This window comes from Allosphingosinicella sp., assembly GCF_035626655.1.
GTDB lineage: Bacteria > Pseudomonadota > Alphaproteobacteria > Sphingomonadales > Sphingomonadaceae > Allosphingosinicella.
On sequence record NZ_DASPNF010000013.1, the window covers coordinates 1 to 54328 of the forward strand.

Consider the following 54328-nt stretch of genomic DNA (forward strand, 5'->3'; position numbering starts at 1 on the left):
GCCCGCGAGGTACTCGACGAGGCGCATGTCGAAGTCTTCACCGCCCAGGAAGGTATCGCCGTTGGTGGACTTCACATCGAACACGCCGTCGCCGATCTCGAGGATCGACACGTCGAAGGTGCCGCCGCCGAGGTCGTAGACCGCGATGGTCTTGCCTTCCTTCTTGTCGAGGCCGTAGGCGAGCGCGGCCGCGGTCGGCTCGTTGATGATGCGGAGCACGTCGAGGCCGGCGATCTTGCCGGCGTCCTTGGTGGCCTGGCGCTGGGCGTCGTTGAAATAGGCCGGGACGGTGATCACCGCCTGGGTGACGGTCTCGCCCAGATAGGCCTCGGCGGTCTCCTTCATCTTCTGCAGGATGAAGGCGGAGATCTGCGAGGGGGAATAATCCTTGCCGCCCGCCTGGACCCAGGCGTCGCCATTGGCGCCCTTCACGATGTGATAGGGGACGAGCTCGGTGTCCTTCTTGGTGATCGGATCGTCGAAGCGGCGGCCGATCAGGCGCTTCACCGCGAAGACGGTATTGTCGGGATTGGTGACCGCCTGGCGCTTGGCCGGCTGGCCGATCAGCCGCTCACCGTCCTTGGTGAAGGCGACGATGGACGGCGTCGTGCGCGCGCCCTCCGCATTCTCGATAACTTTCGGCTTGCCGCCTTCCATGACGGCCACCGCGCTGTTGGTGGTGCCGAGATCGATACCGATCACTCTTGCCATATTTTACCTCTTTGGCCCCTCAAAAAGCTGCACGGCCCACGGCCCCTGCAAAAGGCGGCGCGCAGGCGTTTTCGGGGCCGATATAGGTGGCGATTCTGTTGCGACAAGGATGCTCAGGAGGTTAGAGGCGCGCGATCAGTCCCGGAGTGAGAAATGATGCTTAAGCCCGCCTTCGCCGTCCTGCCCCTCGCCGCCTTGCTGGCCGCCTGCAGCCAGGGCGATCCGGCGGTGACCGTGGAGGACCCGATCGTGCGGCTGCCCGCCGTGCAGGGCAATCCGGGGGCTGCCTATTTTACCCTGCGCGCGAACTGCACGCCGATGCGCATCCTGCGCGTCACCAGCCCGCAGATCCAGCGCATCGAGCTGCACGAGAGCGAGATGGTCGGCGGCCGGATGCGGATGGGGCCGCTGGAGGACAACAGCTTCACCACCGAGGGGACCAAGGTGTTCGAGGAAGGCGGCCCGCACGCCATGCTGTTCGGGATCAGCCCGGAGGTCCGCGCCGGCGGCACGGTGCGGCTGACCTTCGACGTCGACAACGCGCCCGACGTGACCGTGGACGTGCCCGTGCAGACGGCCGGCGGCATGGGCGGGCACGGGCACTAGGGCGCAAGCAATCCCGCTTCCCTTCCGCGCCGCAAGTGCTAGCCTTCGCGCCTGACCTGCGGGGGAAAGATCATGACCGACGCGCCGCTCGACACCTTCCGGCCTTCCACGCTCGGCTGGCTGAAGGGCACGCTCGCCGGCTGGGGGACCGTGCTGCTGTTCATTGCAGGGATCGTGCTCTGGCTGATGAACACCGCCAATCTCGGCATGTACTGGGTGGCGCTGTCGCTGCTTGCGCTCGGCATCTTCGTCTGGCGCTGGTTCGAGAATCTGGCGTCCAAGTTCAGCATCACCGAGGAACGGCTGATCATCCGCCGAGGGATCATCGCCAAGAGCGTCGACGAGATCGAGCTCTACCGGATCAAGGACGTGCGCATCAATTTCTCGATCATCAACCAGATCGCCGGGATCGGCACGATCAGCATCTCCTCGTCCGACGAAACGACGCGCGACGGCGACCTCGTCATCCGCGACGTCGAGCGCGCCCAGGCGCGGCGCGAGGAGCTCCGCCGCCTCGTCGACACCGCCCGCCAGAAACGCCGCGTGCGCGAGATCGACATGGTGCACGAGGATATTCCGTAGAGCCCGTCATTGCGAGGAGCGTCAGCGACGAAGCAACCCAGCGATGACACAGCTGGATTGCTTCGCTTCGCTCGCAATGACGGCTCAACCGTCCGACCGGTCGATGTTCAGGTCCGGCAGCCCCTCCAGCTCCTCGTAGAGCGCCGCGAGGTTCGCGTCGGTCAGCAGCTTCAGCAGGGCGTCGAAGCTCGGGATCACGAAATAGCCGTGCTGGAAGGCGTCCGAGCGGTAGCGGGTGCGGAGCACCTCCGGGATGTTGAACGGGCGGCGCGGGACGTCGCTCTCGAGCGAGAAATGGCTCTCGCCGAAGCTCGACAGCAGGCCGGCGCCATAGATCCGCGTCTCCCCGTCTTCGCGCGCGAGGCCGAACTCGACGCTGTACCAGTAGAGCCGCGCCAGCCGGTGCAGCGCGCCGGCGCGCATCGCCGCCAGCCCCTCGGCGCCCATCGCCTGCATGAAATCGGCGACGTCGTGCTGGGCGAGCATCGGGACATGGCCGAACACGTCGTGGAAGACGTCGGGCTGCTCGATATAGTCGAGGCTGTCGGCGGCGCGGATGAAATTGCCCGCGGGGAAGCGGCGCTTCGAGAGATGCTCGAAGAAGATGTCGTCGGGCACCAGGCCCGGGACGGAGACGATCGTCCAGCCGGTCCGCGCGAACAGGCGCTCGTTGAGCTCGTCCAGCTCGGGAATGCCGGGCCTGGACAAATGCAGCACGTCCAGGCCCTTGAAGAAGTCCGAAACCGCCCTCTCCTGCAGCAGCTCCTGCTGGCGGGCGAACAATGTGTCCCAGACCCTATGGTCCTCGGCCGTGAACCGCTCCCAATGCTGGGGGATGGTCCAGTCGGCCGCGGCGCCGGCGGGCGGCGGGGTCTTTCCCTCGATGATCGTCTCGGTCAGCATTGGGTTTCTCCATAATGAAAAACCCCGCCCGGAGGTCCGGACGGGGGCGATCTTTTGAAGCTTCGGCTCTGTTAAGCGCGCGTCAGATCGGTCCCGCCCGGGCGGTCCGATAATAATAGACGCTGGCGATCACGCGCTGCATGGGCTCAAGGTCACCTCTCTCGTCCTCACTGTCAAGCACGCGCCCCTTTGCTATAGGATGAACCGATGCCAGTGAGCGAGCAGCCGCAGGTCCGCCGGGACAACCAGCCGCGCCCCGACGACAGCGCGCGCGAGATCGTCAAGCGCCATCGCTGGCCGGTCCGGGTCTGGCACTGGGTGAACACGCTCACCGTCTTCGTCATGCTGATGAGCGGGCTGATGATCTTCAACGCCCATCCGCGGCTCTATTGGGGGCAATATGGCGCCAACCAGGATTATGCCTGGCTGGAGATCGGCTCGACGGCGAGCTCCGGCTATCTGCGCGTCGGCAGCCTCACCATCCCGACCACCGGGGTGCTCGGCCACTGGACCGACGGGAACGGGCGGGTGAACCGCCGCGCCTTTCCCGGCTGGGCGACCATTCCCTCCACCTACAGCCTCTCGGCCGGGCGGCGCTGGCACCTGGCCTTCGCCTGGGTGCTGGCGATCGGGGCGATCGCCTACTGGATCTACCTGCTCGCCGGCAAAGGGCGCCGGCGGCTCTTCCCGCGGCGGGCGGAGCTGAGGCCTGGCCATGTCTGGCGGGAGGTGAAGGACCATGCCCGGCTGCGCTTCCCGACGGGGGCGGCGGCGCTCGACTACAATGTCCTGCAGAAGGTCTCCTATGTCGGCGTGATCTTCGTGCTGCTGCCGCTGCTGATCCTGACCGGCCTCGCAATGTCGCCGGGGATGAACGCGGCCTGGGGCTGGCTGATCGACATATTCGGCGGGCGGCAGTCGGCGCGCTCGATCCACTTCATCTGCGCCTTCCTGATCACCTTCTTCATCCTGATCCACCTGATCATGGTCGTGCTGGCCGGGCCGCTGAACGAGATCCGGTCGATGATCACCGGCTGGTACCGGGTGCCGCAGCCGAAGCATCAGGTGGCGGCCCCGGAAGCGCCCGAACCAGTGGAGTGACGGCGCGCGGCGCAGAGTCGCGATCGTCGGCCGGACCAATTGGCAGGCTCGTCGCGTCCAGCGGCGCTTTCGTCTCAGATCGACAGCCTGATCGAAATTAGGGCGGCTTCGGACGCGCCGCCATTCGCCTGCCGCAACATCTCGGCCAGGGAAGCCGCCGCTCGCGGAGGCGCCTCCCTGGCAAGCGCCGCGGACGATCCCCCTTTGGAGAGAGATGATGAACGAAGACAAGAAGCAGCCGGTCGAAGTGGCCGACGAGAGCCTCGACCAGGCCAATGGCGGCCTGAACTTCACGATGCCGACCGACCAGGTGCCGACCGACCAGCAGCCCAACACCTATCGCGGCAACAGCACCATCACCGATGGCACGCTCCGCGCCCATGCCGGCGGTGGTGGCGGCGGCGCCGGCAAGGTGTCGATGCAGGACTTCCACTAAGCCCCGATGGCTCCGGAAGGCGCGCCCTTCCGGAGCCATCGCGCTTGCTGTAAAAGGCTCCTGGCGGGGTCTCCGGACAAGGAGCGCAAACATGAGCGAAGACAAGGCCAACCCTTCGGAACTCCAGGACGAGGCGCTCGACCAGGCCCAGGGTGGCCTGCTCCCTGCGCGTCCGATCTCGAGGCGGCCCCCGCCAACAACCGCCCCCGACATCGACAGCGACGGGCGGGAAGACATCGTCGTCACCAATCTGCCCCCTCCCGTCTAGGTGATCCTCACCCGCCGAACCCTGCTGCTCGGCGGCGCCGGCACTCTGCTCGCCGGCTGCGACCGGCTGAACAACAGCACCGGTTTTCGCGGCGCATTGCGCTCCAGCGAGGGCCTGACCATGCGCGCGCAGCGGCTGATCAGCAGCCGCGAGGCGATGGCGCGGGAATTCACCGAGGCGGACATGTCACCCGTCTTCCGCTCGAACGGAACCGGCAATCCCGATACCCCCGATTACAACCGCCTCGCCGCGGGCCGGTTCTCGGATTGGCGACTGCGTGTAGACGGGCTCGTGCACCGCCCGCTGCAACTCTCGCTCGATCAGATTCGGTCAATGCCGCGCCGCACGCAGATCACCCGCCACGACTGCGTCGAGGGCTGGTCGGCGATCGGCAAGTGGACGGGCGTGCCGCTCTCTCTGATCCTTGACGGGGCGCAGCTCCGGGACGAGGCGCGCTACATCGTCTTCCACTGCATGGATCGCTATGGCGACCGGCCTTATTATGAGAGCATCGACCTGATCGACGCCTTCCATCCCCAGACCATCCTCGCCTGGGGAATGAACGACCGGATGCTGCCCATCCCCAACGGCGCCCCACTCCGCCTCCGGGTCGAGCGCCAGCTCGGCTACAAGCATGCCAAATATGTGGCGCGCATCGAGGCCCGCGCCACGCTGGCCGGCCTTTATGGGGGCCAGGGCGGCTATTGGGAGGATAGCAACGACTATGAATGGTATGCGGGGATCTGATCAGCCCGCCGGCGGGGGCGTCCCGGTAGACGCCGCGGCCCGGCGGCGCGGCCTGATGTAGAAGAGATAGACGAGCAGCCAGAACAGGCCTGCTCCGCCTGCGCCTAGACCGGCGCCGAGCCACTTCTCGTTGGTTTCGATTGCGTCAGCCTTGCGACGATAGGTCTCGTAGCAGTCGGTTCCGCCGTCGACGCGGTAGCTGCTCTGCTCCTCGCACCGCCGTTGCTCGGCGAAGAGGTCGCCGCGCAACGGATGCATGTCGACGATCCACGCCATGATACCGATAAAGATGCCGATGCTCAGCAGAACACCCAGCAACACTTTCAGCCAATTGGCCATCGCCCCCTCCCGACCTGCTTGCCGTCTCCTTCACGCCTTACGCGACATTGACCGGCAGCCTAACATGGACCGGGCCGGCGCGCGACGATCAGATCAGGGCCGGAGGTGCGCGGCGAGCTGCTCTTCGATCGCGCGATAGGCCGATCGCGCGCCGCGCCGCGGATCGTCGCCATTGGTGGTGGCGAAGAAGGCGATGCCGGTGCCGCGCTGCGGATCGAGCCAGAGGCCGGAGCGCAGGCCATAGGCATCCCCGGCATGGCCCCACGCCCGGCGGCCGCGCCCGAACAGGTCGTCGCGGCAGCCGGCCTGGGCGGTCGGGATGAGCTGCACGGCGAGCCCGTAGGCGCAGTAGAAGCCGTCCTCGGTCTGGCCGTTGCTGCCGTCGAACGTCCAGGCGGGCGTGGTGAGCGCGCGCACGCTGGCCTCGCTGAGGATGCGCTCGCCGTCGTGCATGCCGCCCTGGAGCAGCATCCGGCCGATCACGGTCAGGTCGCGGACCGAGACGCGGAGGCCGCCCTGCGGCGAGAAGAGCGCGCCATTGTCGCCGAGCCGGTAGGCGGCGAGGTCGCAGCCATTGGGCGCGAGCACCGGGCAGTCCGGCCGCCGGCCCTGCAGATCGTCGCGGCGGACGCTGCCGTCCGGCGCGTAGAGCACGACCGCGCGGGCGATCGCGGCGTCGCTGCAGGTCGTCCAGTTGAAGCAGGCATCGAGGCCCATGGGGTTCAGGACGAGCCGCGCCATCAGCCGGTCGAAGCGCTCGCCCGACGCCTTTTCCATGATCGAGGCGATCACCGGATAGCCGAGGTTCGAATAGCGGAAATAGCTGCCCGGCGCGTGCTCGGGATCGAAGGCAATGGGATTGGCGAGCGTCTGCTCGAGGGTCGCGCCCAGGGGAATCGCCCAATATTCGATATCGTCCTTGAGCGAGGAGCGGTGCGAGAGGAGCAGGCGGAGCGTGATCGGCCGGTCCGGAAAGGCCGGGTTGCGCAGCCGCCAGCCGAGATAATCGGAGACGTCCCGGTCCAGATCGAGCCTCCCCTGCTCGACCAGCCGCATCACCCCGATCGCGACGACCAGTTTGGAGATGGAGGCGATCCGCACCGGATCGTCGATCGTCAGCCGTCGTGCGGTCGTGCGGTCGGCGAGGCCCGAGGCGCCGGACGCGGTGACGCCGCGCGCGTTGAACGTCGCCCAGGCGTAGGACGGGCCCAAGGTGAGCCGGGCCGCCTCAGGCGCGGGACCGGATTGCACGGCCGCGCAGCCGCCAAGCAGGATCGTGAACAGAAGCAGGCGGATCATAACGAGCGCAGAAGAAACTGTTCCGCGCGCTCTTGCAACCAAAGGTTAGCCCGGCGCGACTTCCGTGCGCTCCGCCGCCGTCCTCAGCATCCGCTCCAGCGCCGTGGCCATTGCCCCAGGGAGGTCGTCGAGGTCCGTCGCTGCTTCCGAAAGGGGATAATAGAGGTCGACCCGATAGTTGATGCCTACTCCGCCGATGATCACGCCATCCGCCTCGGCCTCCCGCACCACCTTGACGATGTGGCGGCAGAGGAGAGACCCGCCGTTTTCCATCAGCGTGGAATCGTCGACCGGGGCGCCGTCCGACAGGACGAGAATGAGCCGATGCCGGACGGGCAGGTTTGCAAGCCGGCTCCGGGCCCACAGCACTGCTTCGCCATCAATATTCTCGCGCAGCAAGTCCGGATGGACGATCGCACGGCGCGCCACCTCGGTGAGCGCCGGTTCGTCGGCCGCCTTGTAGACGACATGCATGAGGGCACAAAGGCGGCCCGGCCGCGGAGGCCTGCCGGCCCGCAGCCAAGCTTCACGGACACGACCGCCCTTCCAGCCGGCCGTCGAGAAGCCGAGCACCTCGCTGCGAACCCCGAGGGCGGTCAGCAGGCGGGCGAAGAGATCGGCGGTGGCCGCGGCCCTGGCTACGGGCTCGCCCTTCATCGAGCCCGACTGGTCGATCAGGAGCGCCACCGCGACGTCGGCCGAATCGAGTCCAGCCATGGATGCGCGCAAGTCGGGCATCAATTCGTCGAACAGCGGGCCATTTCGCTTCACAAGGTCGTCGGTCCGGCCAATCCAGGCCTTCCAGGTGGACGGATTGCCCTGCAGGTGGCCGCGCTCGCGGTCGAGGCTCGCCTCCGGCAACGCATCGACCACCTCCGCGCCGCTGAACTCGAGATCGAATTCAGTTGTATAGATTCGATAGGGCTCATCCTCCGGTCCGTCGGGCACGGCGGTGGATCGGTCCCGCGGGCGCGGACCGAAGAGCGCGAATGCAATCAGCCCTGCAATGACGAAGAAGAGGATAACGGTGCTGTGATCATCGCCCCCCACGGCATCCCCCGCTTAGCCCTTCTTCGCGACCCCCACGAGCGCCGGCCTGAGCAGCCGGTCCTTGATCGTGTAGCCGGCCTGCATCTCCTGGACGATCGTGCCGGGCTCCTCGTCGGACGGCACTTCCAGCATCGCCTGGTGGAGATGGGGGTCGAGCGGCTTGCCGAGCGCCTCGATGCGGCTGATGCCGTGGCGCTGGAAGGCGCTGTCCAGCTCGCGGCCGGTGGCCTCGAGGCCGGCGACCAGGCCCTTCATCTGCTCGTCGCCGCGCATGTCCTCGGGGATGGCGGACAGAGCGCGCTCGAGATTGTCCTTCACGCTCAGCATGTCGCGGGCGAAGGCGGTGGCCGCATATTGGGTGGCCGCGTTCTTCTCCTGCTCGAGCCGGCGGCGGACGTTCTGCGTCTCGGCCTGGGCGTAGAGGACGTGCTGGCGCACCTCCTCGAGCTCCTTCTCGAGCTCTGCCAGGCGGTCGAGATCGCCAGCCGCGCCGTCCTGCCCGTTCTGAACGCCGTCGAAGTCGATTTCCCCTTCCAATTCGATCTTGCTGTCTTCCGTGTTCATCCCATCAATCTCGACAATGTTTTCGCGGTGAAATCCACCATGGGTACCACGCGCGCATAGTTCAACCGGGTCGGCCCGATCACACCGACGACGCCGACCAGCTTGCCGTCATGCCCGCGCCAGGGCGCGGCGATAACCGACGAACCGGATAACGCGAACAGCTCATTCTCCGATCCGATGAAAATCTTCATCGCCTCGCCGGCGCGGGCGCGGTCGAGCAGGCGGGCGATCTCCTCCTTGCCCTCCAGCTCGTCGAGCAATTGGCGGACCCGGTCGAGATCGGCGGCGGCGCTGTCGTCGATCAGATTGGCCTGGCCGCGCACGATCAGCACCGGGCGGCGGGAACCGTCCTCCGACCAGAGCGCGAGCCCCTGCGCGACCAGGGTCTGGGCCGCTTTGTCGAGCGCCGCCTGGCCCGCGCGGATCTCGTCGGCCAGCCGCGCCTGCGCCTCGCGCAGCGTCAGGCCGGAAAGGCGCGCGCTCACGTAATTGCCGACCTCGGCGAGCGTCGAAGGGGTGACGCCCGGCGGCAGGTCGATCACCCGATTCTCGACGCTGCCGTCGCTGCCGACGACCACCGCCACCGCCTGACGCGGCGACAGCGGGACGAAGGCGAGCTGCTTCAGCGCCGGTTCCTCCTTCGGGACCAGCACGATGCCGGCGCAGGCGGAGAGGCCGGACAGGGCGGCGGTGGCGCTGGCGATCGCCTCCTCGATCGGCCCGCCGCGTTCGATCAGCGATTCGATCGCCGCCCGGTCCTCGGGCCGCGGTTCGGCCACCTGCATGATCGCGTCGACGAACAGGCGCAGGCCCGATTCGGTGGGAACCCGGCCTGCCGAGGTGTGCGGGGCGGCGAGCAGGCCGGTCTCCTCCAGATCCTGCATCACGTTGCGGATCGAGGCGGGCGAGAGATTGAGCGTGGAGGTACGCGAGATGGTGCGCGAGCCGACCGGCTGGCCGTTCTCCAGATAGGCCTCGACCACCAGCCGGAACACGTCCCGCGCGCGGTCGCTCATCTCGCCGATGCTGGTCGCCATGCGGCCAGATGTAGTCAGCGGGAGCGGCCGATGAAATCCCCCAACGGCAGCAGGTCGGGGGCGCGGCGCAGGCGGTCGGCGAGCGCGCGGTTCCGCTGCATGTCGCAGCCATAATAGAAATAGAGGCTCCGCCGCCCGTCCGGATCGTGCCAGGTCACGCTCGCCGAGGGCAGGTCCGTCGCCATGGAGCGGCAGCGGTCACCCGAATAGCGGATATCGCCGCGCTGCGGCCGAACCGGCTCGAGATGGCGGGCCAGAGCGCGCCACGTACCCGGGCTCACCCGGAATTCGCGCGTGCCCTCGACCGCCGTGAAGCGCCGGCCGGTGAAGGTCGCGCGCCCGTTGCTGTAGACGGTCACGGAATAGACCGGGCAGCGGCCGAAGCAGGGGCCGGTCTCGTAGGTGATCGAGCGCGTCGGGCTGCGCGTCGGCGACTGGGCGGCGGCGGGGACGGCGAGCGCCGCAGCGAAGAGGATGAGGGCCTTGTTCATGCGCCCTCCCTGCCGGAACGCCGCTGAACCGCGGCTTAGCGGAGCCTGCGGCCGAACCAGGCCATCAGCGCGCCCCCGGCGATCAGCACCGCGCCGCGCACGGCCCAGCTGCGATCGTCGAGCATGAAGGAGCTGCGCGGCCAGTGGACGATGCCGAGACCCTGCAGGGTGAAGAGCAGGCCGAACAGCACGGCCAGCACCCCGATCACCACCATCAGCAGCCGGACGATCGTCATGCTCCTTCCTCCCTATGGCGCGGCGTTGGTCCGGGCGAAGCCTTCCGCCAGCGTCGTCGCCTGCTGCGCACGCGCGACCACGGCCTGCATCTCGGCGCTCCGGCAGCCGACGTTGAGGCTGACCGTGGCGCGGCTGCTGCCGCTCTCCCAGACGATGTCGCCATAGGGGAAGTCGGTCATCCGTTGCCCGCAGGGCACCTCCGACCCCGCATGGCGCCTGACCGGCGCCAGCGCGGCCTGGATGCGCGCGAAGCCCGCCCGGCCGGCGTTGAAGCGCGTGACCCGGGGCTCGGCCCGGAAGGCCGGCGCCTTGCGGAACTCGCCCCTGCCGTCGCTCGCGATCGTGAAGCCCTCGACCGGAGAGCCCCAGCTGTTGAGCTGGAAGCTGATCGAGTCGACGGCGCCCCGACGGGACCCCGGCGGTGCCATGGCGGTGCAGCCCGCAAGAAGGATCATCGCCATCATCGCGCTACGCCAACCGGACATATTGCCTCCCGCTTATTGCCTCGTTCGCAGATGGTGATACGACGCGCGCGATTTCAGTGGAAGGAATGTCATGCGTCCCTCAGGCCGCGCGCCGGACCAGATGCGCGCCATCGTCATGGAGCCCGGCTTCACCCGCCATGCGGAGGGCAGCTGCCTGGTGAGCTTCGGCGACACCAGAGTGCTCTGCACCGCCTCGGTCGAGACCAACGTCCCCTCCTGGCTCCGCGGCAAGGGCCGGGGCTGGGTGACGGCCGAATATGGCATGCTGCCGCGCGCGACCCATACCAGGGGACGGCGCGAGGCGGCGGCGGGCAGGCAGACCGGGCGGACGCAGGAGATCCAGCGGCTGATCGGGCGGAGCCTGCGCGCGGTGGTCGACCTCGAGGCGCTGGGCGAACGGCAGATCTCGCTCGACTGCGACGTGATCCAGGCGGACGGCGGCACTCGCACGGCCGCCATCTCCGGCGCCTGGGTGGCGCTGCGGCTCGCGGTGGACGGGCTGCTCGCGAACAAGCAGGTGGAAAGAGACCCGATCCGGCAGAAGGTCGCGGCGGTAAGCTGCGGCATCCATAACGGCAATGCCGTGCTGGATCTCGATTATGCCGAGGACAGCAGCGCCGGCTGCGACGGCAATTTCGTGCTGACCGGCGACGGCCTGCTCGTCGAATCGCAGATCACGGCGGAAGGCGAATGCTTCGACGAGGAGGGGCTGCTGCGCCTGCTCCGGCTCGCGCGGATCGGCTGCGGCGAGATTTTCGCCGCGCAGGACAGGGCCACGGGACGGTGACCCGCAGGCTGGAGGCCGGACGGCTGGTCATCGCCAGCCACAATGAGGGCAAGGTCCGCGAGATCCGCGACCTGCTCGGGCCCTATGGGATCGAGCCGGTCTCGGCCGCCGAGCTTGACCTGCCCGAGCCCGACGAGATCGGCACCACCTTCATCGATAATGCCGATCTGAAAGCGCGCGCGGCGGCGGACCTCTCGGGCCTCCCGGCGCTGGCCGACGACAGCGGCCTCTGCGTCGAGGCGCTCGGCGACCGGCCCGGCATCTTCTCGGCCCGCTGGGCGGTTCGCGAGGGGCAGGTCGATCCGGGCGCCGGCCCCGGCGAGGTCAGCGGCGAGCGCGATTTCGGCCTGGCGATGGAACGGGTGCGGACCGAGCTCGAGGCACTCGGCCCCGAGGCCAGCCGCAACGCCCATTTCATCTGCGCGCTCGCACTGTGCTGGCCGGACGGGCACAGCGAATGGTTCGAGGGCCGGGTCGACGGCACGCTCGTCTTCCCGCCGCGCGGGGCGAACGGCTTCGGCTACGACCCGATCTTCGTGCCGGCCGGGCACGAGCGGACCTTCGGCGAGATGGACCCGGCCGAGAAGCACGGGATGAGCCACCGCGCGGACGCCTTCCGCAAGCTGGTGGCGGCATTGCTGTGACTTTAGCCCCTCCCCTTCAGGGGAGGGGTTGGGGTGGGGCAGTCCCACGCACTTCCCCCACCCCCGACCCCTCCCCAGAAGGGGAGGGGGGATTGGCCCTCTACATCCACTGGCCGTTCTGCGTCTCCAAATGTCCTTATTGCGATTTCAACAGCCACGTCCGCGAGCAACTGGATCAAGACGCCTGGCGCGAGGCCTTGCTCGCCGACCTCGGCTATGAGGCTGCGCAGACGCCGGGCCGCCGCCTGACTTCGATCTTCTTCGGCGGCGGCACGCCTTCGCTGATGCCGCCCGCCACCGTTGAGGCGCTGATCGACTCGGCGGGGAGCCACTGGGACTTCGCGGAAGGCATCGAGATCACGCTCGAGGCCAATCCCTCCTCGGTCGAGGCGGCGCGCTTCGCCGATCTGGCCCGCGCCGGGGTGAACAGGGTCTCGCTCGGCCTGCAGTCACTCGATGACGAGGCGCTGCATTTCCTCGGCCGCGCCCATGACGTGAGCGAGGGGCTGATGGCGCTCGGCACCGCCCAGTCCGTGTTCGAGCGAGTGAGCTTCGACCTGATCTATGCCTTGCCCGGCCAGGGCGCCGAGGCCTGGGCGGCGGAGCTGGAGCGGGCCCTGGGCTTCGGCACCGGCCATCTCTCGCTCTACCAGCTCACCATCGAGCCCGGGACGCGGTTCGCCGCCCTGGCCGCGAAGGGCACGCTGGTGCCGGCCGATCCGGACGAGAGCGCCGCGCTCTACGAGCTGACCGGGGCGCTGACCTCCGGTGCGGGCCTCCCGGCCTATGAGATCTCCAACCATGCCCGCCCGGGCGAGGAGAGCCGGCACAATCTCGCTTACTGGCGGTACGGGACCTATGCCGGCATCGGCCCGGGCGCGCACGGGCGGCGGAACGGGGTCGCCACCCGGCGGCACCGCAAGCCCGAGAACTGGCTCGGCGCCCTCGCCCGCAACGGCCATGGCATCGTCGAGGCGCAGGCGATCGCGCCGGCGGAGCAGCGCGTCGAGGCCCTGCTCATGGGGCTGCGGCTCGCCGAAGGCATTGCCTGGTCGCCCGAGGGACTCGACCTCGCCGCGGTCGGCCGGCTCGCGGATCAGGGCCTGCTGGAACGGACCGACGAACGGCTGCGCGCGACGCCGCGCGGCATGCTGCTGCTCGACGGGATCCTGGCCGAGATCGTCAGTTGAAGTTGCGGGGCGCCGGCGAGATCACGTTCGAGCCGGCCGCCGTCACCTCCCTGATCTCCAGCGCCCGGTCCGCCACGCCGTCCCTGCCGAAGCGGAAGGCGCCGTCGACGCCGGAAAAGCCCTCCCGGTCGCGAAGCTCGCGGATCGGGAAGGTGCGGCCAACCTGCCAGCTGGCGGCGATGCGCACGGTGAGCAGCACCGCGTCATAGCCGAGCGAGGCCAGCCGGAACGGCGCGCTGTTGTAGCGGGCACGGTAGCGGGTGCGGAACTGGTTGTAGACCGTGTCCGACGGCGCCGCGAACCAGGCGCCGCGCAGCGCGACATTGGCGCCGATATTGCCCTCCGTCGCCCAGCGCTCGGTCGCGAGCAGGCGCGGCTGCGGCGAGGCGGCGCGCAGCACCGGCACGCCGGGCAGGATCGCGCGCGGCACGTCGGCGAGCAGAACGGCGTCCATCCCGCCCTGCGCGAGCAGGCGGGTCGAGGCGTTGCGCACGCCGGCCGCGCTCGGCTCGAAGGTCTGGATGCCGACGAGGCGGCCCTGCGCGCCCTCCACCGCCTGGGTCATCGCCCGGGCCGCGCGCTCGCCATAGACGTTGGTCGGGACGATCGCGCCGAAGCTCTGCGCGCCGCGCGAGCGGGCGAAGCTGACCACCCGTGCGATCGACTGACCCGGGGTGAAGCCCATCAGGAAGACGCCGTTGCCGGCCACCGCGACGTCGTTCGAGAAGGCGATGACCGGCACGTCATGCTCGCGTGCGATCGGAGCCACCGCGCGCACGTCCTCGGCCAGCAGCGGACCGAGGATCAGGCCATTGCCCTCGGCGATCGCCTCGTTGGCGGCACGCACCGCCCCGCCCGTGCCGGCCGTGTCATAGGCGGTGATCCGGATCCGCTCGCCGCCCGTGTCGAGCAGGGCGAGGTTGGCGGCGTTGAGGATCGACTGGCCGAGCGAGGCGTCGCGCCCGGTCAGCGGGACCAGCACCGCGACGCGGTTGCGGGTCTCGTCGGCGGGGAGGCGCGGATTGACCCGCGGCTCCTCCGGGCGCAGCACCGGTTCGACCGGCAGCTGCGGCTGCGGGCGCTGCGAGCGCGGCACGCAGCCGGCGATGGCGACCGAAAGCAAGGCGAGGCCGAGCCAGCGAAACAGTCTGGCGCCCCCTCGATCCACTGGATGGGATTGCGGGCGGAGGGTCAGCGATGCCATGATTTCGGTCCCCATGAACGGCAAGCTCGAACCCGGCCTCTATATCGTGGCGACCCCGATCGGCAATCTCTCCGATCTCACTCCGCGCGCCGCGGAGACTTTGGCGCGCGCCGACCTGATCGCGGTGGAGGACAGCCGGGTCACCGCGAAGCTGCTCCAGCATATCGGCGTGAAGAGGCCGATGCAGCCCTATCACGATCATAATGCAGACAAGGTGCGGCCCGGTCTGATCGCGCGCATGGCGAGCGAGGCGATCGCCCTTGCCTCGGACGCAGGGACGCCGCTCATCTCCGATCCCGGCTACAAACTGGTGCGCGACGCGCGGGCGGCGGGGGTGATGGTGACGACCATCCCCGGCCCGAGCGCGGTGATTGCGGCGCTGACTTTGGCCGGGCTCCCGACGGACCGCTTCGCCTTTTTCGGCTTCCTGCCCGCCAGGGCCGGCGCCCGCGCCGCGGCCATTGCGGACGCCGGGACCTTCAGGGGCACGCTCGCTTTCTACGAGAGCGGACCGCGCCTCGCCGCCACGCTCGCGGCGCTGCGCGACGGGCTGGGCGACCGCGAGGCCGCGGTGGCGCGCGAGATCAGCAAGCGCTTCGAGGAGACCGTCACCGGGCCGCTGTCGGCGCTCGCCGCGCGCTACGAAAGCAACCCGCCCAAAGGCGAGATCGTGATCGTCGTCGGCCCGCCGGGCGAAGCCGAGACGGCAAGCGAGGCCGATATGGACGCAGCATTGCGGGAGGCGATGAAGACTCTCTCGCCTTCGCGCGCCGCGGCCGAGGTCGCCGCCCGGCTCGGCCTGCCCAGGCGGCAGGTCTACGAACGGGCGCAGCAGCTGAAATGAAGCGCCAGCGGGCCGAGCGCGGCGGGCGGCGGGCCGAGCGGCTCGCGGCCTGGTGGCTCAGGCTCAAGGGCTGGCACATTCTGGCGATGCGGGCGCGGACTCCCGTCGGCGAGGTCGACCTGATCGCCCGGCGCGGCAGGATCGTCGCCTTCATCGAGGTGAAGGCCCGCGCGACCGACGCTGACGCCGGAATCGCCCTGGACGACTACCGCCTGCGCCGCGTCATCGCCGCTGCCGAAGTCCTGCAGCACCGCTATGCGCGACCGGGCGACGACATCCGCATCGATGCACTGTTCATTGTGCCGTGGCGACTGCCCCGTCATCTCCGCAATATTTCGCTCGGATGACGAGCCCAAATTGAAAAGCGCAGACTTCTCTGCAGGATTCTCCGGATTCCGGTGGCAAATGCGGTCTTAACTTAGAAACGACTTTCCTACAGCGCCAAAAGCGTGACAAAAATGCTGGCGAGGGACTCACCCCCCGAGTCCCGCGGGGAGGACTTCGCCATGCCTGTTTCCAACACGTCGCCGAATCTGCAGTTCTGGGTCGCCGGCACCGGTGGCGGCCAGGGTTTGTTCAAGGTGAACGGCGATCCCGGCAACGATGCGGGCATGACCGGCTACGAGCTGGAGCAATTCTATGCGGCGACCAGCGACAATCTTCTTACCGCCAGCATCGCCGAAGGGCTGTTCCGCGCCAACGACATCGCCTTCGACACGGTTCATGGAAAATTCTTCATCGCCGACAGTGACGGCACCGGCCACAACCGCGTGCTGCAGGGCAACATCGCCGATCTGCTCGCGGGCAACCCACCCTCGCTGACCGTCCTCTACCAGGATACCGGCTCGGGCACCGCGACCAGGATCGACAATCTGGAGGTCGATCCGAACAGCGGTCAGGTCTACTTCACCCACGGGCAGCGGTTCGAGAAGGTCAGCTACGACACGCCGCTGCAGGTCCCGACCATCCTCGCCAATTTCGGCACCGGCAGCGGCAATCCGAACGGCACGACCAACAATTTCATCGACGACTTCGTGATCGATTTCGCGACGGGTTCCGTCTATCTGTCGAGCCATCGCATCGTCTCGAGCTCCTCCGGCGACCTCCTTTCGAAGAACTATGTCTACCATATCGCCGGCCTGACCCCGACGACGGGCGCCGGCGCCCTCACCTTCGCCGGCGGGCAGATCACCGTCCTGCCCTTCTCGCCGGATGACAATGATTCAGCGCCCAACGGCACCCCGGCCAATGGCGAGGCCTTTCCGCAGGAAGGCGGGACGCTCGAGGGGCTGGCGGTCAGCCCGGACGGCTCGACGCTCTACTTCGCCACCGCCACGACCCTGTTCGACCATGACGGCGACGGCGGCGACGGCACGGGCGGCACGACCGCCCCGCAGGTGCTGATGGGCGGCATCTACAGCTACGCCCTCACCGGCAATGCCGCCGGCACCTTCACGCTCATCTACCAGCAGGTCGCGGGCAGCGGCCCGCAGGGCCTGCTCGACGATCTCGAGATCGATTTCACGACGGGCCACTGGTACGTCGCCGACATCACCGGGCCGGACGGAACGCCCGGCGACGAGGGCATCTGGCGCGGCTCGCTGTCGGGCGGCACGCCGACCTTCTTCGCCGGCATCAACAATGCGGGCGGGCTGATCCCCGGCGGCTTCATCCTGGATCATGCGCCGCTGCTCAGCGGCACCGAAACCAATCCGAGCGCGACCGAGAGTGCCGGAGCGGGCTCCGGCTTCACCGTCCCGGTCGCGGCCCTCGCCGGCCTTTCGGCAAGCGACGCCGAGACCGACGACCAGGTGCACCAGCTGGCCGGCGCGCAGGTGCGGATCTCGGCCGGCTTCGGCGATTCGCCGGGGAGCAGCGAGCAGCTCACCATTGGCGGCACGACCAACGGCACGATCGGCGCGATCAGTTATTCCTACAATGCGCTGACCGGCGTGATGACGCTCACCGGCGTCGCCAGCTTCGACGATTACGAAGCGGCGCTGGGCGCGGTGACCTATTCGATCAGCGGCGACAATCCGGACAATTTCGGGACGTCGACGACCCGCACCCTCTCCTACTCGGTCAATGACGGGTTGCTCGACAGCGACGAATTCGACGCGACCGTCACCATCGTCGGCGTGAACGATGCTCCGGTCAACGTCACCGGCGGCGTCGTCGCGACGAGCGAGGATGCGGCCGGGGTCGCGGTCACCGGCCTTTCGGTCAGCGACGCCGACAGCGCGAGCATCACCGTCACGCTCGCGGTCGGCCGCGGCACGCTCGCCGTCGACACCGGCGTGGTCGGCGGCGTCACTGCCGGCCAGGTCACGGGCAACGGCACCGGCACGGTGACGCTCACCGGCACGCAGGCGGAGATCAACGCGACGCTCGCCGCCGCGAACGGCCTCACCTACACGCCGACGCCGAACCTCAACGGCGCCGACACGCTGACCATGACGACCGACGACGGTTCGGCGAATGACGTGGACAATGCCGCGATCAGCGTGACCGCGGTGAACGATGCGCCGACCGTAGCCGGCGACGGCACCGAGGAGGCGGCGGACATTTTCGAGGACATGCCGAGCGCGGCCGGCGAGACCGTCGCCAGCCTGTTCGGCGGCCAATATTCGGACGCGACCGACCAGGTCGCCGGCGGCTCCTCGGCCGACGCCTTTGCCGGCGTGGCGGTCACTGCCAACGGCTCGAATCCCGCCGCCGGCCAGTGGCAATATTTCAACGGCGCGGTCTGGGTGAATATCGGCCCGGCCTCGGACGGCGCCGCGGTGCTGCTCGCGGCCTCGACTTCGATCCGCTTCAACCCGGCGCTGGACTTCGTCGGCAGCGCGCCGACGCTCATCGTGCACCTGGTCGATGCGTCGGCCGGCGCGATCGTCTCCGGCGCCCTGGCCGATCTCTCGGTCACCGGTGGCACCACGCGCTACAGCAGCGACACCGTTACCCTGAGCCAGGAGGTCCTCAACTTCAACGATGCGCCGACCGGCGTCACCGGCACGCTGCAGGCGCCCGAGGACGCCAATAATGGCAGCGCGGTCGGCACGCTGGTCGCCCAGGACGACAGCAGCGGCCCCTTCACCTTCGAATTGCTCAATGATGCCGGCGGCCGCTTCGACTTGGACGCCAACGGCAATGTCACCGTCGCCGACGGGCTGCTGCTCGACTACGAGCAGCAGAACAGCCACACGATCCGGGTCCGCGTCACCGACAATGAAGGCGCGTCGAGCGAGTTCGACGTCAATGTCAGCGTCATCGACGTGCTCGGCGAGAACGTGCTCGGCGACGCGCGCGACAATGTCTTCTGGGGCGGCGCGGAGGCCGACCTGCTGAACGGCGCGGACGGCAACGATACGCTGAAAGGCGGCGGCGGCATGGACACGCTGCTCGGCGGCGCCGGCATGGACGTGCTCGACGGCGGTGCCGGCGCCGACGTCATGACCGGCGGCGACGGCAACGACGTCTTCGTGCTGCGCAAGGGCGAGGCCAATGGCGACTCGATCATGGACTTCTGGGGCAAGGGCAATTCGGACGGCGATTCGATCGTTCTCGTCGGCTATGCGGCCGGGACGACCTTCACGCGCGTCGGCCCGGGCAGCAGCAATCTCTACAAGATCGATGACCATGGCGTGATCGAATATGTGAACATCTTCGCGACCGGGCAGGTGCACAGCTCCGACTTCGAGATCGTCACGACCTACGATTTCAGCTTCATCTGAGCCGGGGAGGCGACGGGGGACAGGTACTAGTACCTGTCCCCTTTCCGCGGCTAAAGCAGCGCCATGAGCCTGCGCGTCGCCGTCCAGATGGATCCCCTCGAGACGATCAACATCGAGGGCGATTCCACTTTCGCGATCATGCTCGGCGCCCAGGCGCGCGGGCACCGGCTCTTCCATTATGATCCGGGGGCGTTGAGCTGGGTGGACGGGCGGCTCTGGACGATGGCCCGGCCGGTGACCGTGCAGCGCGTTCCCGGCGACCATTGCAGCGCCGGCGCGCCCGAAATCCTCGACCTCGGCCGCGACGCGGACGTCGTGCTGATGCGCCAGGATCCGCCCTTCGACCTCGGCTATATCACCGCCACCCACCTGCTCGAGCGCATCCAGGAGGAGACGCTCGTCGTCAACGATCCGGCCAGCGTGCGCAATGCGCCGGAAAAGGTCTGGGTGCTCGATTATGCGCGTTTCATGCCGCCGACGGCGGTCACCCGCTCGCTCGGCGTCGCCCGCAAGTTCCTCGCCGAGCACGGGGAGATCGTCGTCAAGCCGCTGCATGGCAATGGCGGCAAGGCGATCTTCAAGATCGCCAGCGACGGCGCCAACCTCTCCTCGCTGATCGAGGTGTTCAACACCGCCTGGCGCGAACCGCACATGCTGCAGGCCTTCCTGCCAAGCGTGGCCGAGGGCGACAAGCGCATCGTCTTCGTCGACGGCGAGGTGGTCGGCGCGGTCAACCGCATCCCCGGCGAGGGCGAGATCCGCTCGAACCTCGCGGTCGGCGGCAAGGCGGCGAAGACGGAGCTGACCGCACGCGAGGAGGAAATCTGCGCCGCGCTCGCCCCGGAGCTGAAGAAGCGCGGGCTGCTCTTCGTCGGCATCGACGTGATCGGCGGCGAATGGCTCACCGAGATCAACGTCACCTCCCCCACCGGCATCGTCGCCATCGACCGGTTCAACGGCACCGACACGCCGGCGAAGATCTGGGACGCGATCGAGGGGAAACTGGGCCGGGCCTGAGCCGTCATTCCAGCCAAAGCTGGAATCCCTTTGCCTTGGCAGCGGTTGGACAGGAAAGTCAGATCCCAGCTTTCGCCGGGATGACGTTTACTCGAACGAGTCCCAGCGGACGCCCAACGCATATCTCGGCCCCACGCCCGTCCGCGCGGCGCGGTCGCCGCGATTGTAGAGCCCGCATTTCTTCAGCGAGAGGCAGCCGCAGCCGATGCAGCCGTCGAGCGTGTCGCGCATCCGCTGCAGCGCCGCGATCCGCCGGTCGAGCAGTTTCGAAAAGCCGTTGCTGATCCGCCGCCAGTCCGCCGGCGTCGGCGTCCGGCCCTGCGGCAATTTGGCGAGCTCGGCGGCGATTTCCGGCAGGGTGCAGCCGATCTGCTGCGCGATCAGGGCGAAGGAGAGGCGGCGGATGTCGGAGCGCAGGAAGCGCCGCTGCCCGCCCGCCGTGCGCAAGGCCTGCACCAGCCCTTTCTCCTCGTAGAAGCGGATCGCGGAGACGCTGAGGCCGGTGCGTGCGGCCAGCTCGCCGATCGGCAGCAGCTCGTTGCCACGGTTCATTCTTCCTCTCCATTTCAATGCTTGATCTCAACTTAGCTTGAGGTTGTAGAGGCGGCAAGCATGACCCGAATCGAAAGGACCAACGTCATGCGCACCGGCTTCATCGAACATGTGAACATCACCGTCAGCCAGCCCGAGCGATCGGCGAGATTGTTCCAGGACCTGTTCGGCTGGCACGTCCGCTGGCAGGGCCCGGCCCGCGACGGCGGCACCTCCATCCATGTCGGGGACGAGACTAATTATATCGCCGTCTATGCCGAACCGAAGTCGCCGGAAGCGGCCTGGGAGGGCGGCTCGGGCGACCGCGGCTGGCAGAAGGGGGTGCCGCTCAATCATGTCGGCATCCAGGTCGAGGATCTCGACGCGGTCGAGCAGCGCGTGCTCGCGGCCGGCCTCATCCCCTTCAGCCACGGCGACTACGAGCCCGGCCGCCGCTTCTATTTCATGGACTGGGACGGGATCGAGTTCGAGATCGTCAGCTACGGCTGAGCCACCCCGTCCGTCATTGCGACCCCGGCGAAAGCCGGGGGAAGCAATCCAGTCCGCGCTGGATTGCCGCGTCGCTCCGCTCCTCGCAATGACGATGGAAGCGGCCTGCACCTTTGCTGCGCCCGAACCCCTCGCTCTTTCCGCTTGACCCGTCGCCATGGTGAGTTACTAGAGTAATACACCTTGGCGGCGAAGCCTTTCCTTTGCCACGTTCGTCGCGGAAGCAGGTGCGGGTTTTCCGGTATCGTGCCGGAAGGGGTGGGAGCCGGGGCGGCCGTGTACGAGTGGGTGATCCAGCTGATCGTCTGGGGCGGCTATTTCGGCGTCTTCCTGCTCATGCTGCTCGAGACCATGTTCCCGCCCCTCCCCTCCGAGCTGATCCTGCCGCTCGCGGGGATGCAGGCGGCGCAGGGGCCGCTTGGCCTGGGCGGCGTGATCGTGTTCGCGACGGCGGGCGCCATGGTCGGCAATTTCCTCTGGTATTTGTTCGCGCGTGCGATCCGGCCGGAGCGGTTCCGTTTTTTCATCGACAATTACGGCCGCTGGATCACGATGGACTGGGGCGACGTGGAGAAGGTGCAGCGCCAGTTCGACCGGCACGGGGCGGGCATCGTCCTGGTCGGCCGCATGCTGCCGGCGATGCGCACCTTCATCTCCGTCCCGCCCGGCATCCTGCGGATGCCGGTCGCGCGCTTCCTGATCTGGTCGACGCTCGGCACCTTCGTGTGGAGTGCGGCGCTGGCGACCGGCGGCTATGCGCTCGGCCACGGCTTCGAGCGGATCGAGGAGGTGGCAGCGCCCGTCACCACGATCATCGTCGTCGGCGTGATCCTCTGGTACGTCTGGCGCCAACTCACCTGGAGCCGCCGCGCCCGTTAGGCCCGGGGGTGCGCGTGCCGGTAGACGTCGAGCAGGTGCGCCGCGTCGACCGCCGTATAGATCTGCGTCGAGCTCAGGCTGACATGGCCGAGCAGTTCCTGCAGCGCGCGCAGGTCCGCGCCGCGGCCGAGAAGGTGGGTGGCGAAGCTGTGCCGCAGGGCGTGCGGCGTGGTCCGCTCGGAAAGGCCGAGCGCGCGCCGCGCCTTGCGGACGGCGCGGCGGACGATTTCGCCCCGGAGCGGGCCGCCGCGCGCGCCGCGAAACAGGGGCTGATCGCGCTCCGCCGGCCAGGGGCAGAGCCTGAGATAATCCTCGATCGCCGCCTTCACCGACGGCAGCAGCGGCACGACCCGCGTCTTGTTGCGCTTGCCGGTGACGAGCAAAGTCTCGCCGAGCGGCAAGGCCGTGCCGGTGAGGGACAAAGCCTCGGCGACGCGTAGCCCGGAGCCGTAGAGCAGGGTCAGCACGGCGAGGTCGCGGGCGGCGAGCCAGGGCGCGGCGGCATCGTCGGCCGCCTCCCCGGCCAGCGCCACCGCCTCGTCCGGCGAGATCGGGCGAGGCACCGCCCGCGGCTTCTTCGGGCCCTTGAGCCGCGGCAGATTGGCCTCGCGCCCGCTTTCCGCCGCAGCGAAGGCGAGGAAGGCGCGCACCGCGGACAATTCTCGCGCGGCGCTGTTGTTGCCGAGGCCGGCGGTCCGCCGCATGCCGAGATAGGCGCGCAGGTCCGCCGGCCGGAGCGAGGCAAAAGCGTCAGCATCGACCGGTCCGCCGAGATGGCCGGCGAGGAAGGCGATCAGCCGGTGCGCGGTGGCGACATAGGCGCGGACCGTATGCTCGGAGCGGCGGCGCTCGCGGGTCAGGTGATCGTGCCAGCGCGCGGCGATCGCGACGGCGGCGTGGGCGTCCGGATCTAGGGGATCAGCCACCGGCCCATGCAGCGGGTCAGCACCCGGCCAAGGAAGATGAGCAGCTCCGAGCCGTGACGGGTGTCGAAGCTCTGCGGGCCGCGCTGGCCGAGGGCGAGCAGGCCGCTCGGCAGCGGCGGCTCGCTGGTCAGGCGGATCAGCGCCTCGGCGCGGATCAGCTCGCAGGCCGGGCCGAACAAAGGATGGCCGCGCTCGCAGCCGCGCAGCAGCACGCCCTCGAAATCGCGGATCGAGCGCTCGATCAGCCGGGCGTCCACGAACTGCAGGCCGGACGCATCGGCGCGCACGCCGGTGTCGCCGGCGACCAGCGCGACGGCGACCGCGTCGAGGCCGAGGATCTGCGGCCATTCCTGGGTGACGACATGGAGCAGGTGATCGAGCCCGTCCGTCTCGACCGCGGCCAGCACCGCCTCATGGATCGAGGCGACCGCGCCCGAATGGCCGCGCGCGAAGGCGATGAGGTCCTGATTGGCCTCCTCCGCCGCAGCGACCCGCGCCCGCAGGTTCGCGAGCGCATGGTTCTCGAAACTGATCACGCGTCCCATGACCGGGAGGGTAATACGGATATGGTTAAGAAGCGATTGGAATCGCTCCTGTCTGTTCCGCAGGTTCGATGGTTACGGGCGGGGAATGGCCGCGCTGCAACAGCTGCGGCTTTTCCGGTACCCCGGTCGTGCTCCGGCGAAGGCCGGAGCGTTGCGAAATCCGCATGGCCGCTGGCCAGCGCTCCGGCCTCCGCCGGAGCACAGTCGAACCGTTCGTGGGGCTACCAGAGTCCCTCGGGGAAATAGCCCGTGCTACCCATGATCAGATGACCCCCACGACGATTGCGATCACCGCAAACGGGAGGCCTATGAAGCTCGTTGGGCGGTATGCCATCGCCCCTACCCGATCTTCTGCCCCGTCTTCTCCCAGTCGGCCAGGAACGCCTTAATGCCGTTGTCGGTCAGCGGGTGCTTGAACAGCTGGCGGATCACCGCGGGCGGCGCGGTCATCACGTCGGCGCCGAGCTTGGCGGCGTCGTGGATGTGGATCGGGTTGCGCACGCTGGCGACGAGGATCTGCGTCGGAAAATCGTAATTGTCGTAGATCACCCGGATGTCGGCGATCAGCTCCATGCCGGGATAGCCGACATCGTCGTGCCGGCCGACGAAGGGCGAGACGAAGGTCGCGCCGGCCTTGGCCGCGAGGAGGGCCTGGTTGGCGGAGAAGCAGAGCGTGACGTTCACCATCGTGCCGTCCGAGGTCAGCTTCCTGCAAGTCTTCAGCCCGTCGATGGTGAGCGGCACCTTCACCGCGATATTGTCGGCGATCTTCCGCAGCACCTCGGCCTCGCGCATCATCCCGTCATGGTCGAGCGCGACGACCTCGGCCGAGACCGGCCCCTCGACGATCCCGCAAATCTCCCTGACCACCTCCAGGAAATCCCGGCCCGCCTTGTGGATCAGCGACGGATTGGTGGTGACGCCGTCGAGGAGGCCCGTCTCGGCCAGGTCGCGGATGTCGGCAGTGTCGGCGGTGTCGGCGAAGAATTTCATGGGTCCCTCGGGAAACAGAATGTGACAAAAAGGTGACGAGGCTGTAGCGCCCTTCACCGTCGCGCCAGCCTCTAACACCGGAATCCCATGCGCTCCATCCTTGTCGCCGCCGCTCTTCTTCTGCCTGCCTCGCCGGCGGCCGCCCGGCAGACGGACGAGCAGCTCTGGCTGCAGGTCAATGCCGGCGTGGAGATCAGCGACCGGGACAAGCTTGTGGTCGAATCCGTCGGCCGCTTCAGCGACCGCGCCGGCGGCTTCTTCCACGCGGAGCTGGGCGCGCTGTTTACGCACAAGACGCGCGGCGGCGTCGAACTGTCGATCGGCTACCGCCATGTCGAGGAGTGGGACCAGGGCGACCGGGAGCCGAGCGAGGAGCGGCTCCGCCAGATGGTCCTCGTGCCGCTGGGCGGAGGCTTCAACGGACGGCTTCGTTTCGAGCAGCGCTTCAGCAGTGCCGGCAGCGAGATTGGGTTCCGGCTCCGGCCACGTCTGGGATTCGAAACTCCGCTCAACCGCCATGGCCTGAAGCTGGTCGCGACCAGCGAGCATTTCTTCAACCTCAACAGCACCGCGTGGGGGCAGGATGGCGGTTATGATCGGATGCGCAACACGCTGGGCGTGTCGATCCCGTTGGGCGGAAGCGTCCGCGGCGAGGTGGGCTATCTAAACCAGTATCGCTTCGGACGCGACGGCCAACGGGACCGGATGGACCATGTGGCGACCTTCACCCTGTCGTTCACGCTCGCCCGAATCCGCGAGGGCGAATAGGTCAGGGACCCGCCAGGCGCCGCCGGGCGATTGCGCCGCCCGGCGATCTTGTTACGCTCCGGGCATGATCCGGCCCCTGCTCGCTTTGGTCCTGGCCAGCGGCTTCGCCTCATCCGCAAGTGCCGCGCCGCGCGACTGGGTCGCCGCGAACCGGGAGGCGATCCTTGGCGAGTATCTGCCTTTGCTCGCCATCCCCAACGTCGCGTCGAACCGCGCCGACATCCGCCGCAATGCCGAGCATATCATGGCGATGATGCGCCGCCGCGGCCTCGCCCCGCGCCTGCTCGAGGAGGGCGACGCGCCGCCGCTCATCTATGGCGAATGGCCGGTTCCGGGGGCGCGGCGGACCCTGGTGCTCTACGCCCATTACGACGGCCAGCCCGTCACCCCCGCCGACTGGACGATCACGCCGCCCTTCGAGCCGCGCCTGGTCGGCGAGGGCGACGCGGCCCGGATCTATGCGCGCAGCGCCTCAGACGACAAGGCCGGGGTGATGGCGATCCTTGCGGCAGTCGACGCGCTGCGCGCCGAGGGCCGGGCACCGTCCTTCAACCTCAAGATCGTGCTGGAGGGCGAGGAGGAGGCGGGCTCGCCGCATCTCGCCGCCCTGCTGCGCCGCCACCGCGCGCTTCTGCGCTCGGACGGCTGGATCATTATCGACGGGCCGCCCACCAGTCGGGCCCGCCCCAGCTCTCCCTCGGCGTGCGGGGCGACGTCAATGTCGAGCTCAGCGTCTACGGGCCCGTCCGGCCGCTGCACAGCGGCCATTACGGCAATTGGGCGCCCAATCCGGCGATGATGCTCGCCGAATTGCTCGCCTCAATGAAGGACGAGAATGGCCGCGTGACGATCGCCGGCTTCTACGACGACGTGGTGCCGCTTACCCCTGCCGAGCGGGCCGCGATCGCCGCCGCCCCGCAGCCGGACGCGGCGTTGCGGGGCGAGCTCGGGCTCGGCTGGACCGAGGGCAATGGCGCAAGCCTCGGCGAACAGATCAACCTGCCCTCGCTCAACGTCAACGGCATGAGCAGCGCCGATGTCGGCGCGCGCTCGCGAAACGTCATCCCGACCGTCGCCACCGCGGCGCTCGATCTCCGGCTCGTGCTCGGCAACACGCCGGACCGGCAGATCGAGCGGCTGATCGCCCATGTCCGGGCGCAGGGCTATGAAGTGCTCGACCGCGCGCCGACCATGGCCGAGCGGCGCCGTTTCCGGCGCATCGCGACCGTGACGCGCACGCCCGGCTATCCGGCCGAGCGCACGCCGCTCGATCATCCGCTCGCACGATCGCTGCGCCGGGCGCTGGACGGGCAGGCACCCGTGGTCCTGCCCAGCCTCGGCGGCAGCCTGCCGCTCTACCTGATCCGCCAGGAGCTCGGCGCGCCCACCATCACGCTCGGCCTCTGGAACCACGACAACAACCAGCATGCCGAGAATGAGAATGTCCGCATCGTCAATCTGCTGAACGGCATCGTCGCGATCGCCGCCGTGCTCGGCATGGACTAGCCGCGGCCGCACCGACCACCTTCCCTTTGCCCGCTCCGGCCCTATGTGTCGCCCATGTCCCGCGCCCGCCTGATCGTGATGAACGCCGCGCTGGGCCCGCTCGACTATCGCGTGCCCCACGGCATGCAGGTCGAGCCCGGCTCGGTGGTGGTCGCGCCGCTCGGGCCGCGGCAGATGATCGGCGTGGTCTGGGAGCCGGAGCGGCTGGCGACGCAGGAGGTGGGCGAAAACCGCCTCAGGAACCTGCTCCACGTCTACGACCTCCCGCCCATCGCCGCGCCGCTGCGGCGGCTCGTGGAATGGACCGCCGATTATTATCTCTCCCCGCTCGCCGCAGTGCTGCGCATGGCGCTGCCCTCCTCGGGGGCGTTGGAGGGCGCGCGCTCGATCACCGAATATCGCGCGACCGGCCGCGCGCCGGAGCGGCTGACGCCCCAGCGCGCGCAGGCGCTGGAGCGGATCGGCGAGCGGCAGGGGCTGGTCAGCGAGCTCGCGATCATCGGCGGTGTCTCCGACGGCGTGATCCGCGGCCTCGTCAAGGCGGGCGCGATCGAGGCGGTCGAGGTGCAGATCGACGATCCCTTCCCGGTCCCCGACCCGGACCACGACCCGCCCGCGCTCGACGAGACCCAGGCCGACGCCGCGGCGGAATTGCGCGAGGCCGTCAATGCCGGGCAGTTCGCGCCCTGGCTGCTCGACGGCGTCACCGGCTCGGGCAAGACCGAGGTCTATTTCGAGGCGATCGCCGAGGCGATCCGGGCAGGCAGGCAGGCGCTCGTCCTGCTCCCCGAGATCGCGCTCACCGAGCCGTTCCTGAAGCGCTTCGCCGCCCGCTTCGGCTGCGAGCCCGTCGCCTGGCATTCGGGCCTGCGCCAGTCGCAGCGGCGGCGCGCCTGGCGGGCGATCGCGTCGGGCGAGGCCCGGGTCACGGTCGGCGCCCGCTCGGCCTTGTTCCTCCCCTATCGCGACCTCGGCCTGATCGTCGTCGACGAGGCGCACGAGGCGAGCTTCAAGCAGGAGGACGGCGTCCAGTATCATGCCCGCGACGTCGCCGTGATGCGCGCCAAGCTCGAGGAAATCCCGGTCGTCCTCGCCTCCGCCACGCCCGCGATCGAGACGCGGCACATGGCCGAGATCGGCACCTATCGCGAGCTGAAGCTGCCCGCGCGTTATGGCGGCGCGCGGCTGCCCGACATGGCGGCGCTCGACCTGTTGCGCGACCCGCCCGCGCGCGGGCGCTGGCTCGCGCCGAAGCTGGTCGAGGCGCTGGAGGAGAACCTCGCGAACGGCGAGCAGAGCCTGCTCTTCCTCAACCGCCGCGGCTACGCCCCGCTCACGCTCTGCCGCCGCTGCGGCTACCGCTTCCAGTGCCCCAATTGCACCGCCTGGATGGTCGAGCACCGCTTCACCCGCCGGCTCGCCTGCCACCATTGCGGCCACATGATGCCGGCGCCCGACGCCTGCCCGGAGTGCAGGGAGGAGGATGCGCTCGTCGCCTGCGGTCCGGGCGTCGAGCGGATCGCGGACGAGGTCGCCTTGCTCTTCCCCGACGCGCGGACCGCGATCGTCACCTCCGATACCATCTGGTCCCCCGCCAAGGCCGCCGAGTTCGTCGCGCGCATGGAAGCTGGCGAGATCGACATCGTGATCGGCACCCAGCTCGTCACCAAGGGCTATCATTTCCCGAACCTGACCCTGGTCGGCGTGGTCGACGCCGACCTCGGGCTCGCCGGCGGCGACCTGCGCGCGGCCGAGCGCACGTTCCAGCAGATCCAGCAGGTCTCGGGCCGGGCCGGGCGCGGCGACAAGCATGGCCGCGTGCTCGTCCAGACGCACGATCCGTCCGCGCCGGTCCTTCAGGCCCTGGTGAGCGGCGACGCCGAGGGCTTCTACGCGGCCGAGACCGAGGCCCGGCGCGCGGCCGCCATGCCGCCTTTCGGCCGGCTCGCCGCGATCATCGTCTCCAGCGAAAGCCAGGCCGAGGCCAACGAGGTGGCGAGGCAGATCGGCCGCGCGGCGCCCGCCCATGACAATATGGCGGTGTTCGGCCCCGCGCCCGCCCCGCTCGCCATGCTGCGCGGCCGCCACCGCTTCCGCCTGCTCGTCCACGCCAACCGCGCGGTGCCCGTGCAGGACATCATCCGCGAGTGGCTGGGCGGCCTGAGCTGGAAGAGCAGCACGCGCGTCACCGTGGACGTCGACCCTTATTCTTTCCTTTGATTTCCCCGCCCGGTGAACGGGCACTGCTTGCCACTCCCGCCCTGCTTCCCATAGAGCGTTCCGGGAATGTCCGTGGGTCGATTCATCCTGCTTATGCTCGCCGTGCTGGCCGCCGCGCTGCCGGCCGCACCCGCGCGCGCCGACGACATTTCGGTGGCCGGCCGCTCCGTGGTCCGCGTCGTCGTGATCAGCTTCGGCGAGGAGGGCGAGGTGACCGGCTTCGGCCATGGCAGCGGCTTCGCCGTCGCCCCCAACCGGGTCGTCACCAACGCCCATGTCATCGCCCAGGCCCGGCAGGCCGAGCAGGAGGGGCGCACCGTCTCGATCGGCGTCGTCCCGTCACAGGGCGCGCAGGCCAGCCGGGCCCGCGTCGTCGCCTTCGATCCGGCCCGCGACCTCGCCCTGCTCGAGGTCGAGGAAGGCCGCCTGCCGCCGATCCCGCTCTATGTCGGGCCGCTCGACGACGGCGTGCAGATCGCGGCGCTGGGCTATCCGGGCAATGTCGATCTCGCCACCGCCCGCTCGGCCGACGATTATATCCAGCCGCTGCCGCCGACCCGCTCGGTCGGCATCTTCTCCAACGTGCGGCCGATCAACGGCATCACCACTTTGCTGCACACCGCCAATATCGCCCGCGGCCATAGCGGCGGGCCCCTGCTCGACCAGTGCGGCCGGGTGCTCGGCGTCAACACCCTGATCACCCGCAACCAGGACGGCGACGCGCCCTTCGCCTTCGCGGTGGCGAACCGGGAGCTCACCGCCTTTCTCGGCCAGGCCCGCCAGCCTTATCAGTCGGTGACCACGCCCTGCGTCTCCATGTCGGACCGGCTGCGCGAGGACCAGGAGCGCGCGGCCGCCGAGGAGCGCGCCCGGCAGCAGAGCGCCGAGGCGGAGGCCCGCCAGGCGCAGCAGACGCGCGAGCGCAGCCTCGCCGAGATCACCGAGATGCGCGAGAACCGGCTTGCCTTGTCCGTGCTGCTGCTGGTCTTTTCGCTGCTTGCCTTCGGCGGCTGCTTCCTGCTGGTCATCAAGAACCGGCCCCCGAAATATGCGAAGATCATGGGCGGGGTTGGTGCCGGCCTGCTCATCCTCGCGATCATCGCCTTCATCGCCCGGCCGAGCCTCATCACGGTCGAGGAAGCCAGGGCCGCCGAGGCCGCGCCCGCCCCGGACCGCTTCGCCGGCGCCAATGTCTGCCGCCTGGTGCAGCAGCGCAGCCGGCTGACGATCAGCTCCGGCGCCGACGTACCGCTCGACTGGAGCCCGACGGGCTGCGTCAACGGCCGCACCCAATATGCGCAGGACGGCCAAACCTGGAGCCGCATCCTGATCTCGGCCGAGCAGCCGGTCGTGTCGGTGTCCGAGTTCCGCCCGGCGACCGGCGAATATGTGCTGACCCGCTACCAGCTCGACAATGCGACGATGGAGCGGATCCGCGCGGCGCGGCGGCCGAACGAGCCCAGAAGCTGCAGCGCCGACAACGAGGCGCGCACCATCCTCGCCGACCAGCAGCGCGACATCGCCGCGATGCTGCCGCGGCTGCCGAACGAGCGGCTGGTCTATAGCTGCGAGAATCAGCGCGCGGGGCAGAGCCCGGCGCGCTGACTTGCGATCAGGCGCCCCCCTGACTTAAAAAAGGCGCTGACTGCTTGGGGGAAAAGCTGTGATTCGCAAGCTCTTGACGGGCCTGGCCGTGCTTTGGGCGGGCCTTTGGGCCACCGCCGCCCACGCCCAATGGTTCGAAGCCCGCTCGGCCAATTTCATCGTCTACAGCGAAGGCAGCCGGCGCGATGCCGAGCTCAATGCGGCCAAGCTGGAGCGCTATCATTACGTGCTGCGTACCTTTCACCGCATCGCCGCCGACCGGCCCTCCAACCCGCTTCGGGTCTTCCTGTTCGACAGCGCCGGCGACGTTCAGGACATGGCGGGCGGCGCCGGCGTCGCCGGCTATTACGTATCGGATGCGCGCGGGCTGATGTTCGTTGGCTCCCGCTCCCGTGGCGGGCGCCGGGATGGCGATCCGCGCTCGGAGAACCGGGCGCTGCGGCTCGATCCCGAAAGCACGATGCTGCACGAATATGCGCATCATTTCATGTTCCAGTATTTCCCGGCGAGCTATCCGACCTGGTATGTCGAGGGCTTCGCCGAATTCTGGGGCACCACGCGCATCCTCGACAATGACGTGGTCGAGGTCGGCCTTCCCGCCGAGGACCGCGTCGCGACCTTCGATTTCCTGACCTGGATGCCGCTCGAGCGCCTGCTCACCATCCACAATTATCGCGAGGCTCCGGGCGAGAATATCGGGCTGCTCTACGCTCAGGGCTGGCTGATGATGCGCTTCGTCTTCGAGAACCAGGCGCGCAAGCGCCAGCTCGAAACCTATTTGCGGCTGATCAACCAGGGCAGCACTTACGAGCAGGCGATGCGCCAGGCCTTCCCCGATCTCTCTTCCTTCAATTCCGAGCTGTTCAACTATGCGGGCGGCCGGCGCTTCACCGCCGTCCGGCTGCCGTTCCGCGCGATCAACGTCGGCAACATCGTGGTGCGCGAGCTTTCGGCGGCGGAGAATGCGCTGATCGAAAAGGAGGTCAAGCTCAGCCAGGGCTATCCGCAGCGGGAGGCCACGGCGTTCGCGAACGACGTCCGGTCGATCGCCGCGCGCTTTCCCGAAGATCCCTTCGCCCTGAGCGTCCTGATGGAGGCCGAGCGGCTGGCGGGGAATTTCGACGCGGCCATCGCTGCCGCAGACCGGCTGCTCCAGCGCGAGCCGAACCATGCGCGGGCCATGGCGACGAAGGGGCTCGCCCGGGCGGCGCAGCTCCGCGCTGCCCAGTCCACCGACCGGCCCTCCTGGACCAGCATCCAGCAGCTCCTCGCCAGGGCCGCGAGGGCGGCGCCCAACGACCCGGTCGTGCTCGACGCTTATTATGACAGCTATGCGCTGCAGGGCGTATTGCCGCCCGAGGAGGTGCAGAACGCCCTCTACACGGCCATGGAGCGCGCGCCGAGCGACGGCGATCTGCGCTACAAGCTCGCGCGCGACTTCGAGCGCCGGCGGATGATCCCGGAAGCGATCGCGATCATCCGTCCCGAGGCGCTCGCTTTGCCGCAGACCGAGACGGAAAATGCGCGCCGCGAGCGGCTGCGCCGGGAGGAGCGCAACCGCCAGGCCGGACGCGAGCAGCGCGAGACCGCATTGGAGATGCTGCGGCGGCTACAGGCCATGTTGAGCCCGCAGGACCGGCAGCGACAGCAGGAGGCGGGGACCAGCTAGGCCCCGCCCCGCTCCTTCTGCAGCAGAGCCACCTTGCGCTCCAGCCCGTAGGCGTAGCCGCCGAGCGTGCCGTCGGTGCGGATCACGCGGTGGCAGGGGATGAGCACGGCGACATTGTTGTCGCCGTTCGCCGTCCCCGCCGCGCGCACCGCCGCCGGCCGGCCGACCGCCGCGGCGATCTGCGAATAGGTCCGCGTCTCGCCCGGCGGGATCCGGGTCAGCTCGCGCCAGACCGCCTCCTGGAAGGCGGTGCCGTGGACGTCGAGCGGCAGATCGTGCGGCTTCTCCGGCGCGTTCACCGCCGCCACCGTGCGCTCGACCAGCTCCGCCAGGTCCGGCCCGCCATGGCAGATTTCCGCCTTGGGAAAGCGCCGCCGGAGCACCGTCTCGTCCTCGTCGAAGGAGAGCCGGCAAATGCCCTTCTCCGTCGCCGCGACCAGCATCGTGCCGAGGTCGGTCTCGGCCGTCGCCCAGCGGATCACCGCGCCGCGGCCGCCGTCGCGCCAGGCGGAGGGCGTCATGCCGAGCCGTTTTCCGGCATCGGCATAGAAGCGGCCCGGGCCCGAATAGCCGGCATCGTAGATCGCGTCGGTGATCCGCCCGTCGCTGGCCAGCGCCTCCTGCGCCCGCCTGGCGCGAAGGCTGCGCGCATAGGCGGCCGGGGTCACGCCGGTGGCGCGCTTGAACAGGCGGTGGAAATGGTGCGGCGAATAGCCGACCGCGGCCGCCACCGCCTCGAGCGAGGGCGCCTCCTCCGCCTCGGCGAGCAGGCGGAACGCCTTCTCCAGCGCCACCTCCTCGCGGTTTACCTCGTCGGGGAGGCAGCGCAGGCAGGAGCGGTAGCCCGCCCTGGCCGCGGCCGCGGCGGTCGGGAAGAATTCGACATTCTCCCGCCTCGGCCGCCGCGCCGGGCAGCTTGGCCGGCAATAGATGCCGGTCGATTTGACGCCGCCGAAGACGCGGCCGTCCCAGGTCCGGTCGCGGCGCTCGAACGCTGCCCAGGCCTCGTCGTCCGTCACGGGATGCGTGTCGTTCACGGGGATCGATCTAGCCGGACGCGGCAGGGTTGCAAGGCTGGCCATGGTCAGTTCCTCTCGATTCGCGCCAGGAAGCAGCCATAGGTGGCCGCGTGCGCATGGATATTGTCGATCTCGGGACGTTCCAGCAGCGCCCGGATCTTCGCGTCGGCCTCGCCCGGCATGGCGAGCAAGGCATTCTTGAGCAGCCCGTCCGCGCCGAAGCCGCGCAGCGAAAGCATGCGCTTGTCGAGATAGGGCGGCGCCTCGTCCTCGTAGCGCGCAGGCGCCACCGCAGCCTTGCGCACATAGATGGCGTAGGCGGTGCGGAACGGGCCGTCCACGTCGTGCGAGACGTGGTTGAGCAGCACCAGCTCCTCGCCCTCGTCGGCGTCGCGCAGGCTCACCCGGCAGGGGAAGCCGGTCGGCGAATCCGCCGTCACCCGCATCGCCCCGCGCGCCGTGAGCTCGCCGTCCATCATGCTGAACAGGCCCTCGAACGCCTGCGGGGCCAGTCCTTCGATCCGATATGCCATTCTTCCTGTCCTTCCTCGAAGATTGACGCCCTTTTGTCGGATCGCGCGAGACAGTGCGTCCCGGTCCTTGCTTTCAAACCTGCATGGGGATCTTGCTCTTGCTGGCGGCCATGGCCGCACCATCGCTCCAGGCCGAGATGCAGGCGGTGGAAGCCGGCCGCAACGCCGCCATAAGCAGCGGCGACATGGCCGCGCTCGAACGGCTCTACGCCCCCGATTTCCACGGCATCGCCGGCGGCGGCGTCCGCGTCGACCGGGCCACGCTGTTCGCCGTCTTCCGCCGCAATGCCAGCGGCGCCTTCGTCGCGGAGAGCGAGATATTGAGCGCCCGGCGCGAGGGGAATCTGGTCATCGCCGAGGGCCGCCTGCGGCTCTACGCCACGCGGGACCGCCGCCTCGTCAGCGACTCCTTCTACCTGCACATCTTCCGCCGCCGCGCCGGCCGCTGGCAGATGATCGCCGGCAGCGCGACGCCGGTCCAGCCGCCGCAATAACCCGCGGCGGCTCGCCCGGAATCTTACGGGGCCGCCCGCCCGCGAATAAGGGTGGCGAGCCGACGGGCACGGGCCAGCAATGCGGCAACGCCTGCGGAGCCGCGGTCTGCCCCGTACCAATTCACCGTGATGATCCGCTCAGCCACGCTCGTCACGCAAGCGCCGGCGGAGACATTGTGGGTTCCCCCCGCCATGGTGAGCGCAAAGATCCCGCCAAGATAGGCACAGACGGAATCACGGCCGAGCGGACGCACGGACCCGGTCATCTCCAATTGACGGCCCAAAGCGGAAGCGATCCGGCCCTCGATGGCGTCGACACTCTCGTCGCTCAGCAGACTCCCCCCGGCAGGGATAGCAGCGAATTCCCGGCCGAGATCGGCCATCAGCTGCTCGCGCGTGATTCTGGTGCCGAGGGCCGGCCTCGGAGTCTTGATCAGAATATAGTCCACGACGCGATCGCCACTCTGCTGATCGCAGCGATAAAGCGTCAAGTGCGTCACGTTCTGAACGTCCGCAGTGGCAATTTGCTGGGCGAATTCGACGAAAGGACCCCTTGGCAGGCAATAGCCGGACGGCAGGGGAACGTCGAAACGTATGCCCGCTGAGGTGAACGAGACGGTCGCCTGGGCGGCAGCCTTTTGGGCCGATGCTGCGGCTGCCAGAGCCAGCATCAGGACGGCATATTTCGAGCTCATCGTCGCGATCCTCCCCCATTTCCCGCCATAACAGATATCGCATCGCCACAAAGCCCCTGCCCGGTCCCGACACCCATCTTGCATCGCAGCAAAGCCCCTGCTACGGCCCCCGCGACCCTGCGGGAGCGCCTCGCGCGCTCGGCAAATCGCCAGGGGCCAAATCCGATCCAGGAGTTACGACGCGCGTGGATATTTCCGGCGGCATTCAGGCAAGCTTATCGGGCCGGTACGCCCTTGCCCTGTTCGAGCTGGCCAATGAGCAGAAGAAGCTCGAGGCGGTGGGCCGGGACCTGGCCGCCGTGCAGCAGGCGCTCGCCGAATCGGACGACTTCAAGGCGCTGACCACGAGCCCGCTGGTCGGCCGCGACGAGGCGCAGAGGGCCGTCGCCGCGACCGCCGAGGCGATGAAGCTCGACACGATCACCGCCAATTTCCTCGGCGTGCTCGCCCGCAACCGCCGGCTCGCCCAGCTCCCGGCCGTGATCCGTGCCTACAACATTCTCTCCGCCCGCCACCGCGGCGAGCTCACCGCCGAGGTCACCTCCGCGCACACGCTCGACGACGACCAGGTGGACGCGATCAGGCAGAATCTCCGCACCCGCATGGGCCGCGACATCGCCGTCGACCTCAACGTCGACCCCGCCATTCTGGGGGGGCTCGTCGTGAAGATCGGCAGCCAGATGATCGACGGCTCCATCCGCACCAAACTCAACACCCTCGCGCAAGCGATGAAAGGCTGAAAATGGACATCCGCGCCGCTGAAATTTCCAAGGTCATCAAGGACCAGATCGCCAGCTTCGGCACCGAGGCCGAGGTCTCGGAGGTCGGCACCGTGCTGAGCGTCGGCGACGGCATCGCCCGCATCCACGGCCTCGACAACGTCCAGGCCGGCGAGATGGTCGAGTTCGCGGGCGGCATCAAGGGCATGGCCCTCAACCTCGAGGCCGACAATGTCGGCGTCGTGATCTTCGGCTCGGACGCCGAGATCACCGAGGGCTCGACCGTGAAGCGGACCGAGACGATCGTGGACGTTCCCGTCGGCAAGGGCCTGCTCGGCCGCGTCGTCGACGGTCTCGGCAACCCGATCGACGGCAAGGGCCCGATCGACGCCACCGAGCGCCGCCGCGTCGAGGTGAAGGCCCCCGGCATCATCCCGCGCAAGTCGGTGCACGAGCCGGTGCAGACCGGCCTCAAGGCGCTCGACGCGCTCGTCCCGGTCGGCCGCGGCCAGCGCGAGCTGATCATCGGCGACCGCCAGACCGGCAAGACCGCCGTCGCGATCGACACCTTCATCAACCAGCGCGCCGCCAACCAGGGCGATGACGAGAGCCAGAAGCTCTATTGCATCTACGTCGCTGTCGGCCAGAAGCGCTCCACGGTCGCGCAGATCGTCCGCGCGCTCGAGGAGAATGGCGCGATGGAATATTCCATCGTCGTCGCCGCCACCGCCTCGGAGCCTGCGCCGCTGCAGTTCCTCGCGCCCTATACGGGCTGCACCATGGGCGAATATTTCCGCGACAACGGCATGCACGCGGTGATTGTCTATGACGATCTCTCCAAGCAGGCCGTCGCCTACCGCCAGATGTCGCTGCTGCTGCGCCGCCCGCCGGGCCGCGAGGCCTATCCGGGCGACGTCTTCTACCTGCACAGCCGCCTGCTCGAGCGCGCCGCCAAGCTCAACGAGGACAATGGCGCCGGCTCGCTGACCGCTTTGCCGATCATCGAGACGCAGGCCGGCGACGTCTCCGCCTACATCCCGACCAACGTGATCTCGATCACCGACGGCCAGATCTTCCTCGAGACGGAGCTCTTCTTCCAGGGCATCCGCCCGGCGATCAACGTCGGCCTCTCGGTGAGCCGCGTCGGCTCCTCGGCGCAGACCAAGGCGATGAAGAAGGTCGCGGGCTCGATCAAGCTGGAGCTGGCGCAGTATCGCGAGATGGCGGCCTTCGCCCAGTTCGGCTCGGATCTCGACGCCTCGACCCAGCGCCTGCTGAACCGCGGCGCCCGGCTGACCGAGCTGCTGAAGCAGCCCCAGTTCAGCCCGATGCCGGTCGAGGAGCAGGTTGTCTCCATCTTCGCCGGCGTGAACGGCTTCCTCGACACGGTCCCGACCGACGCGGTCACCCGCTTCGAGGCCGGTCTGCTCGCCCATATGCGGGCCGGGCATGAGGGTGTGCTGGCGAAGCTCCGCGACACCAAGACGCTCGACGACGACACCGCCGGCGAGCTGAAGACGATCATCGGCGAGTTCGTGAAGACGTTTGCCTGATCGCGGACTGAACTATGCTCCGGCGAAGGCCGGAGCGTTGCGAATGAAACTCACAGCGCTCCTGCCTTCGCAGGAGCACGAAGAGGGAAGTAAATGGCCTCGCTAAAGGCGCTCAAGACCCGGATCACCTCGGTCAAGTCGACCCAGAAGATCACCAAGGCGATGAAGATGGTCGCCGCGGCCAAGCTGCGCCGGGCGCAGACCGCCGCCGAGGCCGCGCGCCCCTATGCCGAGCGCATGGAAGGCGTCGTGCAGAGCATCGTCGCCAGGGTCGCGGTCGGCCCGGAGAGCCCGAAGCTGCTCGGCGGCACCGGCAAGGATTCTTGCCACATGCTGATCGTCTGCACCTCGGACCGCGGCCTCGCCGGCGGCTTCAACTCGAACATCGTCCGCGCCGCCCGCCGCAAGGCGGAAAGCCTGATGGCCGAGGGCAAGACCGTCTATTTCTACCTGGTCGGCCGCAAGGGCCGCGCGGTGATCCAGCGCCTCTACCCGAAGCAGATCGTCCACCAGCACGAGACCGGCCACATCAAGCAGGTCAGCTTCGCGGACGCGCAGGAGATCGCGAAGGACGTGATCGACCGCTACCTCACCGACGGCATCGACGTCGTCCATCTTTTCTACGCGCGCTTCCAGTCCGCACTGGTGCAGGAGCCGGTCGGCCAGCAGATCATTCCGGTCCCGCCGGTCGAGGCCGGCGAAAAGGCCGCAGCCGGCGCCGCCGTCGAATATGAGCCGGACGAGGACGAGATCATGGCGGCGCTGCTGCCGCGCAACGTCGCGGTGCAGATCTTCCGCGCTTTGCTGGAGAATGCCGCCTCGGAGCAGGGCAGCCGCATGACCGCCATGGACAATGCGACGCGCAATGCCGGCGACATGATCAACCGCCTGACCATCGAGTTCAACCGCACCCGCCAGGCGGCGATCACCAAAGAGCTTATCGAAATCATCTCGGGCGCCGAAGCGCTCTAACGACTTAGGAAGGCAAGGAAACCGCAATGCTCGAGCCCAAGACGGCCTCCAGGAAGGCGAGCGCCAAGCCCGCCACCACCAACAATGTCGGCCGGATCAGCCAGGTGATCGGCGCCGTCGTCGACGTGACCTTCGACAGCGACCTGCCGGAGATCCTCTCCGCGCTGGAGACCGACAATGGCGGCAACCGCCTCGTCCTCGAGGTCGCGCAGCATCTCGGCGAGAGCACGGTCCGCACGATCGCGATGGACTCGACCGAGGGCCTGACCCGCGGCCAGGAGGTCACCGACACCGGCTCGCAGATCCGCGTCCCCGTCGGCCCGAAGACGCTCGGCCGGATCATGAACGTCGTCGGCGAGCCGATCGACGAGCAGGGCCCGATCGGCGCCGAGGACACCGCCCCGATCCACGCCCCGGCGCCCGAGTTCGTCGACCAGTCGACCGAGACCGCGATCCTCGTCACCGGCATCAAGGTGATCGACCTGCTCGCGCCCTACGCGAAGGGCGGCAAGATCGGCCTGTTCGGCGGCGCCGGCGTCGGCAAGACCGTGCTCATCCAGGAGCTGATCAACAACATCGCCAAGGGCCATGGCGGCACCTCGGTGTTCGCCGGCGTCGGCGAGCGCACCCGCGAGGGCAACGATCTCTATCACGAGTTCCTCGACGCGGGCGTCATCGCCAGGGACGCGGACGGCAAGCCGACCCCCGAGGGCTCCAAGGTGGCTCTGGTCTTCGGCCAGATGAACGAGCCGCCGGGGGCCCGCGCCCGCGTCGCCCTGTCGGGCCTGACGCAGGCCGAATATTTCCGCGACGTCGAGGGCCAGGACGTGCTCTTCTTCGTCGACAACATCTTCCGCTTCACCCAGGCGGGCTCGGAAGTGTCGGCTCTGCTCGGCCGCATCCCCTCGGCGGTGGGCTACCAGCCGACCCTCGCCACCGACATGGGCGCGCTGCAGGAGCGGATCACCTCGACCAACAAGGGCTCGATCACCTCGGTGCAGGCGATCTACGTGCCGGCGGACGATCTCACCGATCCGGCCCCGGCCACGTCGTTCGCCCACCTCGACGCCACCACCGTGCTGTCGCGCGCCATCTCGGAGCTCGGCATCTACCCGGCGGTGGACCCGCTCGATTCGACCTCGCGCGTGCTCACCGCCCGCACCGTCGGCCAGGAGCATTACGACACCGCGCGGCGCGTCCAGGAGATCCTGCAGAAGTACAAGTCGCTGCAGGACATCATCGCCATTCTCGGCATGGACGAGCTGTCGGAAGAGGATAAGCTGACCGTCTCGCGCGCCCGCAAGATCCAGCGCTTCCTCTCCCAGCCCTTCCACGTCGCCGAGGTGTTCACGGGCATTCCCGGCAAGTTCGTGCAGATCGAGGACACGGTCCGCTCGTTCAAGGCCGTCGTCGACGGCGAGTATGACCATCTCCCCGAGGCGGCCTTCTACATGGTCGGCGGCATCGAGGAAGCGGTCGCCAAGGCCGAGAAGCTGGCGCAGGAAGCCTGAGGACATGGCCCTCCACTTCGAATTGGTCACGCCGGAGAAACTGCTCCGCTCCGAGGAGGTCACGATGGTGGTCGTCCCCGGCAGCGAGGGCGATTTCGGCGTGATGGAGGGCCACGCGCCCTACATGTCGACCCTGCGCGACGGCGAGATCGCCATCTACCGCACCTTCCCCGGCGAGCCGGAGAAGGTCGCGGTGCAGGGCGGCTTCGCGGAGGTCAGCGAAAAAGGCCTGACCGTGCTCGCGGAGAATGCCGGCGGCTGACCCGGCGCCTGTTCGTCGGCGGACAGGCTTTTGTGCGAAATCGAACAGCTTCCGAGAGCCTTCTCCCGCCCCTGAGCGGCGCAAAATGGCGGTTGCTCGCCTCTCCCCTTTCGCTGGCGTGATCCTTGCTTCCCCTGTCCGTCGGTGATGACGGCGAAAGGCCTTTTCGGGGAGGCACGGACATGCGGAGCCGCTATCTGACCTTCGGACTGTTGACTTTGCTCAGCGCCAGCGCTGCGCCGGCCGTCCAGCCCGCCACGGCTCCCCTCGCGCCTGAGATCCGTTGTGAGCGGCCGCTCACCACGGCCCAGCCGCGCAGCGACGCCGGCCTCGCGGCGGCACCCGCCGATCCGGTGGCCTATTTCCGCCAACGCGCCCGCATCCTCGCGCTCCGCGGCGAGAACCGGCTTGCGGAGGCCGTTCCCGTCGCCGAAGCGATGGTCCGGCAATATGCCTGCGACGTCTGGGTCTGGACCCAGTTCGGCGATGCCCTGATGGCAGCCAATCGGCCCGCCGACGCGGCAAACGCCTATGTCCGGGCGATGGAAATTGGCGGGCCCGGAACGCCGGCCGGCGTCGGCTACCGCCTGGCGGTCAGCCATGCAGCCGCCGGCAACCGTCGGGCCGCGATGGACGTGCTTGAAGAGTTGGTGTTCAGACAGGCTTATCGGGATCGGAGCAACCTCTACAGCAACCCCGCCTTTGCGAGCCTGCGCACCGAGCCCCGCTTCCTCGCCATCAGCGGCCGGATCGACACGAGCAGCCTGAGCCGGAACGACGGCTGGCGCCGGGATCTCGATTATCTGCTCGAGGAAATCAGGCGGGTCCATCCATTCTACAGGCGGCTGCCGCTGCCGGCGGAGTTCACCCGCCTCGAGCAAGCGTTGCGCAGAGACATACCCAGGCTGTCCGACGAGCAAATCTATGTCGGTTTCGCGAGGTTGGTGGCCTCGCTGAGGCACGGCCATACCGGCATGATCCCAGCTATTCAGTCGGCGCGATTTCCGTTCACGCAATTGCCCCTCGATCTCTGGGCATTTCCGGACGGGGTCTACATCGTGAGAGCCGGCGCGGGCGCGAGCGACCTGGTCGGCGGCCGGCTTGTGGCGATCGAGACGACTCCAGCGCTGGAGGTTCTGCGCCGGGTCGGGGAGATCCATACCCGGGAAAGCGGCATGGAAGTCCTGTGGTCCGGCCCGTCGCTGTTACGGATGGCGCAGATTCTGAAGGGTCTGGGCGTCACGTCGCGGACCGACCGGATTGCGGTAACGGTTCGGCTGCGGTCCGGTCAGACGGTCCGCCGCGAGCTTGCCACCGTACCGATGGAGCCCCGCCCCAAGCTGACTCCGCCGCCGGGCGTGGCGCCGCCGCTGTTCCTGCGCAACGTTCCGGAATTCCATTGGAGCGAACGCATTTCCGACAATACGCTGTTCGTGCAGCTGAACCAGGTCCAGCCGGATCGCGATCAGAGCCTGGCGGAGTTCGGGCTGGAGCTTCGCCGCATCCTTCGGGAGCAGCCGATCCGCAACGTCATTCTCGATCTCAGGCATGACAATGGCGGCAACACCTTTCTCTATACGGAACTGCTGCGTACCCTCGTCCAGTTCACCGCGGACGAACGCAACCGGCTCTATGTCCTGATCGGCCGCTGGACCTATTCGGCTGCCGCCAATCTCACCACCGACCTCCAGCGGCTCGCCCGCCCCATCTTCGTCGGGGAGCCGACCAGCGCGACCGGCAATCAGTTCGGGGACAACGCACTCTTTGCCTTGCCCTACAGCAGCCTGAGTGTGGGCATCGTCGCCGTGACCTGGCAGCTCAGCGATCCGTGGGACAGGCGACCCGTCGTCACGCCGCATATTCCGGTCCAGCTCACGGCGGAGGCCTATTTCGCCGGCCGCGATCCTGCGCTGGAGACGATCCGGGCATTGATCGCCTCCGGCTCCGTTCCCGCCGGGGACATGGATCCGCGTTGAAGGAGGATTGCCCATGCGCCGCACGATCCTGATCTCGCTTCCCTTCCTGCTGTTCCTGCCGGGCCCTGCCGCCGCGGCGGGGGCGCAAGGCCAGCCCGTCGCGGCCGAGGCGGCGTGGACGCCGGCCGAGCGCGAGGTCCGCGCGCTGGAGCGCAGCTGGCTCGACGCCTATCAGCGCAACGACGTCGCGGCGATGACCGGGATCGTCGCCGACGACTTCATCCTCACCTATCCGAACGGCAGTCTGCAGACGAAGGCCGACCTGCTGCGCGAGATGCGCGCAATGCCGCCCGGGCCGTCCGCCAACCGCTATCATACGCGCGGCGTCACCTCGCGCAGCTACGGCGATACCGTCATCCTCCGCGGCACGGTCGTCACCGAGGCCGAAGTCAACGGCCAGACGGGGCGCGACGTCTCCACCTATACCGACGTCTATATCCGCCGGAACGGCCGCTGGCAGGTGGTCGCCTCCCATCTCTCCGGGTCGCGGGGGAACTGAGCGGGCGTCGACCCTATTCCGGCTCCGGCACCACCTTCGGCTTGTGCGCGCGCCAGAGCAGCAGGCCGCCGCCGATGATCAGGGCGGCGCCGGCGAAGGTCGAGAGGTCCGGCACGGTATCGAAGATCGCCCAGCTCAACGCCCCCGCGACCAGCAGCTGCACATAGGTCATCGGCGCGACCACCGCCGCCGAGGCGCGGACCGCGGCCATATAGATGAGCATGTGCCCGCCGGTCGCCGAGCAGGCGACGAGCAGGCATTTCACGACGACGCTCGCCGGCGGGAGACCGACCTGGAAGCCCGGCAGGCCGGTCGCGGCGAGCAGGAGCGTCGCCGCGGTGATGATCGGCGCGGCCATCAGGGCGGCATAGAATTGCATGGCGAGGGGCGAGGCCGCGCCCGCCGCCTTGCGGTTGCAGATCACGAGGCAGGCCATGCCGGCGGCCGCGCCGAGCGGATAGAGCGCCGCCGGCCCCAAAGCGAGCAGATTGGGCCTCAGCACGACGAGCACGCCGGCAAAGGCCAGCGCCATGGCAAGCCAGACCGCGACGCCGGTCCGCTCCTTCAGGAAGACCGGCGCCAGCATGGCGGTGATGATCGGGCTGGTGAACTGGATCGCGGTCGCGTCCGCCAGCGGGATCGCCATGACGCCGAGGAAGAAGCAGATCGTGGCGAGGGCGACGCCCGCGCCCCGGGCGAGCTGGAGCCAGGGCAGCGGGATGCGGAACGCCTTGCGTCCCTCGACGAGCGCGACCAGCAGGGCAAGGCCGAGCGCGCCGGCGCAGTAACGGAGCATCGCCACCGCGGTGCCCGGCCATTGCCCCGCCATCGTCTTCACCACGGCATCGCCGACCGACAGGATCGCGAAGCCTGCCAGAGCGAGCAGCAGAGCGGCGCGGACGTTCTGCTGCGGCGGTGCGGTCATGCCCGCGCCTTCGCGGCCGGTTAGCTAATTGTCAAAGTTTCACACTTATTCACCCTGCGATCCGGGAACGCCCGCGAAGACCAGTACGGGATAGAATGACCAGATGAGTGCTTTCGGACGACGCAACGGCACCTCCGGCACCGGCGGCCGGCCGAGCTTCGGCACGGCCCAGCCGATGAAGGGACCGGCGCCGGCGCAGCCCCGGCCCGCGGACGCGGGCGGCGCCCAGTTTCCGCCGATCGAGCCCGAGGCGCTCGACATTGACGGCGCGGTCACCACCTCTTTGCCGAACGGCCATGCCGACGCCATGGCCCGCCTGGCCGACCGCCAGGCGCAGTCCGGCGCGCAGGGCGATTCGCGCTCGGAGGGCTTCGAGGCCTCGATCCACCGCATCAAGGAGCAGGTGCTGCCGCGCCTGCTCGAGCGCGTCGATCCCGAAGCCGCGGCCACCCTCTCCAAGGACGAGCTGGCCGAGGAATTCCGCCCGATCATCGGCGAGGTGCTCGCCGAGCTGAAGATCAACCTCAACCGGCGCGAGCAATTCGCTCTGGAGAAGGTGCTGGTCGACGAATTGCTCGGTCTCGGCCCGCTCGAGGAGCTGCTGAACGACCCGGATGTCAGCGACATCATGGTGAACGGCCCGCAGCAGACCTATATCGAGCGCAAGGGCCGGCTCGAGCTTGCCCAGATCCAGTTCCGCGACGAGGAGCACCTGCTCCAGATCGCCCAGCGGATCGTGAACAAGGTCGGCCGCCGCGTCGACCAGACCACGCCGCTCGCCGACGCCCGCCTGCAGGACGGCAGCCGCGTCAACGTCATCATCCCGCCCCTCTCGCTGCGCGGCACCGCCATCTCGATCCGCAAATTCTCCGAGAAGCCGATCACCATCGACATGATGCGCGGCTTCGGCTCGATGTCCGAGAAGATGGCGACGGTGCTGAAGATCGCCGGCGCCAGCCGCATGAACATCATCATCTCCGGCGGCACCGGCTCCGGCAAGACGACCATGCTCAACGCCTTGTCGAAGCTGATCGACCCGGGCGAGCGCGTGCTCACCATCGAGGACGCGGCCGAGCTTCGGCTGCAGCAGCCGCACTGGCTGCCGCTCGAGACCCGTCCGCCGAACCTCGAGGGCCAGGGCGCGATCACCATCCGCGACCTCGTCATCAACGCCCTGCGTATGCGTCCGGACCGGATCATCCTCGGCGAGATTCGCGGCGCGGAGTGCTTCGATCTCCTCGCCGCGATGAACACCGGCCACGACGGCTCGATGGCCACGCTTCACTCCAACTCCCCGCGCGAATGCCTCGCGCGTATGGAGAACATGGTGATGATGTCGGACATCAAGGTGCCGAAGGAGGCGATCTCCCGCCAGATCGCCGATTCCGTGGACCTGATCGTCCAGGTGAAGCGCCTGCGCGACGGCTCGCGCCGCACCACCAACATCACCGAGGTGATCGGCATGGAAGGCGACGTCATCGTCACCCAGGAGCTGTTCAAGTTCGAATATCTGGACGAGACCGCGGACGGCAAGATCATCGGCGAATATCGCTCGATGGGCCTGCGCCCCTACACGCTCGAAAAGGCCAAGCAGTTCGGCTTCGACCAGCCGTACCTCGAAGCTTGCCTTTGAGCTGATGCACTCTGTGCTCCGGCGCAGGCCGGAGCGTCGGGAGACACTCAGGGACTTTTCGTCAGCGGTCCGGCCTTCGCCGGACCACAATGCGCAGAGCGACAGGACCGACGGCGCGAATTCAGTCCGCGCCGCCTCCAGCGGTCGCCGTCAGGCGAAGGCCTCCTGCATACGCTCGACGAAGGCCTTGATCAGCGCGCGTTTCGGCGAGCTTCCGTTCCACACGGCCCAATAGGCATATTCGGCCGCCACATCATGGTCGAAGAGGCGGACGAGGCGGCCGCTGTCGAGGTCGGGCTGGACCAGCCGCGCCCGGGCGAGGGCGAGGCCGTGGCCGGCGGCCGCAGCCTCCAGGACAAGCGACGCATCGTCGATCGCCAGCGTCGAGCGCAGGTCCCTGGCGCTCATCCCGACGGGATTGAGCCAGAGCTGCCAGTTGCTGTCCGCATGGTGGATGAGCGCGCAGCCGGCGAGATCGTCCAGCGTCGCCGGCAGCGCGCCGCCCCGATAATGGGGGCTGGCGACCGGAAACAGTCTTTCGTCGGCGAGATGGCTGGTTTCGAGGCCATGCCAGCCGCCCGGGCCGAACCGGATGGCGACGTCCACGTCGCCGTCGAAGTCGGCGAGGACGCTGCTGCAGCGAATGTCGAACGTCGTCTCCGGCAGGGCGCCTTTCAGCTCCGCAAGCGCCGGCAGCAGGATCCGCTCGGCGATCGACGACAAGGTGGTCACGACGAGCCGGTCGCGGCGCAGCCAGGGCGTCAGATCGAACACCTCGTCCAGCAAGGCCACGCTCAGCCGGATGCGCGAGGCGAGCGCCTGCCCCCCGGCGGTCAGCGAGACCCGGCGCCCGGACCGCTGGAAGAGGGCGCCGCCCAGCCGGGTCTCGAGCGCCCGGATCGCATGGCTGACGGCCCCGGTGGTCAGGTTCAGCTCCGCCGCCGCCTTGGTGAAGCTCTGGTGCCGCGCGGCCGCCTCGAAGGCGGTGATCGAGCGCAGCGAGGGCGGACGGGCGGGCATTGGCCGAACGATAGGCCTTGTTGAAATTTCTTCAACTCAAGTGTGAAGGAAATGGATTTTCGTCCGGCGGCCACCCCCGCCATGAGTCCGGCATGTCGAACCATGCCCCGCCGCGCATTACCGGCTACGACCATGTCGGGATCAGGGTCAGCGACGCCGCGCGCGCGCTACATTTCTACGAGCAGCTCGGCTTCGTCCTCGACCCCGACCTCTCCAACGAACGCGTGGCCGAGCTCGTCACCAGCGACGGGACGCGGGTGAACCTGATCTTCAACGGCGCGCCGCGTCCGGAGGCGCACAACATCCTGCTCGACGAGCCGGTGAAATGGCCGGGCTATACGCATGGCGCCTTCATCGTGCCGTCGCTGGACTCGGTGCTCGAATGGGCGGAGGGCAATGGCGTCGCCATCACCGAGGGCCCGGTCGACTGGGGGCGGCGCCTGACCTGCTTCCTGCGCGACCCGGACGGCAATGTCCTCGAGTTCAACGAGCTGCGGCCGCAGCCCGCGCGGAGCGGGCTGTGAGCGCGCTGACCCTCGTCATCGGGAACAAGAATTACTCGTCCTGGTCGATGCGGGCCTGGCTGCTGCTGCGCTGGCTGGAGGTGGATTTCGAGGAGATCGTGATCCCGCTCTACCGCCCCGGGAGCCGGGCGGCGGTGCTCCCCTATTCGCCGACCGGCCTGCTGCCCGCGCTCGTCGACGGCGAGCTCCATATCTGGGACAGCTTCGCGATCATCCTGCATCTCGCGGACCGTTTTCCCCATGTCTGGCCCGCCGAGCCGGCCAGGCGGGCGTTCGTCCGCAGCGCCTGCGCCGAGATGCATTCGGGCTTCCAGGCCCTGCGGACGGCGATGCCGCACAATGGCCGGGCGCGCGACCGCCGCGTGCCGCGCACCGCGGCCCTGGACGCGGACATCGCCCGCATCTTTGAGATCTGGACCGAGGGCCGCCGCCGCTTCGGCGCGGACGGGCCGTGGCTGGCCGGCGCGTTCGGCATCGGCGACATCGTCTTCGCGCCCGTCGCCTCACGCTTCCGGACCTATGGCGTGACCCTCGACGCGCCGGCCGCCGACTATGCCGCGGCCCTGCTCGGCCATCCGCTCGTCCTGCGCTGGTTCGCGGAAGGCGCCGACGAGCCGGAGGTCGTCGCGGACGCCGAAATCGGGCTGGGCTAGCCAGGCCGCCGCCGATTGACTTCCCGCTGGCCGGGCCGCAGATTTGCCGCGGGCTCGTCCGGAGGAAGCATGTTCACGCTCGCCGTCGCCTTCGCGCTCGCCGCCGCGGCCGCGGCGCCGCCTGCGTCCCAACCCGCGCAGAGCAATGAGCGCATCTGCCGCGGCGGCGGCCAGCGCACGGTCGGCAGCCACATCCGCACCCGCCGCCGCTGCCTGACCGCCGAGCAATGGCAACGCGAGGACGAAGCCGCCCGCAGCCGCCCGGTGCCGGGCCTGCAGGTCACCGAAGGGCAGAATGACGGCCGGGCGCCGGTGCAGCCGCGTTAGTCTGCAGCGCCGAGCGTAAGGCGAGGATTGCAGATCCGCGCGTTAGGCGAAGAGCCGCGAAAGCCTGTCCTGAGCCTGTCGAAGGGACCGGACGGCCAGCGCGGAAGCGGCATAAGCCGCGCCCGCGACAGGACCGACGGCGCGGATTCACTCCGCGCCCTTTCCTGTTCGTCGCGAATGTCGCAATTGCGCCCATGTCCGACATTCAGCATGCGATTGCGCGATCCAAAATCCGGACCGTCTGCTCAAGGGCACATCGAATGTTAGGAGCATTAGCGTGACGGTGATGGTGTTTGGCGATAACTGGACTCCATGCGGTTCTTTGAGAACGGTCCAATCATTCCGGCACATCTCTTGGAGCAACAAGCTCAAGGGAACGTAATCTTCTTTTGCGGAGCCGGCGTCTCCGTCCCTGCCGGTCTCGACACATTTTGGACGTTGACCGATCGCCTCATCACGAATTTGGATGCTGCCGCTGCGCGAACTGCGCTCTCCGAAAACCAGAGCTTCGACAGGGTCTTCAACCTGTTGGTGCGTGACTTTGGGCGGCCAGAGATCGATCGCCAAATCTACGCGGCGCTAGGCCAGCAAAAACCCAAAACCCTCGCGCGCCACCGCGACATTCTCGACTTATCACGCGCACCCGGTGGGTCAGTCCAAGTTGTGACCACGAACTTTGATAAACTGTTCGAACGAGCAGCGAAGGGCGTCCAGCCAATTGTGCCGCCTGGCTTGCCGGACATTGAACTGAACCAGCCGATCAATGGTGTGGTATACCTTCACGGACGGCTTGCCGACACCGCCGCCGGCGAGATCGCGAGCTACGTCATAAGCAGCTCAGATTTCGGACGTGCGTATTTGGCCGAAGGTTGGGCGGCCCGCTTCGTCCGAGCGCTGAGGGAAAGCTATACCATCGTTCTTCTCGGCTACAGTGCCGACGACCCTCCGATGAGGTATCTCTTAGAGGGCCTGCACGTTCGGGACGGCGTGGTCTACGATTCCCCCATCTACGTCTTTACCGATCGCAGTCCTTCGGTCGCCGAGGAGCTTTGGCAGGATCGAGGCGTCACCCCAATTTGCTACGAGGCCGGCCCCAAACATACCGCTCTGTGGTCAACAATCGGCGCTTGGGCAAAAGGCCGCGCGCGCGCCGGACCAATGGATCGAAACGGTTATTGCGCTGGCTCGAAAAAGACCGGCAACGCTTAGGCCCCATGAGCGAGGCCAGGTCGTCCAACTAGTCAGCTCGAAGGCCGGGGCACGAGCGTTCGCCGACGCCGAACCTCCTATAAGTTCCGAATGGCTCTGCGTCTTCGACCCCTACGTTCGCTTCGGCAAACCTCGGCGGCAGAGCTGGCAGGACAATGCGAAGGAAATCGACCCTCAAATACTCTTTGGCCTAGACGACGATCCTCCAAGGCCGTCGCAGGGCGAGGGCGCCTTCGACGCTCGCGCGAAGAACCCTCTCGCTTGGCAGAAGGGCGATTCCGTCGAGCCCGAGCGCCTTTCGCTGCCGGGTTGGAATGCTCTTTGGCACAATCCATTGCCGGAAAGATTGCACCACCTGGCGCGATGGTTTGGCAGTAGATGCCATGAACCCTCAGCCGTTTGGTGGGCCGCGGGTTGGAAGTCCCTCAATCCGAACATGCATTGGTTCGTCGCCCTTCGACTGAGGAATCGGCACGGCGACCCAATGCCGGCCCCTGCTCAACTGTTTTGGAGCTTCTATCTCGAGGCTAACGAGGCAGCTGCAGTGCACGGCCGCGAATATCCGTGGTTCGAGTTTGAGGGGCTGCTCAAGCAGTCCGGTTGGACTCCTGCGGTCGCACGATTTTTTGAGCGGTGTGTAACTCCCCACGTTGAAGTTTCGCGGGGAACACTGGCCGCGCCGAAGCCGCCTGAAGGGGATTGGGACGACAAACCGCTCTGGCGAGTCATTGAGCTATCGGTCCGTGTCCTCGATAGGCACGGCCACAAGGTTGACCTTCCGCCGGAGGCCCAGCCTCAAATGGCCGAAATCATGCGGAGGTCACTGATCCGCGTCTCGGAACTGTTGAGTGAGACAGGTGATCTGTTTTGGCACGCACCAACCTTGTATCCCTCAGACGAACCTGGCGAGACCTACTACGGCAAGAAGGAGGCGTTCTTTCTTTGGTTTAAGGAACTCGTTGAGACGCTGCTGGATCAGGATACCACCGCCGCCCGTAAGGAATTTGAAGCGTGGCCCGCCGGTGAGGCTCGGATCTTTCCGAAACTCAGGATGTGGGCCGCTGCAAAGCCGTCGCTCGTGAATGCCAGCCAAGTGTTTCCCGTCTTCCAGTCGCTAAATGCGGATGCGGCTTGGGACGCTTATAGTCAGCGCGAGCTTCTCTTTTTCTTGAAGGCACGCTGGCCGGACCTTTCGGCGAGGCAGCGGCGGGCGGTCGAACGCTGGCTTGAGAAGGGGCCAAGCAGAAGGGATGATGAAAAGCGAAGTGATTTTCGCAGGCGCAGGAGCGCCCAGGCGGCAACGAGACTTCGTTGGCTCCAGTTAAATGGATGCGCGCTGAGTAGTTACGCCCAGCAAGCGCTCGACCGCCTCAAGATCGTCGATGACAGGTGGTCCGACGAATGGGCGAAAGACGCCGATGATAGCTTGGGGCCACGCGGAGGATGGGTCCAAGAAGTCACTGAGCTTCGAGGCTTGGATACGGTTCCCCTCACCGACGTGGTCCGGGTTGCCGAAGAACGATCTGAGCGGCCGTTCCGGGAGCTGAGAGACTACCAACCCTTCAAGGGCTTGGTCGAAACCCATCCTATGAGGGCCCTATTCGCGCTGCGCATAGCTAAGCGGCACGGTGAGTTCCCAATCGGATTCTGGCATGACCTTTTGTATCGTTGGCCTGACGGCACATCGCTTCGTTCGCGGCGGCTTCTTGCACACACCGTTGCATCGCTCTCGACAGAACAAGCTCTTGAATTGCGCTATTACGCCCCGCAGTGGCTCGAAAAACATCTGCCGGAGCTGTATGCGCACGACCGCCGCGAGGCGTTGAGCGTCTTTGACGGGTTTTTGGCTCCCTACTTGCTGGCTGAGCCTCAGCTTACTGGCAGCAGTATCGGCACCACGAGCGTCGGTGGAGTTGTCCAAGATCGATCCGAAGTCTCAGTGAGCAAAGCGCTCAACAGCCCCATAGGGACGTTGACAGAGGCGCTTTGGAGCCTGACGCGCCGCAAGGCGAAGAAAGTCCATGCGCCGCCCAAGGCGCTAACGCTTCGCTTCAGACAGCTCGTCTCTGTGCCGGGCGACGGGGCTGGGCACGCTGTCGCAATGCTCACCAGGCGGTTAGGTTGGATTGCCTACTGCTATGATGAGTGGACGACATCATTCATCCTGCCAATGTTTAGGCTTGACCACCCGCTTGCCGAAGCTGCTTGGCATGGCCTCGCGGCCAACCAGAATTCTCTGACCGCTGAGATTTTGAATCAGCTCAAAGCGTCTTGGATAGGAATATTGAAGGGCTCCGCTTCATGGACCCTCGACCCGAGCGAACAACAGACTTTCGTGCAGAGCTTAGTTTGGCTGTCCAGCCCAGACCAAGCCGAAGGTGCGGTATTCTCGTTCTCCGAGGTCCGAGAAGTGCTTGCCGCGGTCGATCATACTAGCCGCGGTCATGCACTATGGGCGCTCGCCACCGCAACCGAGCGAGAGGGGAATTGGGCTAGTTTCGCTAAGCCCTTCATTGAGAAAGCTTGGCCCCGGCAGCTGCGCTTTCGCAGCGAGGAGGCAACCAGAGGCTTCATTCAGGTAGCTGAGAAGGCAGGCGCGGGTTTTCCCGATGCGGTGCGAACGGTCCTGCCCTATCTTCGGCCGGTTCAGAATGCGGACATGTTCACCTATCGGATTTCGAAGGACCGGACCGATCCCGATAACATCGCGCGAGAACATCCGGCGGCGGCGCTGATGCTGCTAAATGCGATCACCTCCGATGATCGCACTCGAATGCCTTATCAGCTGGCGGAGGCATTGGACGCGCTCGCGGAGCTTGAGCCCCCGCTAAAGGACCGGGTAGAATTTCGGCGTTTGAAGGAACTCGTCGGTTGATTGATGCAAAGTGCCAGGAACCGACGCGGCGCTGATCACGAGCCAACTGTTCGACCACCCCCGCGATGTCCGCTCTGAGGTGATTCCGCTCAGAAGAAGACCGTCCGCGATCGGCCACGACGCGCCGAAAACTTCCACTGCACTTTCTCTACCAATGTAGGATTCCCCATGCCAGACTCGCCGCATGCGGACTCCCGGCTCCATTTCCTCAATCCCTCCCGCGCGCCCCGCACGCGTGCCGGCGCAGGCCGTCCGCCCGGAGGCCCCCCCGGCGTTCCCGTGTGACAATCGTGACTTTCGCGTCATTCGCGACGCGGCGCCGCGCACCCCGCCGGGCCCCGAAGGTCCCCGCGCGAAGCATATTCTCCACTTCTCCACACTTGTTCAGCCAGCACGCCCGCAGCCTGAACGACACACCCCCAAACAGGCCCGTCAGCGCGACCATTGGGAACATTCGCCGCCCGCAGCCTGTAGGATTATCGTGTCAGCTTTGTCAGGTTCCGGCGTGTCAGCTTCCGCGCTCGCCTGCCCCGACCACAATCCGGGGCCTGCCCCGGACCGCGATCCGGGGTCACCCCGTCCGCAGCGCGAACGTCGTCAGCGCCAGCAAGGCAAAGAAGCCCAGCGCCTGCAGCCCGCGCCAGGGCATCCAGCCATGGGCATCGATGTCGCGGCGGTGGTGGCGGCGCCAGTCCGCCACGCCGGCGACCAGGACCAGTGCCAGCGCCGCCCCGTCCGCGCCCCAAAGCCAGCCTTGCGTCATCGTCCCGCCTGCCCCTACAGGGTCCTCGACTGCTATCTAGGGAGACTGTGATGTTCCGCCAGACCGCGCCGCGCCTGTTTCTCGGCCTCGCCGCCGCCGGCCTCGCTCTGACCGCCGCGGCGGGCACGGCGCGGGAGCTGCGCAGGACGGACAGGACCTCGCTCAAGGCCGCCATCGCGGCGCCGTCGCGGACCGCGGCCAACGTCGCGCGCGACCGCTATCGCAATCCGGAGCCCACCCTCGCCTTCTTCGGCGTCCGCGCCTCGGACACGGTGGTCGAGATCTGGCCGGCGGGCGGCTGGTATACGGAGATCCTGGCGCCTTATTTGCGGCGCGGCGGCGGCACCTATTATGCCGCCTCGATGGGCGCGAACGGCCACAATGGCATGCGCCGGCTGATGAGTGCCAATGCCGACCTCTACGGCGCGATCCGGCTCGCCACCTTCCCGACCTTCGAGCCGGCGGAGACGGGCGTGCCGGACGGCAGCGCCGACGTCGTGCTCACCTTCCGCAACGTGCACAATTTCCAGATGGGCTATCAGCGGGGCAACCAGCCCTATGGCGTCGAGGCCTTCCGCCAGATGTACCGGATGCTGAAGCCGGGCGGCACGCTCGGGGTCGTCGACCACCGCCTGCCGGAAAATGCCAGCGCCGAGCGCGAGCGGACCAGCGGCTATATCAAGGTGTCCACCGTCCGCCGCCTCGCCGAGCAGGCGGGCTTCCGCTTCGTCGGCGCCTCCGAGGTCAACGCCAATCCGCGCGACACCGCCGACTGGCCGAACGGCGTCTGGACGCTGCCGCCCGCGCTCCGTCATGGCGACGAGGCGCGCTACCGGGCGATCGGCGAGAGCGACCGCATGACGCTGAAATTCGTCCGGCCGCGCTGAGGCTCAGCTGCTCAGCCGGTCCAGCTGCTTCTGCAGCTCGGCCAGCTGGGCCTTGAGCCCGGCCAGCTCGGCCTTGTTGTCGTCGCTGCCCGGCTTCGCTGACGGGGCGGGCGCGTCGTCCGCACCGGCAGTCCGGCCGCCGGCCGCAGCCGCGGTGAACATCTCCATGTTGCGCCGCGCGATCTCGGCGAAGGGATTGGCGGCGAAGGCGCCGGCCATGGCGTCGCGGAGCTGGCTCTGGTTGCGCTGCAGCTGGTCGAGCGAGGCCTCCAGATATTGCGGCACCACCGACTGGATCTGCTCGCCATACATGGAGATGAGCTGGCGCAGGAAATTGACCGGCAGCATGGTCGAGCCGCGCGCTTCCTCATCCATGATGATCTGGGTCAGCACCGAGCGGGTGATGTCCTCGCCGCTCTTCGCGTCGACGACCTGGAACTCGCGCTTCTGGCGGACCATCTCGGCCAGGCGCTCGAGCGTGATATAGGTCGAACTTTCGGTGTCGTAGAGGCGCCGGTTCGCATATTTCTTGATGATGACCACATCGTCCGGGGACCGTGACGCCGCCATGACAGGCTCCTTGCAGGATGAAGGCAGCAGCCTAGCACCAAGGCTTGCCGCACCGCAACATCGCCCGCGGCCCCTGCCCCTCTTCCTGGCCATGCTGCGCAGCGAAACCGCGGACGATCTGTCCCGGATGAAGACGGCGCTCGCCGGCCTGCGCCGCTACCAGGAGGCGGCGCGCGAGCCGCCGCCCGCGCCGATGCCGGCGCTCGCCGAACGGCGCGGGGCGACGCTGCGTGATTATGGCGGCGACGGCCCGGTCGTCCTGTTCATCCCCTCGCTGATCAACC

Annotated in this window: 59 protein-coding genes (1 of these 59 cut by a window edge); 37 read left to right on the top strand and 22 right to left on the bottom strand. The window is 68.0% G+C overall.

Features of this window, described 5'->3' with window-relative positions:
- Positions 1 to 711: Hsp70 family protein (locus VEC11_RS11950; protein ID WP_464131531.1), on the bottom strand; the 711-nt coding region annotated here is incomplete at its 3' end.
- Positions 712 to 864: 153 nt separating this feature from the next.
- Here VEC11_RS11950 and VEC11_RS11955 point away from each other — a divergent pair.
- On the top strand, positions 865 to 1317 hold the full coding sequence (locus tag VEC11_RS11955) for a copper chaperone PCu(A)C (protein WP_464131533.1): 453 nt from the start codon (positions 865 to 867) through the stop codon (positions 1315 to 1317).
- Positions 1318 to 1389: 72 nt separating this feature from the next.
- The gene (locus VEC11_RS11960; protein WP_464131535.1) at positions 1390 to 1899 is read left to right on the top strand and encodes a PH domain-containing protein; all 510 of its coding nucleotides are present in this window, start codon (positions 1390 to 1392) and stop codon (positions 1897 to 1899) included.
- Positions 1900 to 1983: 84 nt separating this feature from the next.
- Here VEC11_RS11960 and phhA read toward each other — a convergent pair whose 3' ends face one another.
- The gene (gene phhA, locus VEC11_RS11965) at positions 1984 to 2802 is read right to left on the bottom strand and encodes a phenylalanine 4-monooxygenase (protein ID WP_464131538.1); all 819 of its coding nucleotides are present in this window, start codon (positions 2800 to 2802) and stop codon (positions 1984 to 1986) included.
- Positions 2803 to 3015: 213 nt separating this feature from the next.
- Between phhA and VEC11_RS11970 the strand changes: the two genes are divergently transcribed.
- From VEC11_RS11970 to VEC11_RS11985, 4 genes are all read left to right on the top strand, one after another.
- The gene (locus tag VEC11_RS11970; RefSeq protein WP_464132037.1) at positions 3016 to 3903 is read left to right on the top strand and encodes a cytochrome b/b6 domain-containing protein; all 888 of its coding nucleotides are present in this window, start codon (positions 3016 to 3018) and stop codon (positions 3901 to 3903) included.
- 214 nt (positions 3904 to 4117) lie between these two features.
- Entirely contained in the window at positions 4118 to 4339 is a 222-nt protein-coding gene (locus VEC11_RS11975) for a hypothetical protein (protein WP_464131540.1), read from the top strand.
- Between the two features lie 91 nt (positions 4340 to 4430).
- Complete coding sequence (locus VEC11_RS11980) at positions 4431 to 4607, top strand: hypothetical protein (protein WP_464131542.1); 177 nt, start codon at positions 4431 to 4433, stop codon at positions 4605 to 4607.
- On the top strand, positions 4608 to 5354 hold the full coding sequence (locus VEC11_RS11985) for a molybdopterin-dependent oxidoreductase (protein ID WP_464131544.1): 747 nt from the start codon (positions 4608 to 4610) through the stop codon (positions 5352 to 5354).
- Here the strand turns inward: VEC11_RS11985 and VEC11_RS11990 are convergent, their stop codons facing one another.
- The 8 genes from VEC11_RS11990 to VEC11_RS12025 form a co-directional block, all read right to left on the bottom strand.
- Positions 5355 to 5693, bottom strand: coding sequence for a hypothetical protein (locus tag VEC11_RS11990; RefSeq protein ID WP_464131546.1), 339 nt, complete (start codon positions 5691 to 5693; stop codon positions 5355 to 5357). It abuts the gene before it with no gap.
- Between the two features lie 93 nt (positions 5694 to 5786).
- Positions 5787 to 6992, bottom strand: a complete 1206-nt coding sequence (locus VEC11_RS11995; RefSeq protein ID WP_464131548.1) for a serine hydrolase domain-containing protein — start codon at positions 6990 to 6992, stop codon at positions 5787 to 5789.
- Between the two features lie 45 nt (positions 6993 to 7037).
- Positions 7038 to 8042, bottom strand: coding sequence for a cobaltochelatase CobT-related protein (locus VEC11_RS12000; RefSeq protein WP_464131550.1), 1005 nt, complete (start codon positions 8040 to 8042; stop codon positions 7038 to 7040).
- Between the two features lie 12 nt (positions 8043 to 8054).
- Positions 8055 to 8606 (bottom strand): nucleotide exchange factor GrpE, encoded by a 552-nt coding sequence (gene grpE / locus VEC11_RS12005; RefSeq protein ID WP_464131552.1) that lies wholly within the window; start codon positions 8604 to 8606, stop codon positions 8055 to 8057.
- Positions 8603 to 9643, bottom strand: coding sequence for a heat-inducible transcriptional repressor HrcA (gene hrcA / locus VEC11_RS12010; RefSeq protein ID WP_464131554.1), 1041 nt, complete (start codon positions 9641 to 9643; stop codon positions 8603 to 8605). The genes grpE and hrcA overlap by 4 nt, the downstream gene beginning before the upstream one ends.
- A gap of 14 nt (positions 9644 to 9657) precedes the next feature.
- Positions 9658 to 10134, bottom strand: a complete 477-nt coding sequence (locus tag VEC11_RS12015; protein ID WP_464131556.1) for a DUF6438 domain-containing protein — start codon at positions 10132 to 10134, stop codon at positions 9658 to 9660.
- 35 nt (positions 10135 to 10169) lie between these two features.
- A complete protein-coding gene (locus VEC11_RS12020; protein WP_464131558.1) occupies positions 10170 to 10370 on the bottom strand; it encodes a hypothetical protein in 201 nt (66 codons plus the stop codon).
- A gap of 12 nt (positions 10371 to 10382) precedes the next feature.
- On the bottom strand, positions 10383 to 10856 hold the full coding sequence (locus tag VEC11_RS12025; protein ID WP_464131560.1) for a hypothetical protein: 474 nt from the start codon (positions 10854 to 10856) through the stop codon (positions 10383 to 10385).
- 70 nt (positions 10857 to 10926) lie between these two features.
- On the opposite strand from VEC11_RS12025, the gene rph reads away from it, so the two are divergent.
- The 3 genes from rph to hemW all read left to right on the top strand — a co-directional run bounded on the left by rph (position 10927) and on the right by hemW (position 13477).
- The gene (gene rph / locus VEC11_RS12030; protein ID WP_464131562.1) at positions 10927 to 11643 is read left to right on the top strand and encodes a ribonuclease PH; all 717 of its coding nucleotides are present in this window, start codon (positions 10927 to 10929) and stop codon (positions 11641 to 11643) included.
- Positions 11640 to 12287 (top strand): RdgB/HAM1 family non-canonical purine NTP pyrophosphatase, encoded by a 648-nt coding sequence (gene rdgB / locus VEC11_RS12035; protein ID WP_464131564.1) that lies wholly within the window; start codon positions 11640 to 11642, stop codon positions 12285 to 12287. The genes rph and rdgB overlap by 4 nt, the downstream gene beginning before the upstream one ends.
- Positions 12288 to 12379: 92 nt before the next feature.
- A complete protein-coding gene (gene hemW / locus VEC11_RS12040; RefSeq protein WP_464131566.1) occupies positions 12380 to 13477 on the top strand; it encodes a radical SAM family heme chaperone HemW in 1098 nt (365 codons plus the stop codon).
- Here the strand turns inward: hemW and VEC11_RS12045 are convergent.
- The gene (locus VEC11_RS12045; protein ID WP_464131568.1) at positions 13470 to 14681 is read right to left on the bottom strand and encodes a penicillin-binding protein activator; all 1212 of its coding nucleotides are present in this window, start codon (positions 14679 to 14681) and stop codon (positions 13470 to 13472) included. The two genes, hemW and VEC11_RS12045, sit on opposite strands and share 8 nt — an antisense overlap.
- A 13-nt stretch (positions 14682 to 14694) precedes the next feature.
- Here VEC11_RS12045 and rsmI point away from each other — a divergent pair, with 13 nt between their 5' ends.
- The 4 genes from rsmI (at position 14695) to gshB (ending at position 20273) form a co-directional block, all read left to right on the top strand.
- On the top strand, positions 14695 to 15525 hold the full coding sequence (rsmI, locus tag VEC11_RS12050; RefSeq protein WP_464131570.1) for a 16S rRNA (cytidine(1402)-2'-O)-methyltransferase: 831 nt from the start codon (positions 14695 to 14697) through the stop codon (positions 15523 to 15525).
- Entirely contained in the window at positions 15522 to 15872 is a 351-nt protein-coding gene (locus tag VEC11_RS12055; RefSeq protein WP_464131572.1) for a YraN family protein, read from the top strand. The genes rsmI and VEC11_RS12055 overlap by 4 nt, the downstream gene beginning before the upstream one ends.
- Positions 15873 to 16031: 159 nt before the next feature.
- Positions 16032 to 19256 carry a cadherin domain-containing protein gene (locus tag VEC11_RS12060; RefSeq protein ID WP_464131574.1) on the top strand — a complete coding sequence of 1075 codons (3225 nt, stop codon included), beginning with the start codon at positions 16032 to 16034 and terminating at the stop codon, positions 19254 to 19256.
- 63 nt (positions 19257 to 19319) lie between these two features.
- Positions 19320 to 20273 (top strand): glutathione synthase, encoded by a 954-nt coding sequence (gshB, locus tag VEC11_RS12065; RefSeq protein ID WP_464131576.1) that lies wholly within the window; start codon positions 19320 to 19322, stop codon positions 20271 to 20273.
- An 87-nt stretch (positions 20274 to 20360) separates the two neighbouring features.
- Here the strand turns inward: gshB and soxR are convergent, their stop codons facing one another.
- The gene (gene soxR, locus VEC11_RS12070; protein ID WP_464131578.1) at positions 20361 to 20825 is read right to left on the bottom strand and encodes a redox-sensitive transcriptional activator SoxR; all 465 of its coding nucleotides are present in this window, start codon (positions 20823 to 20825) and stop codon (positions 20361 to 20363) included.
- Positions 20826 to 20885: 60 nt separating this feature from the next.
- Here soxR and VEC11_RS12075 point away from each other — a divergent pair, with 60 nt between their 5' ends.
- On the top strand, positions 20886 to 21314 hold the full coding sequence (locus VEC11_RS12075) for a VOC family protein (RefSeq protein WP_464131580.1): 429 nt from the start codon (positions 20886 to 20888) through the stop codon (positions 21312 to 21314).
- Between the two features lie 276 nt (positions 21315 to 21590).
- Positions 21591 to 22193: a DedA family protein gene (locus VEC11_RS12080; protein WP_464131582.1), complete on the top strand. Its 603-nt coding sequence runs from the start codon at positions 21591 to 21593 to the stop codon at positions 22191 to 22193.
- On the opposite strand, the gene VEC11_RS12085 is transcribed toward VEC11_RS12080, so the two are convergent.
- From VEC11_RS12085 to fsa, 3 genes are all read right to left on the bottom strand, one after another.
- The gene (locus VEC11_RS12085; RefSeq protein ID WP_464131584.1) at positions 22190 to 23119 is read right to left on the bottom strand and encodes a tyrosine recombinase XerC; all 930 of its coding nucleotides are present in this window, start codon (positions 23117 to 23119) and stop codon (positions 22190 to 22192) included. The genes VEC11_RS12080 and VEC11_RS12085 overlap by 4 nt on opposite strands.
- Positions 23104 to 23664 carry a DUF484 family protein gene (locus VEC11_RS12090; protein WP_464131586.1) on the bottom strand — a complete coding sequence of 187 codons (561 nt, stop codon included), beginning with the start codon at positions 23662 to 23664 and terminating at the stop codon, positions 23104 to 23106. Before VEC11_RS12090 ends, VEC11_RS12085 begins: the two co-directional genes overlap by 16 nt.
- Positions 23665 to 24003: 339 nt before the next feature.
- Positions 24004 to 24657, bottom strand: coding sequence for a fructose-6-phosphate aldolase (fsa, locus tag VEC11_RS12095; protein ID WP_464131588.1), 654 nt, complete (start codon positions 24655 to 24657; stop codon positions 24004 to 24006).
- Positions 24658 to 24744: 87 nt separating this feature from the next.
- Here fsa and VEC11_RS12100 point away from each other — a divergent pair, with 87 nt between their 5' ends.
- The 6 genes from VEC11_RS12100 (at position 24745) to VEC11_RS12125 (ending at position 32425) form a co-directional block, all read left to right on the top strand.
- Complete coding sequence (locus VEC11_RS12100; protein WP_464131590.1) at positions 24745 to 25425, top strand: DUF2490 domain-containing protein; 681 nt, start codon at positions 24745 to 24747, stop codon at positions 25423 to 25425.
- A 64-nt stretch (positions 25426 to 25489) separates the two neighbouring features.
- Positions 25490 to 26224 carry a M20/M25/M40 family metallo-hydrolase gene (locus VEC11_RS12105; RefSeq protein WP_464131592.1) on the top strand — a complete coding sequence of 245 codons (735 nt, stop codon included), beginning with the start codon at positions 25490 to 25492 and terminating at the stop codon, positions 26222 to 26224.
- A complete protein-coding gene (locus VEC11_RS12110) occupies positions 26128 to 26931 on the top strand; it encodes a peptidase dimerization domain-containing protein (RefSeq protein WP_464131594.1) in 804 nt (267 codons plus the stop codon). Before VEC11_RS12105 ends, VEC11_RS12110 begins: the two co-directional genes overlap by 97 nt.
- A gap of 54 nt (positions 26932 to 26985) precedes the next feature.
- Positions 26986 to 29151: a primosomal protein N' gene (locus tag VEC11_RS12115; RefSeq protein ID WP_464131596.1), complete on the top strand. Its 2166-nt coding sequence runs from the start codon at positions 26986 to 26988 to the stop codon at positions 29149 to 29151.
- 66 nt (positions 29152 to 29217) lie between these two features.
- Complete coding sequence (locus VEC11_RS12120; RefSeq protein ID WP_464131598.1) at positions 29218 to 30756, top strand: S1C family serine protease; 1539 nt, start codon at positions 29218 to 29220, stop codon at positions 30754 to 30756.
- Positions 30757 to 30814: 58 nt separating this feature from the next.
- Positions 30815 to 32425, top strand: coding sequence for a hypothetical protein (locus tag VEC11_RS12125; RefSeq protein ID WP_464131601.1), 1611 nt, complete (start codon positions 30815 to 30817; stop codon positions 32423 to 32425).
- On the opposite strand, the gene ada is transcribed toward VEC11_RS12125, so the two are convergent.
- On the bottom strand, positions 32422 to 33507 hold the full coding sequence (gene ada, locus VEC11_RS12130) for a bifunctional DNA-binding transcriptional regulator/O6-methylguanine-DNA methyltransferase Ada (RefSeq protein WP_464131604.1): 1086 nt from the start codon (positions 33505 to 33507) through the stop codon (positions 32422 to 32424). The two genes, VEC11_RS12125 and ada, sit on opposite strands and share 4 nt — an antisense overlap.
- Positions 33508 to 33509: 2 nt before the next feature.
- Positions 33510 to 33977 carry a DUF1203 domain-containing protein gene (locus VEC11_RS12135; RefSeq protein ID WP_464131606.1) on the bottom strand — a complete coding sequence of 156 codons (468 nt, stop codon included), beginning with the start codon at positions 33975 to 33977 and terminating at the stop codon, positions 33510 to 33512.
- 83 nt (positions 33978 to 34060) lie between these two features.
- Here VEC11_RS12135 and VEC11_RS12140 point away from each other — a divergent pair, with 83 nt between their 5' ends.
- Positions 34061 to 34471, top strand: a complete 411-nt coding sequence (locus tag VEC11_RS12140; protein ID WP_464131609.1) for a nuclear transport factor 2 family protein — start codon at positions 34061 to 34063, stop codon at positions 34469 to 34471.
- Positions 34472 to 34494: 23 nt separating this feature from the next.
- Here the strand turns inward: VEC11_RS12140 and VEC11_RS12145 are convergent, their stop codons facing one another.
- Entirely contained in the window at positions 34495 to 35166 is a 672-nt protein-coding gene (locus VEC11_RS12145; RefSeq protein WP_464131611.1) for a hypothetical protein, read from the bottom strand.
- 185 nt (positions 35167 to 35351) lie between these two features.
- Between VEC11_RS12145 and VEC11_RS12150 the strand changes: the two genes are divergently transcribed.
- The 7 genes from VEC11_RS12150 to VEC11_RS12180 all read left to right on the top strand — a co-directional run bounded on the left by VEC11_RS12150 (position 35352) and on the right by VEC11_RS12180 (position 42658).
- Positions 35352 to 35906, top strand: a complete 555-nt coding sequence (locus tag VEC11_RS12150; RefSeq protein WP_464131613.1) for a F0F1 ATP synthase subunit delta — start codon at positions 35352 to 35354, stop codon at positions 35904 to 35906.
- Between the two features lie 2 nt (positions 35907 to 35908).
- Positions 35909 to 37438, top strand: a complete 1530-nt coding sequence (gene atpA / locus VEC11_RS12155) for a F0F1 ATP synthase subunit alpha (RefSeq protein ID WP_464131617.1) — start codon at positions 35909 to 35911, stop codon at positions 37436 to 37438.
- Positions 37439 to 37531: 93 nt separating this feature from the next.
- A complete protein-coding gene (locus tag VEC11_RS12160; RefSeq protein ID WP_464131619.1) occupies positions 37532 to 38410 on the top strand; it encodes a F0F1 ATP synthase subunit gamma in 879 nt (292 codons plus the stop codon).
- A 26-nt stretch (positions 38411 to 38436) separates the two neighbouring features.
- Positions 38437 to 39921: a F0F1 ATP synthase subunit beta gene (gene atpD, locus VEC11_RS12165; protein ID WP_464131621.1), complete on the top strand. Its 1485-nt coding sequence runs from the start codon at positions 38437 to 38439 to the stop codon at positions 39919 to 39921.
- A 4-nt stretch (positions 39922 to 39925) separates the two neighbouring features.
- Positions 39926 to 40183: an ATP synthase F1 subunit epsilon gene (locus VEC11_RS12170; RefSeq protein WP_464131623.1), complete on the top strand. Its 258-nt coding sequence runs from the start codon at positions 39926 to 39928 to the stop codon at positions 40181 to 40183.
- Positions 40184 to 40365: 182 nt separating this feature from the next.
- Positions 40366 to 42159, top strand: coding sequence for a hypothetical protein (locus tag VEC11_RS12175; protein ID WP_464131625.1), 1794 nt, complete (start codon positions 40366 to 40368; stop codon positions 42157 to 42159).
- A gap of 13 nt (positions 42160 to 42172) precedes the next feature.
- The gene (locus tag VEC11_RS12180; protein ID WP_464131627.1) at positions 42173 to 42658 is read left to right on the top strand and encodes a nuclear transport factor 2 family protein; all 486 of its coding nucleotides are present in this window, start codon (positions 42173 to 42175) and stop codon (positions 42656 to 42658) included.
- Positions 42659 to 42671: 13 nt separating this feature from the next.
- Here the strand turns inward: VEC11_RS12180 and VEC11_RS12185 are convergent, their stop codons facing one another.
- Complete coding sequence (locus VEC11_RS12185) at positions 42672 to 43583, bottom strand: DMT family transporter (protein WP_464131629.1); 912 nt, start codon at positions 43581 to 43583, stop codon at positions 42672 to 42674.
- Between the two features lie 103 nt (positions 43584 to 43686).
- Between VEC11_RS12185 and VEC11_RS12190 the strand changes: the two genes are divergently transcribed.
- Positions 43687 to 45216, top strand: a complete 1530-nt coding sequence (locus tag VEC11_RS12190; protein WP_464131631.1) for a CpaF family protein — start codon at positions 43687 to 43689, stop codon at positions 45214 to 45216.
- A gap of 150 nt (positions 45217 to 45366) precedes the next feature.
- On the opposite strand, the gene VEC11_RS12195 is transcribed toward VEC11_RS12190, so the two are convergent.
- The gene (locus VEC11_RS12195; protein WP_464131633.1) at positions 45367 to 46236 is read right to left on the bottom strand and encodes a LysR substrate-binding domain-containing protein; all 870 of its coding nucleotides are present in this window, start codon (positions 46234 to 46236) and stop codon (positions 45367 to 45369) included.
- Between the two features lie 92 nt (positions 46237 to 46328).
- On the opposite strand from VEC11_RS12195, the gene VEC11_RS12200 reads away from it, so the two are divergent.
- The 5 genes from VEC11_RS12200 (at position 46329) to VEC11_RS12220 (ending at position 51824) form a co-directional block, all read left to right on the top strand.
- Positions 46329 to 46760 (top strand): VOC family protein, encoded by a 432-nt coding sequence (locus tag VEC11_RS12200; protein ID WP_464131635.1) that lies wholly within the window; start codon positions 46329 to 46331, stop codon positions 46758 to 46760.
- Positions 46757 to 47413 (top strand): glutathione S-transferase family protein, encoded by a 657-nt coding sequence (locus VEC11_RS12205; protein WP_464131637.1) that lies wholly within the window; start codon positions 46757 to 46759, stop codon positions 47411 to 47413. The genes VEC11_RS12200 and VEC11_RS12205 overlap by 4 nt, the downstream gene beginning before the upstream one ends.
- A 69-nt stretch (positions 47414 to 47482) precedes the next feature.
- Entirely contained in the window at positions 47483 to 47740 is a 258-nt protein-coding gene (locus VEC11_RS12210; RefSeq protein WP_464131639.1) for a hypothetical protein, read from the top strand.
- A 312-nt stretch (positions 47741 to 48052) separates the two neighbouring features.
- Complete coding sequence (locus VEC11_RS12215; protein WP_464131641.1) at positions 48053 to 48949, top strand: SIR2 family protein; 897 nt, start codon at positions 48053 to 48055, stop codon at positions 48947 to 48949.
- Between the two features lie 484 nt (positions 48950 to 49433).
- Positions 49434 to 51824 (top strand): hypothetical protein, encoded by a 2391-nt coding sequence (locus VEC11_RS12220; RefSeq protein WP_464131643.1) that lies wholly within the window; start codon positions 49434 to 49436, stop codon positions 51822 to 51824.
- 571 nt (positions 51825 to 52395) lie between these two features.
- Here VEC11_RS12220 and VEC11_RS12225 read toward each other — a convergent pair.
- Positions 52396 to 52587 carry a hypothetical protein gene (locus VEC11_RS12225; protein ID WP_464131645.1) on the bottom strand — a complete coding sequence of 64 codons (192 nt, stop codon included), beginning with the start codon at positions 52585 to 52587 and terminating at the stop codon, positions 52396 to 52398.
- 50 nt (positions 52588 to 52637) lie between these two features.
- Here VEC11_RS12225 and VEC11_RS12230 point away from each other — a divergent pair, with 50 nt between their 5' ends.
- Positions 52638 to 53474, top strand: a complete 837-nt coding sequence (locus VEC11_RS12230) for a class I SAM-dependent methyltransferase (RefSeq protein ID WP_464131647.1) — start codon at positions 52638 to 52640, stop codon at positions 53472 to 53474.
- 3 nt (positions 53475 to 53477) lie between these two features.
- On the opposite strand, the gene phaR is transcribed toward VEC11_RS12230, so the two are convergent.
- Positions 53478 to 54044, bottom strand: coding sequence for a polyhydroxyalkanoate synthesis repressor PhaR (gene phaR / locus VEC11_RS12235; RefSeq protein ID WP_464131649.1), 567 nt, complete (start codon positions 54042 to 54044; stop codon positions 53478 to 53480).
- Between the two features lie 91 nt (positions 54045 to 54135).
- Here phaR and VEC11_RS12240 point away from each other — a divergent pair, with 91 nt between their 5' ends.
- Positions 54136 to 54328, top strand: partial view of an alpha/beta fold hydrolase gene (locus VEC11_RS12240; protein WP_464131651.1) — the 5' portion only. 794 nt of this gene lie beyond the right edge of the window; the window shows 193 of its 987 coding nt (coding positions 1–193); the start codon lies at positions 54136 to 54138; its stop codon lies beyond the right edge, outside the window.

Bases quoted from the DNA above. Each gene is read 5' to 3' on its own strand.
- VEC11_RS11955 (WP_464131533.1), top strand. From the start codon at position 865: ATGATGCTTAAGCCCGCCTTCGCCGTCCTGCCCCTCGCCGCCTTGCTG.
- VEC11_RS11960 (WP_464131535.1), top strand. From the start codon at position 1,390: ATGACCGACGCGCCGCTCGACACCTTCCGGCCTTCCACGCTCGGCTGG.
- phhA (WP_464131538.1), bottom strand. From the start codon at position 2,802: ATGCTGACCGAGACGATCATCGAGGGAAAGACCCCGCCGCCCGCCGGC.
- VEC11_RS11975 (WP_464131540.1), top strand. From the start codon at position 4,118: ATGATGAACGAAGACAAGAAGCAGCCGGTCGAAGTGGCCGACGAGAGC.
- VEC11_RS11980 (WP_464131542.1), top strand. From the start codon at position 4,431: ATGAGCGAAGACAAGGCCAACCCTTCGGAACTCCAGGACGAGGCGCTC.
- VEC11_RS11990 (WP_464131546.1), bottom strand. From the start codon at position 5,693: ATGGCCAATTGGCTGAAAGTGTTGCTGGGTGTTCTGCTGAGCATCGGC.
- VEC11_RS11995 (WP_464131548.1), bottom strand. From the start codon at position 6,992: ATGATCCGCCTGCTTCTGTTCACGATCCTGCTTGGCGGCTGCGCGGCC.
- grpE (WP_464131552.1), bottom strand. From the start codon at position 8,606: ATGAACACGGAAGACAGCAAGATCGAATTGGAAGGGGAAATCGACTTC.
- hrcA (WP_464131554.1), bottom strand. From the start codon at position 9,643: ATGGCGACCAGCATCGGCGAGATGAGCGACCGCGCGCGGGACGTGTTC.
- VEC11_RS12015 (WP_464131556.1), bottom strand. From the start codon at position 10,134: ATGAACAAGGCCCTCATCCTCTTCGCTGCGGCGCTCGCCGTCCCCGCC.
- VEC11_RS12020 (WP_464131558.1), bottom strand. From the start codon at position 10,370: ATGACGATCGTCCGGCTGCTGATGGTGGTGATCGGGGTGCTGGCCGTG.
- VEC11_RS12025 (WP_464131560.1), bottom strand. From the start codon at position 10,856: ATGTCCGGTTGGCGTAGCGCGATGATGGCGATGATCCTTCTTGCGGGC.
- rph (WP_464131562.1), top strand. From the start codon at position 10,927: ATGCGTCCCTCAGGCCGCGCGCCGGACCAGATGCGCGCCATCGTCATG.
- VEC11_RS12045 (WP_464131568.1), bottom strand. From the start codon at position 14,681: ATGGCATCGCTGACCCTCCGCCCGCAATCCCATCCAGTGGATCGAGGG.
- rsmI (WP_464131570.1), top strand. From the start codon at position 14,695: ATGAACGGCAAGCTCGAACCCGGCCTCTATATCGTGGCGACCCCGATC.
- VEC11_RS12055 (WP_464131572.1), top strand. From the start codon at position 15,522: ATGAAGCGCCAGCGGGCCGAGCGCGGCGGGCGGCGGGCCGAGCGGCTC.
- VEC11_RS12060 (WP_464131574.1), top strand. From the start codon at position 16,032: ATGCCTGTTTCCAACACGTCGCCGAATCTGCAGTTCTGGGTCGCCGGC.
- gshB (WP_464131576.1), top strand. From the start codon at position 19,320: ATGAGCCTGCGCGTCGCCGTCCAGATGGATCCCCTCGAGACGATCAAC.
- soxR (WP_464131578.1), bottom strand. From the start codon at position 20,825: ATGAACCGTGGCAACGAGCTGCTGCCGATCGGCGAGCTGGCCGCACGC.
- VEC11_RS12075 (WP_464131580.1), top strand. From the start codon at position 20,886: ATGACCCGAATCGAAAGGACCAACGTCATGCGCACCGGCTTCATCGAA.
- VEC11_RS12090 (WP_464131586.1), bottom strand. From the start codon at position 23,664: ATGGGACGCGTGATCAGTTTCGAGAACCATGCGCTCGCGAACCTGCGG.
- fsa (WP_464131588.1), bottom strand. From the start codon at position 24,657: ATGAAATTCTTCGCCGACACCGCCGACACTGCCGACATCCGCGACCTG.
- VEC11_RS12100 (WP_464131590.1), top strand. From the start codon at position 24,745: ATGCGCTCCATCCTTGTCGCCGCCGCTCTTCTTCTGCCTGCCTCGCCG.
- VEC11_RS12105 (WP_464131592.1), top strand. From the start codon at position 25,490: ATGATCCGGCCCCTGCTCGCTTTGGTCCTGGCCAGCGGCTTCGCCTCA.
- VEC11_RS12115 (WP_464131596.1), top strand. From the start codon at position 26,986: ATGTCCCGCGCCCGCCTGATCGTGATGAACGCCGCGCTGGGCCCGCTC.
- VEC11_RS12120 (WP_464131598.1), top strand. From the start codon at position 29,218: ATGTCCGTGGGTCGATTCATCCTGCTTATGCTCGCCGTGCTGGCCGCC.
- ada (WP_464131604.1), bottom strand. From the start codon at position 33,507: ATGGCCAGCCTTGCAACCCTGCCGCGTCCGGCTAGATCGATCCCCGTG.
- VEC11_RS12135 (WP_464131606.1), bottom strand. From the start codon at position 33,977: ATGGCATATCGGATCGAAGGACTGGCCCCGCAGGCGTTCGAGGGCCTG.
- VEC11_RS12140 (WP_464131609.1), top strand. From the start codon at position 34,061: ATGGGGATCTTGCTCTTGCTGGCGGCCATGGCCGCACCATCGCTCCAG.
- VEC11_RS12145 (WP_464131611.1), bottom strand. From the start codon at position 35,166: ATGAGCTCGAAATATGCCGTCCTGATGCTGGCTCTGGCAGCCGCAGCA.
- atpA (WP_464131617.1), top strand. From the start codon at position 35,909: ATGGACATCCGCGCCGCTGAAATTTCCAAGGTCATCAAGGACCAGATC.
- VEC11_RS12160 (WP_464131619.1), top strand. From the start codon at position 37,532: ATGGCCTCGCTAAAGGCGCTCAAGACCCGGATCACCTCGGTCAAGTCG.
- atpD (WP_464131621.1), top strand. From the start codon at position 38,437: ATGCTCGAGCCCAAGACGGCCTCCAGGAAGGCGAGCGCCAAGCCCGCC.
- VEC11_RS12170 (WP_464131623.1), top strand. From the start codon at position 39,926: ATGGCCCTCCACTTCGAATTGGTCACGCCGGAGAAACTGCTCCGCTCC.
- VEC11_RS12175 (WP_464131625.1), top strand. From the start codon at position 40,366: ATGCGGAGCCGCTATCTGACCTTCGGACTGTTGACTTTGCTCAGCGCC.
- VEC11_RS12180 (WP_464131627.1), top strand. From the start codon at position 42,173: ATGCGCCGCACGATCCTGATCTCGCTTCCCTTCCTGCTGTTCCTGCCG.
- VEC11_RS12185 (WP_464131629.1), bottom strand. From the start codon at position 43,583: ATGACCGCACCGCCGCAGCAGAACGTCCGCGCCGCTCTGCTGCTCGCT.
- VEC11_RS12190 (WP_464131631.1), top strand. From the start codon at position 43,687: ATGAGTGCTTTCGGACGACGCAACGGCACCTCCGGCACCGGCGGCCGG.
- VEC11_RS12195 (WP_464131633.1), bottom strand. From the start codon at position 46,236: ATGCCCGCCCGTCCGCCCTCGCTGCGCTCGATCACCGCCTTCGAGGCG.
- VEC11_RS12200 (WP_464131635.1), top strand. From the start codon at position 46,329: ATGTCGAACCATGCCCCGCCGCGCATTACCGGCTACGACCATGTCGGG.
- VEC11_RS12210 (WP_464131639.1), top strand. From the start codon at position 47,483: ATGTTCACGCTCGCCGTCGCCTTCGCGCTCGCCGCCGCGGCCGCGGCG.
- VEC11_RS12215 (WP_464131641.1), top strand. From the start codon at position 48,053: ATGCGGTTCTTTGAGAACGGTCCAATCATTCCGGCACATCTCTTGGAG.
- VEC11_RS12220 (WP_464131643.1), top strand. From the start codon at position 49,434: ATGCCGGCCCCTGCTCAACTGTTTTGGAGCTTCTATCTCGAGGCTAAC.
- VEC11_RS12225 (WP_464131645.1), bottom strand. From the start codon at position 52,587: ATGACGCAAGGCTGGCTTTGGGGCGCGGACGGGGCGGCGCTGGCACTG.
- VEC11_RS12230 (WP_464131647.1), top strand. From the start codon at position 52,638: ATGTTCCGCCAGACCGCGCCGCGCCTGTTTCTCGGCCTCGCCGCCGCC.
- phaR (WP_464131649.1), bottom strand. From the start codon at position 54,044: ATGGCGGCGTCACGGTCCCCGGACGATGTGGTCATCATCAAGAAATAT.